General features: G+C 68.2%; 54 protein-coding genes and 1 tRNA gene (2 of these 55 only partly in view). 23 read left to right on the top strand and 32 right to left on the bottom strand.

The genetic code is table 11. The features are described from left to right. From QAR72_RS02070 to QAR72_RS02040, 7 genes are all read left to right on the top strand, one after another. Positions 1-163 carry the end of an acetyl-CoA C-acetyltransferase gene (locus QAR72_RS02070; RefSeq protein WP_304615698.1) on the top strand. Its footprint begins 1,049 nt before the window's first position, so the window shows 163 of its 1,212 coding nt (coding positions 1,050-1,212); the start codon falls outside the window, past its left edge; it ends in the stop codon at positions 161-163. 14 nt (positions 164-177) lie between these two features. Continuing rightward, complete coding sequence (locus QAR72_RS02065; protein WP_304615697.1) at positions 178-2,364, top strand: 3-hydroxyacyl-CoA dehydrogenase NAD-binding domain-containing protein; 2,187 nt, start codon at positions 178-180, stop codon at positions 2,362-2,364. Between the two features lie 177 nt (positions 2,365-2,541). Next, on the top strand, positions 2,542-3,705 hold the full coding sequence (locus QAR72_RS02060; RefSeq protein ID WP_304615696.1) for a toxic anion resistance protein: 1,164 nt from the start codon (positions 2,542-2,544) through the stop codon (positions 3,703-3,705). After that, entirely contained in the window at positions 3,705-4,727 is a 1,023-nt protein-coding gene (locus QAR72_RS02055; RefSeq protein WP_304615695.1) for a DUF2927 domain-containing protein, read from the top strand. The genes QAR72_RS02060 and QAR72_RS02055 overlap by 1 nt, the downstream gene beginning before the upstream one ends. Before the next feature lie 83 nt (positions 4,728-4,810). Continuing rightward, a complete protein-coding gene (locus QAR72_RS02050; RefSeq protein WP_304615694.1) occupies positions 4,811-5,923 on the top strand; it encodes an SPFH domain-containing protein in 1,113 nt (370 codons plus the stop codon). Between the two features lie 7 nt (positions 5,924-5,930). Beyond that, entirely contained in the window at positions 5,931-7,097 is a 1,167-nt protein-coding gene (locus QAR72_RS02045; protein WP_304615693.1) for a zinc ribbon domain-containing protein, read from the top strand. A gap of 21 nt (positions 7,098-7,118) precedes the next feature. Beyond that, a complete protein-coding gene (locus QAR72_RS02040; RefSeq protein ID WP_304615692.1) occupies positions 7,119-8,030 on the top strand; it encodes a carbohydrate kinase family protein in 912 nt (303 codons plus the stop codon). Positions 8,031-8,060: 30 nt separating this feature from the next. Here QAR72_RS02040 and hflX read toward each other — a convergent pair whose 3' ends face one another. From hflX to dusB, 9 genes are all read right to left on the bottom strand, one after another. After that, on the bottom strand, positions 8,061-9,455 hold the full coding sequence (hflX, locus tag QAR72_RS02035) for a GTPase HflX (protein ID WP_304615691.1): 1,395 nt from the start codon (positions 9,453-9,455) through the stop codon (positions 8,061-8,063). Beyond that, positions 9,456-9,689, bottom strand: coding sequence for an RNA chaperone Hfq (gene hfq / locus QAR72_RS02030; protein WP_119885907.1), 234 nt, complete (start codon positions 9,687-9,689; stop codon positions 9,456-9,458). Positions 9,690-9,774: 85 nt separating this feature from the next. Continuing rightward, positions 9,775-11,382: a TrkH family potassium uptake protein gene (locus QAR72_RS02025; protein ID WP_304615690.1), complete on the bottom strand. Its 1,608-nt coding sequence runs from the start codon at positions 11,380-11,382 to the stop codon at positions 9,775-9,777. A 10-nt stretch (positions 11,383-11,392) separates the two neighbouring features. Then, positions 11,393-12,769 (bottom strand): Trk system potassium transporter TrkA, encoded by a 1,377-nt coding sequence (trkA, locus tag QAR72_RS02020; RefSeq protein WP_304615689.1) that lies wholly within the window; start codon positions 12,767-12,769, stop codon positions 11,393-11,395. Between the two features lie 97 nt (positions 12,770-12,866). Further along, entirely contained in the window at positions 12,867-14,258 is a 1,392-nt protein-coding gene (gene ntrX / locus QAR72_RS02015) for a nitrogen assimilation response regulator NtrX (protein WP_304615688.1), read from the bottom strand. Continuing rightward, a complete protein-coding gene (locus tag QAR72_RS02010; RefSeq protein WP_304615687.1) occupies positions 14,255-16,522 on the bottom strand; it encodes a sensor histidine kinase NtrY-like in 2,268 nt (755 codons plus the stop codon). Before QAR72_RS02010 ends, ntrX begins: the two co-directional genes overlap by 4 nt. Positions 16,523-16,607: 85 nt before the next feature. After that, positions 16,608-18,062: a response regulator gene (locus QAR72_RS02005; protein ID WP_304615686.1), complete on the bottom strand. Its 1,455-nt coding sequence runs from the start codon at positions 18,060-18,062 to the stop codon at positions 16,608-16,610. Between the two features lie 11 nt (positions 18,063-18,073). Next, positions 18,074-19,189, bottom strand: a complete 1,116-nt coding sequence (locus tag QAR72_RS02000) for a two-component system sensor histidine kinase NtrB (RefSeq protein WP_304615685.1) — start codon at positions 19,187-19,189, stop codon at positions 18,074-18,076. Further along, a complete protein-coding gene (gene dusB, locus QAR72_RS01995) occupies positions 19,186-20,196 on the bottom strand; it encodes a tRNA dihydrouridine synthase DusB (RefSeq protein WP_304615684.1) in 1,011 nt (336 codons plus the stop codon). The genes QAR72_RS02000 and dusB overlap by 4 nt, the downstream gene beginning before the upstream one ends. A 296-nt stretch (positions 20,197-20,492) precedes the next feature. On the opposite strand from dusB, the gene QAR72_RS01990 reads away from it, so the two are divergent. The 4 genes from QAR72_RS01990 (at position 20,493) to QAR72_RS01975 (ending at position 25,485) form a co-directional block, all read left to right on the top strand. After that, positions 20,493-21,875, top strand: a complete 1,383-nt coding sequence (locus tag QAR72_RS01990; RefSeq protein ID WP_304615683.1) for an L-serine ammonia-lyase — start codon at positions 20,493-20,495, stop codon at positions 21,873-21,875. A gap of 114 nt (positions 21,876-21,989) precedes the next feature. After that, positions 21,990-22,529 (top strand): hypothetical protein, encoded by a 540-nt coding sequence (locus QAR72_RS01985; protein ID WP_304615682.1) that lies wholly within the window; start codon positions 21,990-21,992, stop codon positions 22,527-22,529. Positions 22,530-22,645: 116 nt separating this feature from the next. Then, positions 22,646-24,838, top strand: a complete 2,193-nt coding sequence (locus QAR72_RS01980; protein ID WP_304615681.1) for a YjbH domain-containing protein — start codon at positions 22,646-22,648, stop codon at positions 24,836-24,838. Positions 24,839-24,849: 11 nt separating this feature from the next. Further along, on the top strand, positions 24,850-25,485 hold the full coding sequence (locus QAR72_RS01975) for a YjbF family lipoprotein (RefSeq protein ID WP_304615680.1): 636 nt from the start codon (positions 24,850-24,852) through the stop codon (positions 25,483-25,485). Between the two features lie 166 nt (positions 25,486-25,651). On the opposite strand, the gene QAR72_RS01970 is transcribed toward QAR72_RS01975, so the two are convergent. The 4 genes from QAR72_RS01970 to QAR72_RS01955 form a co-directional block, all read right to left on the bottom strand. Continuing rightward, the gene (locus QAR72_RS01970; protein ID WP_304615679.1) at positions 25,652-25,861 is read right to left on the bottom strand and encodes a hypothetical protein; all 210 of its coding nucleotides are present in this window, start codon (positions 25,859-25,861) and stop codon (positions 25,652-25,654) included. Between the two features lie 191 nt (positions 25,862-26,052). Further along, a complete protein-coding gene (locus tag QAR72_RS01965) occupies positions 26,053-26,835 on the bottom strand; it encodes a metal ABC transporter permease (RefSeq protein WP_304615678.1) in 783 nt (260 codons plus the stop codon). A gap of 24 nt (positions 26,836-26,859) precedes the next feature. Beyond that, complete coding sequence (locus QAR72_RS01960; RefSeq protein ID WP_304615677.1) at positions 26,860-27,636, bottom strand: metal ABC transporter ATP-binding protein; 777 nt, start codon at positions 27,634-27,636, stop codon at positions 26,860-26,862. Further along, positions 27,633-28,157, bottom strand: coding sequence for a Fur family transcriptional regulator (locus QAR72_RS01955; protein ID WP_304615676.1), 525 nt, complete (start codon positions 28,155-28,157; stop codon positions 27,633-27,635). Before QAR72_RS01955 ends, QAR72_RS01960 begins: the two co-directional genes overlap by 4 nt. 103 nt (positions 28,158-28,260) lie before the next feature. Between QAR72_RS01955 and QAR72_RS01950 the strand changes: the two genes are divergently transcribed. Beyond that, the gene (locus QAR72_RS01950) at positions 28,261-29,289 is read left to right on the top strand and encodes a zinc ABC transporter substrate-binding protein (protein ID WP_304615675.1); all 1,029 of its coding nucleotides are present in this window, start codon (positions 28,261-28,263) and stop codon (positions 29,287-29,289) included. Between the two features lie 179 nt (positions 29,290-29,468). After that, a complete protein-coding gene (hemP, locus tag QAR72_RS01945; RefSeq protein ID WP_304615674.1) occupies positions 29,469-29,645 on the top strand; it encodes a hemin uptake protein HemP in 177 nt (58 codons plus the stop codon). A 75-nt stretch (positions 29,646-29,720) separates the two neighbouring features. Here the strand turns inward: hemP and QAR72_RS01940 are convergent, their stop codons facing one another. Then, on the bottom strand, positions 29,721-31,250 hold the full coding sequence (locus QAR72_RS01940) for a pseudouridine synthase (protein ID WP_304615673.1): 1,530 nt from the start codon (positions 31,248-31,250) through the stop codon (positions 29,721-29,723). A 120-nt stretch (positions 31,251-31,370) separates the two neighbouring features. Here QAR72_RS01940 and QAR72_RS01935 point away from each other — a divergent pair, with 120 nt between their 5' ends. Both QAR72_RS01935 and QAR72_RS01930 read left to right on the top strand, forming a co-directional pair. Then, positions 31,371-31,823, top strand: a complete 453-nt coding sequence (locus tag QAR72_RS01935; RefSeq protein WP_304615672.1) for a nucleoside deaminase — start codon at positions 31,371-31,373, stop codon at positions 31,821-31,823. Positions 31,824-31,875: 52 nt separating this feature from the next. Then, a tRNA-Gly gene (locus QAR72_RS01930) sits at positions 31,876-31,949 on the top strand. 59 nt (positions 31,950-32,008) lie between these two features. Here the strand turns inward: QAR72_RS01930 and QAR72_RS01925 are convergent. Continuing rightward, positions 32,009-32,731, bottom strand: coding sequence for a MipA/OmpV family protein (locus tag QAR72_RS01925; protein WP_304615671.1), 723 nt, complete (start codon positions 32,729-32,731; stop codon positions 32,009-32,011). Positions 32,732-32,813: 82 nt separating this feature from the next. Further along, complete coding sequence (locus QAR72_RS01920) at positions 32,814-34,667, bottom strand: ABC-F family ATP-binding cassette domain-containing protein (RefSeq protein ID WP_304615670.1); 1,854 nt, start codon at positions 34,665-34,667, stop codon at positions 32,814-32,816. A 98-nt stretch (positions 34,668-34,765) separates the two neighbouring features. Here QAR72_RS01920 and QAR72_RS01915 point away from each other — a divergent pair, with 98 nt between their 5' ends. Then, positions 34,766-35,980 carry a GTP-binding protein gene (locus tag QAR72_RS01915; RefSeq protein ID WP_304615669.1) on the top strand — a complete coding sequence of 405 codons (1,215 nt, stop codon included), beginning with the start codon at positions 34,766-34,768 and terminating at the stop codon, positions 35,978-35,980. A 57-nt stretch (positions 35,981-36,037) separates the two neighbouring features. Next, complete coding sequence (locus tag QAR72_RS01910; RefSeq protein ID WP_304615668.1) at positions 36,038-37,648, top strand: GMC family oxidoreductase; 1,611 nt, start codon at positions 36,038-36,040, stop codon at positions 37,646-37,648. Here QAR72_RS01910 and QAR72_RS01905 read toward each other — a convergent pair. From QAR72_RS01905 to QAR72_RS01885, 5 genes are all read right to left on the bottom strand, one after another. Continuing rightward, positions 37,645-38,967, bottom strand: coding sequence for a GH1 family beta-glucosidase (locus QAR72_RS01905; RefSeq protein WP_304615667.1), 1,323 nt, complete (start codon positions 38,965-38,967; stop codon positions 37,645-37,647). The genes QAR72_RS01910 and QAR72_RS01905 overlap by 4 nt on opposite strands. 61 nt (positions 38,968-39,028) lie before the next feature. Further along, entirely contained in the window at positions 39,029-39,850 is an 822-nt protein-coding gene (locus tag QAR72_RS01900) for a metal ABC transporter permease (protein ID WP_304615666.1), read from the bottom strand. Continuing rightward, entirely contained in the window at positions 39,847-40,683 is an 837-nt protein-coding gene (locus QAR72_RS01895) for a metal ABC transporter permease (protein ID WP_304615665.1), read from the bottom strand. Before QAR72_RS01895 ends, QAR72_RS01900 begins: the two co-directional genes overlap by 4 nt. Before the next feature lie 8 nt (positions 40,684-40,691). After that, the gene (locus tag QAR72_RS01890) at positions 40,692-41,546 is read right to left on the bottom strand and encodes a manganese/iron ABC transporter ATP-binding protein (RefSeq protein ID WP_304615664.1); all 855 of its coding nucleotides are present in this window, start codon (positions 41,544-41,546) and stop codon (positions 40,692-40,694) included. Further along, positions 41,543-42,418 (bottom strand): metal ABC transporter substrate-binding protein, encoded by an 876-nt coding sequence (locus tag QAR72_RS01885; protein WP_304615663.1) that lies wholly within the window; start codon positions 42,416-42,418, stop codon positions 41,543-41,545. The genes QAR72_RS01890 and QAR72_RS01885 overlap by 4 nt, the downstream gene beginning before the upstream one ends. Before the next feature lie 97 nt (positions 42,419-42,515). On the opposite strand from QAR72_RS01885, the gene QAR72_RS01880 reads away from it, so the two are divergent. Next, positions 42,516-42,938: a Fur family transcriptional regulator gene (locus QAR72_RS01880; RefSeq protein ID WP_304615662.1), complete on the top strand. Its 423-nt coding sequence runs from the start codon at positions 42,516-42,518 to the stop codon at positions 42,936-42,938. A gap of 48 nt (positions 42,939-42,986) precedes the next feature. Here the strand turns inward: QAR72_RS01880 and QAR72_RS01875 are convergent, their stop codons facing one another. From QAR72_RS01875 to QAR72_RS01825, 11 genes are all read right to left on the bottom strand, one after another. After that, a complete protein-coding gene (locus QAR72_RS01875; protein WP_304615661.1) occupies positions 42,987-43,766 on the bottom strand; it encodes a succinate dehydrogenase iron-sulfur subunit in 780 nt (259 codons plus the stop codon). Positions 43,767-43,778: 12 nt separating this feature from the next. Continuing rightward, complete coding sequence (locus QAR72_RS01870; protein ID WP_304615660.1) at positions 43,779-44,609, bottom strand: hypothetical protein; 831 nt, start codon at positions 44,607-44,609, stop codon at positions 43,779-43,781. A gap of 23 nt (positions 44,610-44,632) precedes the next feature. Next, positions 44,633-44,953, bottom strand: a complete 321-nt coding sequence (locus QAR72_RS01865; RefSeq protein WP_304615659.1) for a hypothetical protein — start codon at positions 44,951-44,953, stop codon at positions 44,633-44,635. 4 nt (positions 44,954-44,957) lie between these two features. Continuing rightward, positions 44,958-45,326, bottom strand: a complete 369-nt coding sequence (locus tag QAR72_RS01860; RefSeq protein WP_304615658.1) for a hypothetical protein — start codon at positions 45,324-45,326, stop codon at positions 44,958-44,960. Then, complete coding sequence (gene sdhA, locus QAR72_RS01855) at positions 45,326-47,128, bottom strand: succinate dehydrogenase flavoprotein subunit (protein WP_304615657.1); 1,803 nt, start codon at positions 47,126-47,128, stop codon at positions 45,326-45,328. Before sdhA ends, QAR72_RS01860 begins: the two co-directional genes overlap by 1 nt. 7 nt (positions 47,129-47,135) lie before the next feature. After that, entirely contained in the window at positions 47,136-47,522 is a 387-nt protein-coding gene (locus tag QAR72_RS01850; protein ID WP_304615656.1) for a succinate dehydrogenase, hydrophobic membrane anchor protein, read from the bottom strand. Positions 47,523-47,537: 15 nt separating this feature from the next. Then, positions 47,538-47,927 carry a succinate dehydrogenase, cytochrome b556 subunit gene (gene sdhC / locus QAR72_RS01845; RefSeq protein ID WP_304615655.1) on the bottom strand — a complete coding sequence of 130 codons (390 nt, stop codon included), beginning with the start codon at positions 47,925-47,927 and terminating at the stop codon, positions 47,538-47,540. Between the two features lie 278 nt (positions 47,928-48,205). Beyond that, on the bottom strand, positions 48,206-48,412 hold the full coding sequence (locus QAR72_RS01840) for a DUF1737 domain-containing protein (RefSeq protein ID WP_304615654.1): 207 nt from the start codon (positions 48,410-48,412) through the stop codon (positions 48,206-48,208). Next, positions 48,412-48,966: an NnrU family protein gene (locus QAR72_RS01835; protein WP_304615653.1), complete on the bottom strand. Its 555-nt coding sequence runs from the start codon at positions 48,964-48,966 to the stop codon at positions 48,412-48,414. The genes QAR72_RS01840 and QAR72_RS01835 overlap by 1 nt, the downstream gene beginning before the upstream one ends. Next, positions 48,963-49,847 carry an HpcH/HpaI aldolase/citrate lyase family protein gene (locus QAR72_RS01830; RefSeq protein ID WP_304615652.1) on the bottom strand — a complete coding sequence of 295 codons (885 nt, stop codon included), beginning with the start codon at positions 49,845-49,847 and terminating at the stop codon, positions 48,963-48,965. Before QAR72_RS01830 ends, QAR72_RS01835 begins: the two co-directional genes overlap by 4 nt. Positions 49,848-49,877: 30 nt before the next feature. Next, entirely contained in the window at positions 49,878-50,639 is a 762-nt protein-coding gene (locus tag QAR72_RS01825; protein WP_304615651.1) for a sulfite exporter TauE/SafE family protein, read from the bottom strand. 157 nt (positions 50,640-50,796) lie between these two features. On the opposite strand from QAR72_RS01825, the gene mdh reads away from it, so the two are divergent. The 5 genes from mdh to QAR72_RS01800 all read left to right on the top strand — a co-directional run. Then, positions 50,797-51,759, top strand: coding sequence for a malate dehydrogenase (gene mdh / locus QAR72_RS01820; protein WP_304615650.1), 963 nt, complete (start codon positions 50,797-50,799; stop codon positions 51,757-51,759). Positions 51,760-52,063: 304 nt separating this feature from the next. After that, positions 52,064-53,257, top strand: coding sequence for an ADP-forming succinate--CoA ligase subunit beta (gene sucC / locus QAR72_RS01815; RefSeq protein WP_304615649.1), 1,194 nt, complete (start codon positions 52,064-52,066; stop codon positions 53,255-53,257). 78 nt (positions 53,258-53,335) lie between these two features. Next, complete coding sequence (sucD, locus tag QAR72_RS01810) at positions 53,336-54,220, top strand: succinate--CoA ligase subunit alpha (RefSeq protein ID WP_304615648.1); 885 nt, start codon at positions 53,336-53,338, stop codon at positions 54,218-54,220. A gap of 124 nt (positions 54,221-54,344) precedes the next feature. Continuing rightward, entirely contained in the window at positions 54,345-54,680 is a 336-nt protein-coding gene (locus QAR72_RS01805; RefSeq protein ID WP_304615647.1) for a hypothetical protein, read from the top strand. 33 nt (positions 54,681-54,713) lie between these two features. Beyond that, positions 54,714-56,301: the 5' portion of a 2-oxoglutarate dehydrogenase E1 component gene (locus tag QAR72_RS01800; protein ID WP_304615646.1), read on the top strand. Its footprint extends 1,379 nt past the window's final position; 1,588 of the gene's 2,967 nt are visible here — the first part of the coding sequence; the start codon lies at positions 54,714-54,716; its stop codon lies off the right edge, out of view.

Here is a 56,301-nt window from a genome sequence, read left to right as displayed (position 1 = left end):
CAATGGCGGCGCCATCGCTCTGGGCCATCCGCTCGGCGCGACGGGCGCGATCATCATCGGCACCCTGCTCGACGAGCTGGAGCGGCAGGACAAGACCATGGGCCTCGCCACGCTCTGCATCGCGTCCGGCATGGGCGCCGCCACCATCATCGAGCGCGTGTAAGGGAGGACAGCGACATGACCGATTTCACCATGAGCCGCGGTGACGATGGCGTGGCCGTCATCACCTGGGACGTGCCCGGCAAGTCGATGAACGTGCTGTCGATGGACGGCGCGCAAGAGCTGAACGATCTGATCGACCAGGCGCTGGCCAACGAGTCCGTCAGAGGCATCGTGATCACCTCGGGCAAGAAGGACTTCGCCGCCGGCATGGACCTCAAGGTCATCGCCGGGATGAAGGAGGCGAACGGCGCGCAGGGGGTCTTCGACGGCGTGATGACGCTGCACCGCCTGCTGCGCAAGATCGAGCTGGCCGGGATGGATTCCAAGACGAAGAAGGGCGGCAAGCCCGTCGCCGCCGCCCTGCCCGGCACCGCGCTCGGCATCGGGCTGGAGCTGCCGCTGGCGACGCACCGGATCTTCGTCGCGGACAATCCCAAGGCCAAAATCGGCCTGCCCGAGATCATGGTCGGCATCTTCCCCGGCGCGGGCGGCACGACGCGCCTCGTCCGCAAGCTGGGCGCCATGGTCGCCGCGCCCTTCCTGCTGGAGGGCAAGCTCTCCGAGCCGAAGAAGGCCAAGGCCGCCGGCCTGGTCGACGAGGTGGTCGAGGACCCGCTGGCCGCCGCCAAGGCCTGGGTGCTCGAGGCGAAGGAGGCCGACCTGGTCAAGCCCTGGGACGCCAAGGGCTACAAGATGCCGGGGGGCGAGCCCTTCCATCCGGCGGGCTTCATGACCTTCGTCGGCGCCTCGGCCATGGTGCACGCCAAGACGATGGGCGTCTATCCGGCGGCCAAGGCGCTGCTGTCGGCCGTCTACGAGGGCGCGCAGGTGCCCTTCGATCAGGCGCTGAAGATCGAGGCGCGCTGGTTCACCAACGTCCTGATGAACCCGTCCTCGACGGCGATGATCCGCAGCCTGTTCATCAACAAGGGGGCGCTGGAAAAGGGCGCGAACCGTCCCGAAGCCCCCGACCAGACTGTCCGCAAGGTGGGCATTCTGGGTGCGGGCATGATGGGCGCGGGCATTGCCTATGTCAGCGCCAAGGCCGGGATCGAGGTGGTCCTGATCGACGCCGCGCAAGCCAGCGCCGACAAGGGCAAGGCCTATTCGGAAGGCCTGATGGACAAGGCGATCAGCCGCAAGAAGGCGACCGAGGACCAGAAGGCCGAGCTGCTGGCCCGCATCACCGCCACGACCGACTACGCCGCGCTGGAGGGCTGCGACCTGATCGTCGAAGCCGTGTTCGAGGACCCCTCGGTCAAGGCCGAGGTCACGAGGAAGGCCGAGGCGGTGATCCCCGCGGACGCGATCTTCGCCACCAACACCTCGACCCTGCCGATCAGCGACCTGGCCAAGGCCAGCGCGCGGCCCGGGCAGTTCATCGGCATCCACTTCTTCAGCCCGGTGGACAAGATGGCGCTGGTCGAGATCATCAAGGGCCGCGAGACCGGCCCCGTGGCGGTCGCCAAGGCGCTGGATTTCGTGCGCCAGATCCGCAAGACGCCCATCGTGGTGAACGACGCGCGCTTCTTCTACGCCAACCGCTGCATCATCCCCTACATCAACGAGGGCATCCGGCTGGTGGCCGAGGGCGTGAACCCGACCCTGGTCGAGAACGCCGCCAAGATGATGGGGATGCCGCTCGGCCCGCTGCAGCTGGTGGACGAGACCTCGATCGACCTGGGCGTCAAGATCGCCAAGGCGACGCGGGCCGCGATGGGGGACGCCTATCCCGACGGCGCGGTGGACGAGGTGCTGTTCTGGATGGCCGATCAGGGCCGGATGGGCCGCAAGGCCGCGGCGGGCTTCTACGCCTATGACGAGGCCGGCAAGCGCCAAGGTCTGTGGGAGGGGCTGGACGCACAATTCCCCCGCGCGGACGACCAGCCCAGTCTGGAGGAGGTGCAGCACCGGCTGATGTTCGCGCAGACGCTCGAGGCGGTGCGCGCGCTCGAGGAGGGCGTTCTCGAGGACATCCGCGAGGGCGACGTGGGCGCGATCCTGGGCTGGGGCTATGCGCCATGGTCTGGCGGCCCCTTCGGCTGGCTGGACATCCTGGGCGCCGAACGTGCGGTGGCGATCTGCGACCAGCTGGCGGGCGCGCATGGCGAACGCTTCGCGGCCCCCGCTCTGCTGCGCGAGATGGCGGCCAAGGGCGACAGCTTCTACGGCCGCTTCGGGGCGGGCAAGAAGGCCGCCTGATCCGCACCGGATGCATCACAACGATGAGGGCGGGCCGCAACAGGCCCGCCCTTTTTCCATTCGCGCCGCGCCGCAGAGAAACTTTCGGGCGCGTGTCCCGTTGAACCGGCAGAGATTCGCCATATGGTGAACGTGTGAATGGCATGGTTGCTTTTGCCGCAGACCGGGGGAATGCAGATGACCGACGAGACCCGCAGCCGCGCGCTGGCCGCACAGGCCCAGATCGACGCGCTGACCCAGACCAGCCTGCCCCAGCCCGATGACACCCCGGTCAGCGCCTCGGCTGCCGATCCGGCCACCCGCGCCGAGATCCAGCGCCGCATGGACGAGATCGACCTGAAGGACAGCAATTCCATCCTGCGCTTCGGCACCCGCGCCCAGGCCGATCTGCAACAGATCAGCCAGGCCATGCTGAACGACGTCAAGACCAAGGATGTGGGCCCCGCCGGCGACAGCCTGCGCGCGGTGGTCACCACGATCCGCGGCTTCTCCACCAGCGAACTCGACATGCGCCGCGAGCGCAGCCTGTGGGAAAAGCTGCTGGGCCGGTCGGCGCCCTTCGCGAAATTCGTCGCCAATTACGAACAGGTCCAGACCCAGATTGACCGGATCACCGCCGAACTGGAAGCGCACGAGCAGAAATTGCTGAAGGACATCAAGTCTCTGGACCTGCTTTATGAGAAAACGCTGAACTTCTATGACGAGCTTGCGCTGTATATCGCCGCGGGCGAGGAAAAGCTGCGCGAGCTGGACAGCCGCATCATTCCCGAACGCGAGGCCGCGCTGAAGGGGACGCCCGAGGAACAGCAGGTGATGGGCGCGCAGGAATTGCGCGATCTCAGGACCTTGCGCGACGATCTTGAGCGGCGCGTCCATGACCTCAAGCTGACGCGGCAGGTGACGATGCAGTCTCTGCCCTCGATCCGGCTGGTGCAGGAAAACGACAAGTCGCTGGTCACGCGCATCAACTCGACGCTGGTGAACACCGTGCCTCTGTGGGAGACGCAGCTGGCCCAGGCCGTCACGATCCAGCGCAGCGCCGAGGCCGCGCGCAGCGTCAAGGCCGCCACCGACCTGACCAATGAATTGCTGACGCGCAATGCCGACAATCTGCGTCAGGCCAATGCCCAGATCCGGACCGAAGCCGAGCGCGGCGTCTTCGACATCGAGGCCGTCAGCACCGCCAATGCCCAGCTGATCGCCACGATCGAGGACAGCCTGCGCATCGCCGATGAGGGCCGGACCCGCCGCGCCGCCGCCGAGACCGAGCTGCAGCGGATGGAGACCGAATTGCGCGATGCCCTGGCCTCGGCCCGGTCGCGGACCCAAGGGGCGGCCTGATGATCGCGGCGCGGGCCATGACCGGGCTGGCGGCGGCACTGATCCTTGCCGCCTGCGAGCCTGCCGACATCCCGGCCGAGACCGCGCCCCCGCCGCCCGCGCCCGAAGCCCCCGCCTTGACCGAGGCCGAGCGTCAGGCCCAGCTGCGCGAGGCCCGCGCCGAACGGAACCGCGCGGCCAACCGCGCCGCGATCCTCGCCTCGGCGCAGGCCAGCGATGCCAGCCAGACGCAGCGCGACTACTATGCCCGGATGGAGCGCTCGCTGCTGGCCCAGGGCAGGCTGAGGCGGGACCGCGATCCGGCCGACGCGCCCTTCGACGCCGAGACACTGGCGCAGAACTTCGTCCGGATCGCGCTGCGCGACGAATATACCCGCCGCGATGGCGCGCTGGTGGCCGAGGAACGCCCCGCCCCCCTGCGCCGCTGGTCCGAGCCGGTGCAGTTTCAGCCCGAATTCGGCGCCTCGGTCGATCTGGGACGCCAGCGCGCGTGGCGGGCCGAGATCGCGGACTACGCCGCGCGCCTGTCGCAGGCCAGCGGCCACCCGGTGCGGCTGGCCTCGCAAGGGGGCGGCAATGTCGTGGTGCTGATCCTCTCCGAGGACGAGCGTCGTCAGATCGGGCCGCGCCTGAGCGAACTGGTTCCCGGCATTCCCGCCGATGACGTCGCGATCCTGACCGACCTGCCCCCCGCCATCGCCTGCACGGTCTTCGCCTATTCGCAGGGCGAGAGCCCCGTCTATGCCCGTGCTGTCGCCGTGATCCGGGCGGAGTTGCCGCCGCTTCTGCGCCAGTCCTGCATCCACGAGGAACTGGCCCAGGCGATGGGCCTGGCCAATGACAGCCCGGCCGCGCGCCCCTCGATCTTCAACGATGACGAGGAATTCGCGCTGCTGACGCGGCATGACGAGCTGTTGCTGCGGATGCTCTATGATCCGCGCCTGCGCTTCGGCATGACCGAAGCCGAGGCCCTGCCGATACTGCGCCGGATCGCCGCCGAATTGCTGGCCCGGCCCGCCTGAACAATCCGGCCCCTCTGGCTTGATCCGCGGCCTGCGCGGGGTCATACAGGATGCAGCGGAATGCGGAAGCAGGGGGTTGCGCCATGTCCATCCTGAACATCCTTGGCGGAGAGTTCATCGAGGTCATCGAATGGGTCGAGGATAACCGCGACACGATGGTCTACCGCTTCCCGACCGTCGGACGGGCCATCAAATACGGCGCCAAGCTGACCGTCCGCGAAGGGCAGGCCGCGGTCTTCGTCCATGAGGGGCAATTGGCCGATGTCTTCGGCCCCGGTCTCTATCTGCTGGAAACCAACAACATTCCGGTGATGACGCGGCTGCGCCACTGGGATCTCGGCTTCCGCAGCCCCTTCAAGTCCGAGGTCTATTTCATCAACACGACCCGGTTCAACGACCTGAAATGGGGCACGCGCAATCCGATCATCGCGCGCGACCCCGAATTCGGGCCGGTGCGCCTGCGCGCCTTCGGCACCTACGCGATGCGCGTGACCGATCCCGCCCGCTTCATGTCCGAGATCGTCGGCACCCAGGGCGAGTTCAGCCGCGACGAGATCGCCGACCAGATCCGCAACGTGATCGTGCAGGAATTCTCGCGTGCCATCGCGGGCTCGAACATTCCGGTTCTGGACATGGCGGCCAATACCGACCAGCTTTCGGGCCTTGTCGCGCGGGCCATCGCCCCCGTGATCGAGGGTTATGGCCTGACCCTGCCCGAATTCTACATCGAGAATGTCAGCCTGCCCTCCGAGGTCGAGGCGATGCTGGACAAGCGCACCAGCATGGGGATCATCGGCGATCTGGACCGGTTCGGCCAATATGCGGCCTCGGAGGCGATGCTGAACGCCTCGAAGAACGAAGGTGGCGCGGGCGCGGGCTTCGGCGCCGCGATGGGCGCGGCGATGGGCATGGCCTCGCGCCCCGGTCCCTGGGGCGCGGCGCCCCAACCCGCGCAGCAGCAGGCCCCCGCAGCGCCTCCGCCCCTGCCCGGCCGCGCGCCCGAATGGCATGTGGCGATCGACGGCGCGGCTTCGGGGCCATTCGCGCAATCCGACCTGCCGCGCCTTGTGGCCGATGGCAGCCTGACGCGCGAGACGCTGGTCTGGACCGAGGGTCAGGACGGCTGGGTCGAGGCCGGTCAGGTCGCGGCCCTGGCCTCGATCTTCGGCGCGACGCCTCCGCCGCTGCCGCGCTGAGGCCCGGATGATCCCTGCCGAACATCGCTTTCCCTGCGGACAATGCGGGGCGAGCCTCGCCTTTCGTCCCGGCCAGCAGAGCCTTGTCTGCGACTGGTGCGGCCACCGCCAGCAGATCGGCCCCGGCCCCGCCCGCGCGCCGGGCCGCCAATCCGACGACAGCAGCGACGAGGCTGCCCTGCAATGGGCCGAGGGGCCGCGAGCGCAAGGCTTGGCCCTGCGGGAGATCCCGCTGGAAAAGGGGCTGGACCTCTATCGCGGGGCCGAGGACATCGCCCAGACGGTGCGGACCCTGTCCTGCCCCAATTGCGGCGCGCAGGTCGATCTGGATGACAGCCACCATGCCAGTGCCTGCCCGTTCTGCGCGACGCCGGTCGTCACCGATACCGGCCCCACCCGACGCATCAAGCCGCAGGGCGTCCTGCCTTTCGTCCTGACCGAGGCCGAGGCCCGCGCCGCGATGAAACGCTGGCTGGGCAGCCTGTGGTTCGCGCCGTCCGCGCTGACCGCCTATGCGCGCAAGGACCGGCGGCTGACCGGGGTCTATTCGCCCTTCTGGACCTTCGATTCCGATACGAGCTCAAGCTACCGGGGTCAGCGGGGCGACGCCTATTACGTCACGGTCCAGAGCATGCAGACAGTGAACGGCAAGAGCCAGATGGTCAGCCGGCAGGAACGGCGCATCCGCTGGACGCCCGTCTCGGGCCAGGTCGCGCGGCAGTTCAACGACGTGCTGATCCCGGCATCGACCGCCTTGCCGCCCCGCTTTGCCGAGGCGATGAAGCCATGGGATCTGTCGTCGCTGGCGGATTATGACCCGGCCTTCCTGTCGGGCTTCGAGGCCGAGGGCTATACCGTCGCCCTGGCCGACGGCCACGAGGCCGCGCGCCGCCAGATGGCCCAGATCATCCATCAGGACGTGCGCCGGACCATCGGCGGCGACGAGCAGCGCGTCGATCACGTGGACAGCCGCTTCGCCAACGAGACCTTCAAGCATATCATGCTACCGATCTGGTCGGCCGCCTATCGCTACAACGGCAAGAGCTACCGTTTCGTCGTGAACGGCCAGACCGGCAAGGTCATGGGCGAACGGCCCTGGTCGGTCTGGAAAATCGGTGCCGCCGTCGCCGTTGCGCTGGTAGCGCTAGCGGCTTTCCTGTATCTGAGCCAGTGACCGACAGGATAGGGGGCTTCGATGATCCTTTGTGCAGGCGAATCGCTGATCGACATGGTGCCGCAGGACGGTGTCTTCCGTCCGCTGGCCGGCGGCGCGGTCTACAACACGGCGATTGCGCTTGGCCGTCTGGGCATCGAGACGGGCTATCTGTGGCCGATCAGCACCGACCCGTTCGGCGCGCAGATCATGGCGCCCTTGGCCGAGGCGGGCGTGAACACCGATCTCTGCCCGCGCACCGACCGCCTGACGACGCTGGCGCTGGTGACGCTGACCCATGGCGAGGCGCGCTATTCGTTCTATGATGAGGGCTCGGCGGGGCGGATGCTGCGACCCGAGGATATCGCCCCCCTGCCCGACAGCGTCACGGCCTTGTTCGCGGGCGGGATCAGCCTCGTCCCCGATCCCTGCGGCGCGACGGTCGAGGGGCTGGTCGCCGCCCATCACGCGCGCCTGCCGGTGATGATCGACCCCAATATCCGGCCCTTCTTCATCAAGGACGCGGACGCCTATCGCGCCCGCCTGTCGCGGCTGCTGCCGATGGCGGATATCGTCAAGATGTCGGCGGATGATCTGGAATGGCTCTATCCCGAGCTCTCGCCCGAAGAGGGCGCGCGGCGCATCCTGGCCTCGGGGCCGAAGCTGGTCCTTCAGACGGGCGGCGAGGCCGGGGCGCGCGCGCTCTGGTCCGGCGAGACGGTCGACGCGCCCGCCGTGCGGACCGAAGTGGCCGACACGATCGGCGCGGGCGACACGTTCAATGCGGGCGTGCTGGCCTCTCTGGAACGGCAGGGATTGCTGTCGAAAGACGCGCTGGCGGCAATCAGCCCCGACCAGATCCGCGCGGCGCTGACCCTTGGCGCACAGGCCGCCGCGATCACCGTCTCGCGGCCCGGCGCGAACCCGCCCTGGGCGTATGAGATGCCTGTCTGAAGGTTGCGGGGCGCGGCTGCGCCCTGCGCCTCAATCCGCGGGGTGCCAGCCGCCGGGGCGACGATCCGCGCCCTGATCCTCGTCTTCGTACTCATCGCGCTCGGCGCCGGTAAAGGCCGCAAAGGCGCCCTTCTGCCGCGCGGTCCAGCGCAGGTCCAGATGCAGCCCGTCCTCGGCGGCCTCTTCGCGTTCGACGACGCCCGCCTCGTGCAACCATGCGCGGGCGCGGCCATCGGCGAAGTCCAGAACCAGCGTCTCGGGCAGGCGCTCGTCGTCCAGGACCGTGCCAAGCGCGTGGTCGATGGCGGCGATCAGGTCGTCCAGCCCCTCGCCAGACAGGGCGCTGACGGCCTGCACACCCTCGGTCCGGGCATCGGTGCGGCGCAGGGCGGCGCGGGTCTCGGGGCCAAGCGCGTCGATCTTGTTCCAGACCTCGATGGCGGCAACATCCTCGTCCACGCCCAGATTGTCGAGGATCTCGGCCACGTCGGCGGCCTGCTCCTCGGTCTCGGGGTGGCTGATGTCGCGGACATGCAGGATCAGGTCGGCCTCCAGCACCTCTTCCAGCGTGGCGCGGAAGGCCGCGACCAGTTCGGTGGGCAGGTCGCTGATGAAGCCAACCGTGTCGGACAGGATGATCTTGCGCCCCGAACCGCCACCCGCCACATCCGGCAGCCGGATCGCGCGCATTGTCGGGTCAAGCGTGGCGAACAGCATGTCCTTGGCAAAGACCTCGGCCCCGGTCAGGCGGTTGAACAGGGTCGATTTCCCGGCGTTGGTGTAGCCCACCAGCGCCACGATGGGATAGGGAACCTTGGCGCGGGCCGCGCGGTGCAGGCTGCGGGTCTTGACGACACGCTCAAGCTGGCGGCGCAGGCGGGTCATCTGTTCGTCGATGGCGCGGCGGTCGGCCTCGATCTGCGTCTCGCCGGGGCCGCCCACGAAGCCAAGCCCGCCACGCTGGCGTTCCAGGTGGGTCCAGGCCCGGACCAGCCGCGTGCGCTGATAGGACAGGGCCGCCAGTTCGACCTGAAGCACGCCCTCGCGCGTGCGGGCGCGGTCGGCGAAGATTTCAAGGATCAGCCCGGTCCGGTCCAGAAGCTTGACGCCCCAATCCTTTTCCAGGTTGCGCTGCTGGACGGGCGTGACCGGCCCGTCGATCAGGACCAGTTCGACCTCCAGCGCCTTGAGCCGTTCGCCGATCTCGGCCAGCTTGCCCTTGCCGAACAGCTTGCCGGGATTGGGCTCGCGCAGATTGGCGACTTCCGAGCCGACCATCTCGATCCCCGGCAGGGCCAGGGCCAGCGCCACGGCCTCGGTCAGCGCATGCTCGGGCTCGCGCCTCTGGGTGCGCGCCCGGCCAAGGTCGGGGTGGATCACATAGGCCCGCGTCGGCCGGGCCGCCGTTTCCGTCAGTTCCGCCAATCAGTCGTCGCCTTCATAAAGCGTGATCGGCTGGCCCGGCATGATCGTGCTGATGGCGTGCTTGTAGACCAGCTGCGACTGGCCGTCGCGGCGCAGAAGCACGCAGAAATTGTCGAACCAGGTGATGACGCCCTGCAGCTTGACGCCATTGATCAGGAAGATCGTGACCGGCACCTTCGCCTTGCGGACGTGGTTCAGGAATGCATCCTGCAGATTCTGCTTGTCGCCAGCCATTGCTTTGCCGTCCGTCTTGTTCTGTCCCTGTCAACACGATGTCTAAGCTGTTGTTCCCAGTCATGCAAGGCGGCGCGACCGCCTGTCACCGGCGCCAGAATTCGGGCGAGAACAGGGCCAGGATCGCCAGCGTCTCGATGCGGCCGATGATCATGGCGGCGGCAAGGATGGCCTTGGTCATGTCGGGCAGGCCCGACCACCCCTCCCACGGGGCCGAGGCGATGCCGGCGCTGCCTTCGAAGACCGGGGTCAGCGGGATCGCGCCCGCCAGCGGGCCGGTATTCGTCAGCGCCGCGATCGACAGGATCGTCGCCGTCTCGAACTCGACCGCCTGGATCGAGACCAGCGCCACCACCACCGCGATCGAGATGGCAAACAGCATGAAGAAGATGAAGGCCAGATAGGCCCCCTCGCGGCGCAGATGGCGCGCGATCCGCCCGCCGCCCGCCACCGCCGAGGGATGGATGATGCGCTGCATCTCGCGTTCGCCGTGCCGGGCCAGCGCATAGACGCGCAACAGCTTGACGCCGCCTGCCGTGGTCGCCACGCCGCCGCCCATCATCGCCAGCCCCGCCAGGATCAACCCGGGCGCGGTCAGCCCCGACCATGCCCGCGCGCCCTGCCAGTCATTCGAGTTCCAGCCCGTCGTGGTCAGGTAGCTCAGCGCGTTGAAGGCCACGCCCCACAGCGCGCGCAGGCCCGCCCCGATGCCCGCCAGCGGCTCCTGCCCGTCCGGGCCGGCCTCGATCGCGCCGATGAAGTGGCGCAGGAACAGCACCGCCGTGACCAGCGCGACCAGCCCTGCCGCCAGCCGCAATTCGGGATCGTCGCGCAGCCTTTCGCTGGCGCGCAGCGTGCCGCCGCCCGGCCAGAAGCGCCGCGACAGGGCGGGCAGAAGGAACAGGAAGACCAGCGCCTCGCCCCCGAAGCCCGACGCCTCGCCCGCCGGCCCCAGAACCGGCGAGATCCCCGAGGTCGACAGAGTGCCAAGCGCGCGGCACAGCGCCAGAAAGGACGGATCGCCCGCCATCAGCAGCCCGACCCACAGCGCCAGCGTCAGCCCCGCATAGGGCGGCAGCACCGCCTCGGCCGCGCGCAGGACGCGCAGCAGCGGGTCGTTGGGCGCGGATTCGATCTGCGGGCCCGCGCGTTCGGCCCGACGCAGCGCCTGTCCGGTATCGGCCAGGCGGCGGGTTTCCTGCGGGTTGGTCATGATCTCGAACCCGCCCACGCGCAGCGGCGCAAGGATCGCCACGGCGGCGACCAGAACGAAGAAGCCGCCCATCCAGCCCACCAGTGCCCGCCACAGATGCAGCGGCTGGGGCAGCAGGTCCGCCGAATAGAGCGAGGCCCCCGTCGTGGTCAGCGCCGAGACCATCTCCCACCATGCGTTGAACCAGCCGGTATCGGGCAGGCTTTCGGCGAAGGGCAGCGCAAGGATCAGCGGAAGCCCGGCAAAGACCGCCAGCATGTTCAGCAGCATCGTGCGCGAGCGGCCATCCGGACGGTTCCCCTGCATGGCCAGCCCGATCAGGAAGCAGAAGACCAGGATCAGAAGCCCGGCATAGAAGAAGTTGCGGGCGATCGCCGCATGGCCCGTGATCGAGGCATGGGCTGCAGGCAGCCACATCATCAGCGCCGCAAGGCCGCAGACCAGGACCAGCAGCGGCAGGCGCATCAGGATCGCGCGCATCCCCCGCGCCTCAGAAGAAATCGATCGAGACCTGAAGCAGGCGCTCGACCTCGGGGACATCGGCGGTCAGGGCGAAGATCAGCACCAGATCGCCCTCGTCGATGCGGGTATCGGCGGCGGGCATGACGATGCGGTCGCCCTTTTGCACGGCCCCGATCAGCGCGCCTTCCGGAAATTCGATGTCGCGGATCGTGCGGCCCGCCATCGGAGATGTGGACAGGACCTGCGCCTCCATCACCTCGGCCTCGGCGTCGCCGATGGAGTAGAGATCGCGCACCCGGCCATGCCGGATATGGCGCAGGATGGTCGAGACGGTCGTGGCACGCGGGTTGATATAGGCGTCGATGTCCAGCGCCCCCATCAGCGGCACCAGTGTCGGGTCGTTGACCAGCGCGATGGCCATGCGTGCGCCGGCCTGCTTGGCCCGGATCGAGGCCAGGATGTTCGTCTTGTCGTCATCGGTCACGGCCAGAACCGCATCGGCCGAAGAAACCGAAGCCTCGTCCAGCAATTCGACCGACAGGCCGTCCCCGTTCAGCACGATGGTCCGCTCCAGCCTGTCGGCGGCGAATTCCGCGCGGGCGCGGTCGCGCTCGATCAGCTTGGCGCGGATGCGGTCGGGACGTGCCTCGAGCGCCCGGCCGACGGCCAAACCCACATTGCCCGCGCCGATGATGACCAGACGCTCCTGCTTGCGGGCGGGCTTGCCGAAGATGTCCAGCGTGCGGGCCACGTCATCGACATGGGCGAACACATAGATCTGGTCGCCCGCGAAAAGCTGGTCGCCCGGTTCCGGCGCAAAAAGCCGCCCCTCGCGGCGCACCCCCACCACGATGGCGCGCAGGCTGGAAAAAAGCTCTGAGAGCTGGCGCAGGGGCGTGTTCAGGGCCGGGCAATCGGCCTCGAGATCGATGCCCAGCAGATGCACCCGCCCCTTGAGGAAGGTCTCGACATCAAAGGTCGAGGGCGCGGACAGGCGCTGCAGTGCGGCCTGCGCGACCTCTCGTTCGGGGCTGATCACCACGTCGATGGGCAGGTGCTCGGTCCGGTAGAGGTCGGAATAGATCGCGTCGAGATAAGCGCCCGAGCGCAGCCGCGCGATCTTGCGCGGCACCTGAAAGACCGAATGCGCGACCTGGCAGGTGACCATGTTCACCTCGTCCGAATGGGTCGCGGCGATGATCAGGTCGGCGTCGCGCGCGCCCGCGCGGTCCAGGACGTCGGGATGGCTGGCAAAGCCCGTGACGCCCTGCACGTCCAGCGCGTCGGTCGCCCGGCGGATCAGATCGGCATTGTTGTCGATCACCGTCACGTCGTTGCGTTCGCCCGCAAGATGGCGCGCGATCTGCCAGCCGACCTGCCCGGCACCGCAAATGATGATCTTCATCGACTGCCCTCGTGTCGCACGAACCGCGCCCCCTTCCGGGTCGGCGCCTTGCAAGCCCCCTGCCTATGCCGGGCGCAGGCAAGGCGCAAGCGCGGGGTCACTTGCCCATCATCATGTCCTCGTCGCTGCGCATCCCGCCGACCACGCCAAGCGATTTCAGCTTGCGGTGCAGCGCGCTGCGCTCCATGCCCACGAATTGCGCCGTGCGGCTGATATTGCCGCCGAAGCGGTTGATCTGGGCGACGAGGTATTCGCGCTCGAACAATTCGCGCGCCTCGCGGAGCGCCATCGCCGTGACCTGCGGGCCCAGGCTCAGCGCGTCGCTGTTGTCGGGCGTCGCGCCCTGCGGTTCCAGTTCCGAGGGCTGGATCGGGCCCGACCCCTCGGCCAGGATCAGGACGCGCTCGATCACGTTGCGAAGCTGGCGGATATTGCCCGGCCAGCGCATGGATTGCAGCGCGGCGACGGTATCCTCGGGCAGTTCGCGGGGCGTCAGGCCCTGCAGCGCGTGGAACTGCTCGATGAAGTGGCGGGCCAGCAGGGCGATGTCGTCGCGCCGGTCCGCCAGCGAGGGCACCGCGATGGGCACCACGTTCAGCCGGTCGAACAATTCCTGCCGGAAGCGTCCGGCGGCGATCTCTGCCATCAGGTCGCGATTGGTCGAGGACAGGACCCGCAGATCGACGCGCACCTTGTCCGCCCCGCCCGCCCGGACGAATTGCTGTTCGGTCAGCACCCGCAGGATCTTGGGCTGGGTGCCGAGGGGCATGTCGCCCACCTCGTCGAAATAGATCACGCCGCCATGCGCCTGCTCCAGCAGACCCGGCTCGATCCCGCGCTCGGCGGATTCGCGGCCGAAAAGGACCTCTTCCATCCGCTCGGGCTCGATCGTGGCGCAGGGCACGGTGACGAAGGGCGCGTCGGCGCGCGGGCTGTGGGCATGGATATAGCGCGCGGCCATTTCCTTGCCGGTGCCGGGCTCGCCCGACAGAAGCACCCGCCCGTTCGAGCGCGCGACCTTGTCCAGCGCGTCGCGCAGGCGGCGGAAGGGCGCGGAATGGCCCAGCATCTCGGCAAGACGTTCGCCGCCGCGCCGCAGCGAGCTGTTCTCGCGGCGCAGGCGGCTGGTCTCCATCGCGCGGTTCACCACGACCATCAGCTGGTCGATGTTGAAGGGCTTCTCGATGAAGTCATAGGCACCCTGCTTGATCGCCGCGACGGCGATCTCGATATTGCCGTGCCCCGAGATGATGATGACCGGCACGTCGGGATTGTTGCGCTTGACCTGTTTCAGGATGTCGATGCCGTCCATCCGGCTGTCCTTGAGCCAGATGTCCAGCACCATCAGCGCGGGCTCGCGGTCGTTCAGCGCGGCGACGGCCTCGTCGGAATTGGCCGCCAGCCGCGTCTCGAACCCCTCGTCCTTCAGGATATCCGCGATCAGTTCGCGGATGTCGCGTTCGTCATCGACGATCAGGATGTCGCTCATGATGTCGCCTCGTCCTTCTCTCTGCTCTTGGTCTTGGCCGCGCGCACCGGATGGCGTTCGCGCGGCAGCCGGATTTCGGCCATGGCGCCGGTTCCCCCGCCTTCGGGGCCTCCGGGCGCGTCGGTCAGGGACAGGCTGCCGCCATGTTCCTCGACGATCTTCTTGACGATGGGCAGGCCAAGGCCCGTCCCCGTGCTTTTCAGCGTCACATAGGGCTCGAACAGGCGCGAGCGGTCGGCGGGCAGGCCGGGGCCGTTGTCGATGATGCGAATGCAGACGGCCTCGGGGGCGGCCTCCAGCGTGACGCGGATCAACGGCTGATAGCCGGGCCGCGTCAGGCACTCCTCGACCGCCTCGCCCGCGTTCTTCAGCAGGTTCGTCAGCGCCTGCCGCAGCATCCCGGCATCGGCATCGACGATCACCGGCGTCTCGGGGATCTCGGTCCGCAGGGCGCCGTGCAGCGCGTCCTGCTGCAACAGCGTCACCTCGCGCAGCAGGGCCGCAATGTCGGTCTCGGCGCGGTCGGGTTCGGGCATCCGGGCAAAGCGGCTGAACTCGTCCACGATGCGCCGCAGGTCGTTGGTCTGGCGGATGATCACGTCGGTATACTGGTCCAGCGCCGCGCGGTCGCCCTCGGCCGCCAAGGGGCCGAACTTGCGGCGCAGGCGCTCGGCAGACAGCTGGATCGGGGTCAGCGGGTTCTTGATCTCATGCGCCACGCGGCGGGCGACGTCGCCCCAAGCCGCCATGCGCTGCGCGCTGACCAGTTCGGTCACGTCGTCGAAGGCGACCACGTATCCCTCCAGCGCGCCATCGCCGCCACGCCGCACCGCCATGCGGACCAGCAGGCTTTCGATGCGGCCCTGACGGGTCAGGCGCACCTCGTCCTGCACCGTTTCCGCGACAGAGGCCGACAGCCGGTCGAACAGGGCCGCGAATTCCGGCACAGCCTCGGACAGCAGCGCGTCGATGTCACGCCGGGGGTCCAGACCGAGCAGGCGGCTGGCCGAGCGGTTGACGAAGTCGATCTCTCCGGCGGCGTCCAGACCGATCACGCCCGACGTGACCGAGCCCAGCACGTTGTCGAACAGCCGCCGCTGCTCGTCCGACAGGCGGTAGCTTTCGACCAGTTCGTCGCGCTGCGCCTTGAGCTGGCGCGTCATGCGGTTGAAGGCCATGCCCAGGGTCTGGATCTCGTCGCCGGTATGCGGCTCGGGGACCTGCACGTCCAGATCGCCCTGCCCTACCCGCTCGGTCGCCTGCGCCAGCAGGCCGATGGGCCGCGACAGCCGGCTTGCGAACCACAGGCCCAGCCAGATAGCGGCCGAGACCAGAAGCAGCGCGAAACCCAGATAGACCAGCGAGAACTCGAACAGCACGCGGGCGCGCATCTCTTCCAACTGGCGGTAATTGCCAACCGTGGCGCGGGTATCGTCCAGAAGCCCCAGCAGGCTGCCATCGACATCGCGCGTCACATACAGATAACGGTCCGCCAGCGGTGGCAGCGCGACCAGCGCGCGGAACTCGTCATTCGCCCAATCCTCGATCAGGACCAGCCCTTCGGCCTGCGCCTGATCCAGCTGCGCGGTCGAGGGCTCTTCATACCAGAACAGATAGCTGCGGTCGCCCCGCGCGCGGATCTCGCCCGCGCCGCTGATGATATAGGCCTCGCGCAGGCCGCGCTGGATCAGGGCCTGACCCTGCACCAGAAGCTGCCGGATCTCGGCATCCTCGATCAGCGGATTGGCGCGCGCGGCCTGGGTCAGGATGCCGGCCAGGGCGCGCGCATCCTCGGAGAGGTCGCGGCGGTGTTCGTCCTGATAGGCCTCGGCCGCGGCCTGCGAGGTTGTCACGACCTGCTGCACCCGCTCCGAGAACCAGCCCTCGAGCCCGATATTGACCAGAACGCCCGCGAACAGCGCCACCAGAACGGTGGGCACCAGGGCCAGACCCGCGAAGATCGCGACCAGCCGCCCGTGCAGCCGCGAGGCCGGCGCATTCGTGCGACGCGCCAGGATCAGCCGCGCCATTCGCGCCATCACGAAACCGGTCAGCAGGATCAGATAGGCCAGGTCCAGCAGCAGGACCAGGCGCATCAGCCGCCCGTCCAGCCCCCGCCCCAGAGGGCCCAGCATCGCGATTGTCGCGCCGCCCAGCAGCAGCCCGACAAGCAGCATGACCCAGCCCAGAACCTTCCGGGATTCGCGCGGCAGGCGCAATCTAGCCAGATTGTCCCAGCCGAGACCTGATACGGACCCTGCCATGACCCCCACATCCGCCGTCTGTCGCGGCTTTTCCAACGCGGCGCGGCGGGTCGTTGTGACCGATGCGCTGCGACCTGTGGCGGTTTTACATCAGTTTGCGGCGCCGTGTCACCTCGATATTCAGCTCGGTCAGTTTCTTGCGCAGCGTATTGCGGTTGATCCCCAGCAGATCGGCGCAGCGCAGCTGGTTTCCACCCGTCGCATCCAGCGCGACCTGCAGAAGCGGACGCTCGATCTCGCGCAGGATGCGGTCGTAGAGACCCGGAGGCGGCAGCGCGTCGCCATGCAGGTCGAAATAGCGCTGCAGATGCGCTTCGACCGAATCCGACAGGCGGGCATTGGCGGCGGGCATGGGGATGGTCTGCTCGGGCTCGAAGGCGGCATGGCCCATGGGCGCGGCGATGCTGGCGGGCGGGGGCGCCATGCGGGCGCCGGTCTGCTGGCTCAGCGCCTCGCGCATCTCGGTCGCGCTGATCTGCGGGCCGTTCGCGGTCAGCGCCAGACGGCGCATCATGTTTTCCAGCTCCCGCACATTGCCCGGGAAGGGATGGGCGCGCAGCATGGCCGAGGCCTCGTCCGACAGGCTTCGTTCAGGCAGACCCTGCGAGGCCGCGCGCGCCAGCAGGTGCGAGGCCAGCGGCAGGATGTCATCGACCCGCGCGCGCAGGGGCGGCACGCTGATCGTCACCCCCGCCAGCCGGTAATAGAGGTCCGACCGAAGCCGCCCCGCTGCCACATCGGCCTGCGGGTCCGGGCCGGTCGTGGCGACGATGCGCGGCGCGCTGGCGCGGTCGGGGCCGCTTTCCATCGCCTCGATCATCCCGATCAGCCGGGCTTGGGCGGCCGAGTCGAAGCCCGCCGGGTTCTCGATCACGATGGTGCCGCCGCGCGCGCGGTCGGTGGCGCGGGCGATGGCCTCGTCCCCGGAATCGGCCGAGGTCAGGATCGCAAGCCCCCGTTCGCGCCGGTCCGACAGGTCGTGGAAGCTGCGGGCGATGGTGGTCTTGCCCACGCCCGCCTCGCCTGCGATCAGGACGGGCAGATCGGCGTTCAGCACCCGCGCGACCATGCGGAACAGCGCCTGCATGGCGGGCGCGTGGCCGATCAGCGGCATGGCCGGATCGGCCGTGTCGCGCGGCGCGGCCAGCGGTTCGGGGATGGGATCGGATTTGCGCGGGCGGCGCGACAGGGCCTGACCAGCCTTGGACATCAGATCGGGCAGGTCAAAGGGCTTGGGCAGATATTCGAACGCCTCGGCCTCGGTCGCGCGGATCGCGGTGACGATGGTGTTCTGGGCCGAGATCACGATGACCGGCAGGTCGGGGCGCATCTCGCGGATCTCGGGGATGCGGTCGATGCCGTTGCCGTCGGGCATCATCACGTCGGTGATGACCAGATCGCCGCGCCCCTCCTCGACCCATTTCGACAGCTGCGCCAGGCTGCCGGTGGCATGGACGCGACAGCCCGCGCGCGTCAGCGCCTGCGTCAGCACCGTGCGGATGGTGCGGTCATCGTCAGCGATCAGAACGGTTCCGTCCATGGGGTCGGTCCTTATGCCTTGGGCAGTGAAAGTCGAAAAACGGTGCGTCCGGGGCGGCTGTCCACGCGGATCAGCGCGCCGTGGTCGGTGATGATCTTGCTGACCAGCGCCAGCCCGAGGCCGGTGCCGTTCTCGCGCCCCGAGACGAAGGGCTCGAAGACCTGATCGGCGATCGCGGGGGGAAAGCCCGGCCCGTTATCCTCGACCTCGATCTGCAGGGGCAGCGGGCGGCCTGCGGGATCGGCCTCGTCGGGGGGGCGGCGCAGGGTATGGTCATAGAAGCTGTGCAGCCGGATCGTGCCGCCCGCCTTGCCGGTCAGCGCTTCGGCGGCGTTCTTCACGAGGTTCAGGCAGACCTGCATCAGCTGGTCGGCATCCGCCAGCGCCATGGGCAGCGAGGGGTCGTAATCGGTCACGATCTGCACGCCCTTGGCGAAACCCACCTGGGCCGAGCGCCGGACCTGTTCCAGCACGTCATGGATGTTGACCGGCGCCAGATCCGGCGGCGAGGTGTCGCCGAAGCGTTCCACCTGATCCAGCAGCGCCACGATCCGGCGCGATTCGCTGACGATCATTTCGGCCATCTCGCGATCCTCGGGGGTCGCGCTCATCGCCATCAGCTGCGCCGCGCCGCGGATGCCCGCCAGCGGGTTCTTGATCTCGTGGGCCAGCATTTCGGCCATGCCGATGGCGCTGCGCGCGGCGCTGCGGACACTGCGGCTCTGGTTGATGCCGTCGACCTCCTGCGGGACGATCAGCAGGCTGACCGCGCCGCCGGCCTCGACCCCGCGGCCCAGATGGACGGCGGCGCGGCGCGTCAGGTGGCCGCCCGCCCGGTCGCCGATCTCGAACGCGACCGAGGGGTGATAGCCCGTCTCGTCGGTCGCCTTGACCCGCGCGATCATCGGCGCCAGCGCCGGGTCGATCCGCAGCCGGGTGGCGATCTCGTCGCCCTCCAGCGCCTTGCCCAGAGTCGAGTTGCGCGACAGGTTCAGCCAGAATTCCGCCGCCTCGTTCATCGCGGCGATGCGCCCGCATCCGTCGATGATCAAAGCCGGCAGGGGCAGGCTGTCCCAACCCGGCCCCGGTCGCGCCTCGACGAAATCGCGGGGGCGGGAATGGCTCATGCGGCCTCCTGCGCGGGATGGGGGGCCTCGGTGAAGGCCCGCGCGATCAGGGCCAGTGTCGCGGCGGGCGTCTCGGCCTGCAGCATGTCGGCGCGCAGCGGTGCCTGCGCGGCCTCGGCATACCAGCCCAGATGCTTGCGCGCGACGCGCAGGCCCAGATCGGTGCCGTAGAAGTCCAGCATGTCCTCGTAATGCTCGGCCACCAGATCGGCCAGCGCGGCGCCTTTCGGGATCACGGGCGCGGGCGTGCCGCACAATTCATGCGCGATCCCGGCCAGAAGCCAGGGCCGCCCCTGCGCGCCGCGCCCGACCATCACCGCATCCGCCCCCGAGGCCGCCAACGCGGCCCGGGCGCTTGCGGCATCCACCACATCGCCGTTGGCGACCAGCGGCGGACGGCCCGGCAGATCGGCCACGGCCCGGATCGCCGCCCAGTCCGCGCGGCCCTTGTAGAATTGCGCCCGGGTGCGGCCATGAACGGTCAGCATCGCCACGCCCGCATCACGCGCCCGCCCCGCCAGATCGGCGGCGTTCAGGCAATCGTCGTCCCAGCCCAGACGCATCTTCAGCGTGACCGGCACCTTGACCGCGCCGACCACCGCATCGACCAGCGTCATCGCGTGATCGAGATCGCGCATGAGCGCGGCCCCCGACAGCCCGCCCGTCACCTTCTTGGCCGGGCAGCCCATGTTGATGTCGATGATCCGCGCACCCATCCCTTCGACGATGCGCGCGGTTTCGGCCATCGGCCCGGCCTCGCGGCCCGCGATCTGGACGCTGACGGGCAGCCGCCCCTCGGTCAGGGCCTTGGCGCGCACCGCCGCGCGGGTCGAGGGGCGCGGCGTCACCATCTCGGTCGAGGCGACCATCTCGGAGACCATCAGCCCCGCGCCGAAGCGCGCAACGGCGCGGCGAAACGGCAGGTCGGTGATTCCCGCCATGGGTGCAAGAAACACCGGCGGGCCGAGCTGCGTATCGCCAAGGATGATCGGTTCTGGTTTGTGCATGCCTACTCCTTCGCCCTCGGCATCCAAGCCCGCAAGAGCGGCAATGCCCGCTTGCGATGCCCAATTCGCGGGCGGGATGCCTCTGCCTTTCATTTGATCACATCGCACATAAAAAGTGCAGATGCGATGCGGACCGTTCACGCGCCGCCGGCTCCCGCCCGTGCGGGCGTCCCGGCGCCACGAAGCAAGCCGACATGCTGTCGCATCTGCGGGGGCAATGCGTCGCGGACAGGCATGGCGGCCGGTTGCCTCACCTGCTTAGATGGGTGCCGGAATGCAAGGGGGAAGGGTGATCCATGTTCTTGTCGGTCTTCGATCTGTTCAAGCCGGGCATCGGCCCGTCATCGTCGCATACGATGGGGCCGATGGTGGCGGGCGCGCGCTTTCTGGACGACCTGCGCGCCCAGCCCTTCACCGCGCATGGGCTGCGCGCGAGCCTGCATGGCAGCCTGGCCTTCACCGGCAAGGGACATGCGACCGACCGCGCCACGATCCTGGGCCTGGCGGGGTTCCACCCCGCCAGGCTGGACCCTGACCGGGCCGAAACCGCCCTTGCCGAGAACCGCGCCAGCAAGCAGCTGCAACCGCCCGGCCTTGCGCCCTTGGCCTTCGATCCCGACCGCGACCTGCGCTTCGACTATGACAACGCGCTGCCCGGCCATGCCAACGGCATGACCATCTCGGCCACCGATCCGCAGGGCGACGTGATCCTGCACCGGGTCTATTACTCGATCGGGGGCGGCTTCGTTCTGACGGCCGAGGAACTGGCCGCGCGGGCAGGCGAGACGCGCAGCGACGCCTCGGTCTCGGTGCCCTACCCCTTTGCCAGCGCCGCCGAGATGCTGGCCATGGCCGAGGCTTCGGGCAAATCCATCGCCCGGATGAAAGAGGAAAACGAGCTCTGCTTCCGCGCCCCCGCCGAGCTGCGCGAGGGGCTGTCGCGGATCTGGGCGGTGATGCGCGACTGCATGGACCGGGGCCTTGCGACCGAGGGCGTGCTGCCCGGCGGGCTGAACGTCCGCCGCCGCGCCGCCGCGATCCATGCCAAGCTGATGGCCGAGCGCGGGCTGAACATGACCGCGCCCCATGTCATCAACGACTGGATGAGCGTCTATGCCATGGCCGTGAACGAGGAAAACGCCGCCGGGGGCCGCGTCGTCACCGCCCCCACCAATGGCGCGGCGGGAACCGTGCCTGCGGTGATCCGCTATTGGCTGGACCATGTGCCGGGCGCGTCCGAGCGGCAGCTGCCCGATTTCCTGCTGACAGCTGCGGCGATCGGTGGCCTCATCAAGCACAATGCCAGCATCTCGGGCGCGGAATGCGGCTGCCAGGCCGAGGTCGGCAGCGCCAGCGCGATGGCTGCGGCGGGGCTGGCCGCCGTTCTGGGCGGCACGCCTCGGCAAATCGAAAACGCCGCCGAAATCGCGCTGGAGCATCATCTGGGCATGACCTGTGACCCGGTGAAGGGCCTCGTGCAGGTGCCCTGCATCGAAAGGAACGGCCTTGGCGCGATCAAGGCCGTCAGCGCCGCCAGCCTGGCCCTGCGCGGCGATGGCAGCCATATCGTGCCGCTGGACGCGGCCATCGAGACGATGCGCCAGACCGGCCGCGACATGTCCGACAAATACAAGGAGACCTCGCTTGGCGGGCTGGCCGTGAACGTGCCGAATTGCTGATGCGCCGGGGCGGGCGGGGTTCTGCCCATCCGGCCCTGCCTGCTTGCCGCGCCGGGCCGGGGTTGCTAACGCTTGTGCGACAGTGATCCCGTTGCCATCCAGAGGCCAAAGCCCATGTTCCCGCGTTTCGCGCTTGTCGCGCTGCTGACCCTGCCCCTTGCCGCCTGCGACAGCGAGGCCATGACCGACCTGCGCCGCAATATCGGCCTTGGCGCCGAGGCCGAGCCGCAGCCCGAGACGCCCGCCGGGCCGCGCCCGCCCGCCGTCTCGCCGCTGGTCCAGCCCATCGAGACCGGGACCGAGGCCCGCCCCGTGGCCACGGTCGAGCCCGTCACCTATCGCGCCGAGGCCTTCGTGGCGCGCGGCAACGAGCCCTTCTGGAACGTGCAGGTCGCAGGCAACACCGCCACCTATCGCACGCCAGAGAACCAGTCCGGCCGTGCCATCCAGGTCAACCGTCTGAACTTTGCCGGCGGCGTCGAATACATCGGCGTGCTGGGCGGACGCCCCTTCGTGCTGAACCTGCGCCCGGGCGAATGCCAGGACAGCATGGCCGACGAACGCTTTCCGCTGACCGCGCGGCTGACGGTGCAGGGCCAGACCCGGACGGGCTGCGCCGCGCCCGGCACCGCCACCGCCGCCCCGGCCAGCTGACCGGAAGACCCCGGCGCACTTCACGCAAGCGTGTGTCGCGCGCCGGAACGATCCCTGCCAAGGCAAGGCCACGCTGCCTTCGACCCGCCGATCTGCCCGCCGAGAGGATGTTGCCCATGCGCCGATCACCCCTGCTGCGCCAGCTTCTGGCCACCACCCTGCCCCTTGCAGTGCTGACGATCCCCGGCGCGGCGCCTGCCGATCCCCTGGTCGCGCGCAACATGTCGGCCTATGGCATGCCCGGCGGGATTGACACGCCCACCGCCGAGACCCTGCCCGAAGGCAGCCTTGGCGCGACCGTGTCCTATTCCGATTATGCGTTGCGCAACAACGTCTTCTTTCAGGTTCTTCCTCAGCTGACGGCCAATCTGCGCTATTCCCGCGTCGACGGGATCAACGATTTCCGCAATGACGGCTTCATCTGGGACCGGTCCTTCGACCTGCGCTACCAGCTCTTCGAGCAGCAGGGCTGGCGCCCGGCCGTCGCCATCGGCCTTCAGGATTTCCTGGGCACAGGCGTCTATTCGGGCGAATACGTCGTGGCAACCCGGCAAGTCACGCCGCAACTGCGCGCCAGCATCGGTCTGGGCTGGGGCACGATCGCGGGCCGGCCACGGGTCATCGACGCGGCCGATCCGGGCGGCACGCTGAATGCCAGCGACTGGTTCAGCGGGGGCGCGCGGCCCTTCGCCTCGGTCAGTTACGACGTCAACGACCGGCTGACCGTGACGGCAGAGTATTCCAACGACATCTACGAATCGACCTATCGCCGTTCCAGCGGCGCGCTGGATGTCTTTCAGCAGGGCGACGGCGATCCGGGTCGGCTGAATTTCGGCGCCAGCTACCGGATCGGGCAGAACTACCAGCTGGGCGTGTACACCCTGGGCCGCGAATCCGTCGGCGCACAGTTCACCGTGACGCTGAACCCGCGCGAGGCCACCTATCCCTCGGGGCTGGAAAAGGCCCCCGCCCCGGTGCGCCCGCGCCCCGCCCCCGCCGCCGATCCCGAGGCCTGGTCGCCCGAATGGGCCAGCGACCCGACCGCGCGGCCGGTCTTGCAGAAGGTGCTGGCCGATGCGCTGGCGAAAGAGGGGCAGATCCTCGAATCGATGACGCTTTCGGCCACGCGGGCGGAATTGCGCATCCGCAACAACCGCTACAACCAGCAGCCGCAGGCGATCGGGCGCACCGCGCGTCTGATGACCCGCGCTCTGCCCGCCACGGTCGAGACCTTCGTGATCACCTCGTCGGCGGACGGGCTGCCGACCTCGTCGGTGACCCTGCGCCGCAGCGATATCGAGCGGCTCGAGAATACCGAGGTCGGGCAGATCGCCGCCGCGACCGACCTGTCGGATGCCACCCCCCGTCCCGCCGGGCTGATCCAGACCGAGGACCTGTTCCCGCGCTTTCGCTGGCGGATCGGGCCCTATTTCGATCTGGGCCTCTTCGACCCCGAAGAGCCCCTGCGCTACGAATTCGGCGCCGAGGCGCGGGCCAGCTATGAATTGCTGCCCGGCCTGATCGCCACCGGCGCCATCCGCCAGCGCGCCTTCGGCGACATCAAGCAAAGCGGCCCCGGCGTTCCGGGCGAGCGCGGCCGCCGCTACACCCCCGAGGAATATCTGGCCGATCCCTCGCTTGAGACCACGCCCGAAGGTGTGCCGCGCGTGCGGTCGGACACGCGGATGTATGCGGGCAATACCAGCCCGATCATTCCTGAACTGACGCTGGCCTGGTTCGCCAAGCCCTCGGATCAGGTCTACAGCCGCGTGACCGTGGGCCTGCTGGAACGCGCCTTTGGCGGCGCCTCGGCCGAGGTGCTGTGGAAACCGGTCAACTCGCCCCTGGCCTTCGGCGCCGAGGTGAACCGCGTGCGCAAGCGCGATTTCGACGCGCTGTTCGATTTCCGCGATTACGAGGTCACGACGGGCCATGTCTCGGCCTATTACGAGTTCAGCCAGGGCTTCATCGCGCAGCTGGATGTCGGCCAGTATCTGGCGGGCGACCGGGGCGCGACCTTCACGCTGACCCGCGAATTCGCCAATGGCTGGCGCGTGGGCGCCTATGCGACCAAGACCGACCTGTCGGCCGAGGAATTCGGCGAGGGCAGCTTCGACAAGGGCGTGACCTTCTCGATCCCGCTTTCCTGGGCGACCGGCACGCCGACCCGCGAACGGGCCGAAAGCCGCATCCGTTCGCTGTCGCGCGACGGCGGGGCGCGGGTCGAGGTCAAGGACCGTCTCTACGACAAGGTGCGCGACAGCCACAGCGTCAGGATGCAACAGGGCTGGGGGAGTTTCTGGCGATGATCACGAAACCGATGAAGGCCTTGACCGCCTTGGCCCTGCTGGGTGCGCTGGCCGCCTGCGGCAACGAGGGTCCGGGCGTCGTGACGCGCACGGCGCAGGCGGTGCTGGCCGACCGCGTCGCCCGCGCCCAGGGCGCGCCCGAGACACCCGCCCCCGCCCGCAGCGATGCCGAACGCGCCGCCGAGGCCCTGCGCGTCAATCCCGGCCCGCTGATTCAGGTCGGGTTTGAAAGCCTGGGCCAGACGCAGATCATGGCGATGGTTGGCCAGAACGGCGCCATGCGGACCTACATGACCCCCTCGGAAGAGGCGGTGATCCTGCGCGGCGGCATGCTGGTCGGCACGCGCGGTTTGGGCCGCGACCTGTCGGTTGCCGAGCCCGGCACCGAGGCACTGATCCGGGCAGGCCGTGCGGGCCAGGGCACGCGCGTCATGCGCTATCTGTCGGGCGACGGGCTGGAACGGCCGCTGCAATTCGCCTGCACCGTCACGCCGGGCCCGCAGGCCGGGCTGATGATCGAGGCTTGCGAGGGCCACGGCACGCGCTTCCAGAACACCTATGCGCTGGAGGGCGGGCAGATCCTCGTCTCGCGGCAATGGGTCGGGCCGGGGCTCGGCCATGTGACGATCGCGACGCTGCGCCCCTGACGGGGGCGTCCCCACGCCAACAGGAAAACGCCGGTCCCTTGCGGGGCCGGCGTTTTTCATGGTGCCTCAAGGCTCGCGCCGCAACGGACGAGGACGGCAAAAGGAAAGGGGCCGACCCGAACGGGCCAGCCCCCTGTCAACAGGCCTTTGAAAGACCCGTCGGATATCAGCTGTCGTCGCTGTCCGAAGCGACGGCGGCGATCACGGCCAGCAGCAGCAGGGCCGGAACGACCAGGCCAGCGTTGGTGGTGGCGGCGCTTTCTTCGACGACGACGGGCTCGACTTCGACGACGGGGGCAACGAAGCCACCGGCAACGGCCGAGGTAGCCGACAGGGTCAGTGCGGCAGCGATAGTAGCGAATTTGGTCATGATCATGCTCCGTTTCATTGAAGGCTGCCGTCACCGGCAACATCGAGGCGACACTTGCACAAACCCGGACGCTTGAAAAGAAGCATTAATTCAGAGGCGTTACCGGGTCTGGGCAGGTGTTGCATATTGGCAAACACCCTTGGGCGCGCTTCGTTCCAAACCCGGCCATCATCTTGGAATGCCGTTGCAAAACCGCACTAGCGGCGGCGAAGCATCTGTGACGCCACGAAAAAAATTGCCGCAACGGTCACAATCGTGGGACCTGCGGGACTGTCCAGACGCAAGCTTGCCCACATTCCCAGCCCCACCGAGGCGGCGGCGACCAGCGCGGCACCGGCGGCCATCCGCTCGGGCGAACCGGCCCATCCGCGGGCTGCCGCCGCCGGCACGATCAGCATGGCCGAGATGAGCAGCGAGCCCACCACTCGAATCGCAAGGGCGACCACCACCGCCAAGGCCAGCGACAGGACCAGCCGCTCGACCCGCGGATCGATGCCCGCGGCCATGGCCAGCTCCTCGTTCAGGCTGCTGGTCAGCAGGCGCTGCCAGCGGATCATCAGGACCGCCAGGACCAGCGCCGCGCCGCCCCAGATCAGCACCAGATCGCTGCGGCCCACCGCCAGGATGTCGCCGAACAGATAGCCCGACAGATCTGACCGCGCTCCCGGCACGAAGCTGATCGCCACAAGGCCGAAGGCCAGCGCGGAATGGGACAGCACGCCCAGCATCGTGTCCATCGCCTGCCCCCGCGAGACCAGCGCCGCGACCGTCACCGCCATCACCACAGCGACGGCCAGCGTGCCCGCATAGATCGAGACGTCGAAGGCCAGGGCCAGCGCCACGCCCAGAATCGCGGCATGGGCGGTCGAATCGCCGAAATAGGCCATCCGCCGCCAGACCACGAAGCAGCCCAGAGGCCCCGCCACCAGCGCCAGCCCAAGGCCCGCCAGAACCGCGCGGGTGAAGAAATCGTCCAGCATGTCCTGTCCTGTCGTGCCCGCCCCTCAGGCGTGGCTGTGGTCGTGATCGCAGCCCGGCCCGTGGACATGCCCCGCAGCCGTGCCGTCATGATCATGGTCGTGGTGATGTCGGTAAAGCGCCAGCATGCCCTGCGCCTCGGCCCCAAAGAGCGCGCGGTATTCAGGCGCGTTGCTGACATGTTCGGGCGTGCCCTCGCAGCAGACATGCCCGTTCAGGCAGATCACGCGATCCGACGAGCGCATGACCACCAGCAGATCGTGGCTGACCATCAGCACCGCCGCACCGGTCTGGCGCCGCACCTCGTCGATAAGCTGGTAGAAGGCGACGATGCCCGGCTGGTCCAGACCCTGCGTCGGCTCGTCCAGCACCAGCAGATGCGGATCGGCCAGAAGCGCGCGCGCCAGCAGCACGCGCTGGAACTGCCCGCCCGAAAGCTGCGTCAACTGGCGCTGGCCCAGGCCCGGCACGCCCGTCCGGGTCAGGGCGGCTTCGGCTTCGGCATCGCTGACGCGGCGGGGCAGCGACAGGAAGCGCCGGACATTCATCGGAATGGCGGTGTCGACATGCACCTTCTGCGGCACATATCCGATCCGCAATCCGGCCCGGCGCGAGACCCGCCCCCCGGCCAGCGGCATATGTCCCAGAAGCGCGCGCACCAGCGAGGACTTGCCCGACCCGTTCGGCCCGACCACCGTGACGATCTCGCCCGGCCGGATGCGGAAATCGACACGCTCCAGCACGGTAACGGCGGTGTCGGGCCGATTGATTGTCAGGGCCTCGGCCTCGATCAGCGCGCTCATGCGGCACCGTCCGCCGCGCAGGAGGCGCAGAGGCCAAGCGCCTCGATCGTGGCACGCTCGACCCGGAAGCCCGCGCCCGAGGCGACATCGGACAGAACCGCACGGATCGGCGCCGCCTCGGCCTCGGCCACCCGGTCGCAGGACCGACAGATCAGGAAAGCGGGCGTGTGGTCATGGCCCGGATGCAGGCAGGCCGCAAAGGCGTTCAGCCGCTGCAACCGGTGCGCCAGCCCGTGGCTGACGAGAAACTCCAGCGCGCGGTAAGCCACCGGCGGCTGACGGCCGAAGCCCTCGGCGGCCAGACGGTCCAGCACCTCATAGGCGCCCATCGCGCGAGGGCTTTCCAGCAGGATCTCCAGCGTGCGGCGCCGCACCGGCGTCAGGCGCGCGCCCTGCTGCGCCAGCCGCGCCTCGGCCGCGTCCAGCGCGGCACTGCTGCAATGGCCGTGATCATGCGGCTGGAAGGCTGCGGCAGGATCGGAACCCTGATCTGCGGCAGGACGGGCGGGGCGATCGGACACGGGGCCTCGCGCTCAACGAGCTGTTATAGTGTTACGGTTGTCTTGACTTGTTACCGTGTAACACGGACAAGCACTCCATCGCAACATGAGCAAGGAGGCCCCCATGCGTCACACCGCATCCATCGCAGCATTGCTGTCGCTGAGCGCCACGCCCGTCCTGGCTGCGCCGGGCAGCGTGGTGGCGGACATGCCGGTCACCGCCTCGCTGGTCCAGCAGGTGCTGGGCGATCTGGGCGAGGTGCGCGTGCTTCTGCCCGACGGGGCAAGCGTGCATCACTATCAGATGCGCCCATCGGACGCGCAGGCCCTGCAGGGCGCTGACCTGCTGGTCTGGATCGGGCCTGAATTGACGCCGTGGCTGGACCGCGCCGCCGCCAACCTGTCGGCCAACAGCGCGCGGCTGGAATTGCTGCGGGTCGAGGGCATCCATCTGCAGGATTACGCGACCGAAGCGGGCCACGATCACGGGCACGACCACGACCACGGGCATGACCATGACCACGGACACGACCACGACCATGGACACGACCACGACCATGGACACGACCACGATCATGGACACGACCACGATCATGGACATGGCCACGACCACGGACATGGGCACGATCACAGCCACGAGGGCATCGATCCCCATGCTTGGCTGGACCCGGAGAACGCAGTGCAATGGCTCGACGCGATTGCGGCGACCCTGTCCGAACAGGACCCCGAGAATGCGCAGACCTATGCCGCCAACGCGGCGGCGGCTGCGGACAGCATCATCGCGCTCCAGGCCGAGCTGACCGCGCAGCTTGCGCCTCATGCCGAACGGCGCATGGTCGTCTTCCACGACGCCTATGGCTATTTCACCAACCGGTTCGAGCTGGCGCCGGCCATCCCGGTGGCGCTTGGCGATGCCTCGACCCCCTCGGCGGCCCGGATCGACCAGATCCGTCGGCAGATCGCCGAGACGGGCGCGGCCTGCGCCTTCCCGGAATACGCGCATGACGCCCGCCTGATCGAGACCGCGATCGAGGGCACCGAGACCCGGCTGGGCGGCACGCTGGACCCGCAGGGCGGATCGGGGGCGGAATCCTATCAGGACATGATGCGCCAGATGGCCGACACGATCACCGAGTGCTTCGCGGCCGAGTGATCCGCACCGGACGCCCGGCAAAAAAGGCAGCAAGAATAGCAGGGGCGCGGCCGTCATGGTCGCGCCCTTTGTCATGGCGGCGAAAAATAGAGAAACCCGACTATTTTACTTTGACAATCCTTACGGAATCAGTCAGCTTTGGATTCACAACGTCAAACCCTTGTCACCAGAGGCCGACCATGACCGCAACGCGCCCCGCCGATTTCACCCGCCCCGGCACCTCGCTGCTGGCCCGCATCCCCCAGCACGACGCCACCCAGCTGACGCGCGGGGGCAATCAGGCCCTGATCGTGCTGGACGAACAGGTCTATCAGCTGCGGATCACGCGCGCGGGCAAGCTGATCCTGACCAAGTGACACCGGCAGGCCGCGCCGCCGAGCGACGCCCGGAATGGACAAAGGGCGCCCGACCGGGCGCCCTTTTCCGTTGGTTCAGCCGCGCGGGCCGCTGCCCTTGCCGGGCCGGGCCCCGCCGGGCCTGCCGCCGCCGGGCTTGCCGCCTGCGGGACGCGGGCCGGGCTTGAAGCCCGGCTTGCCACCCGGCTTGAAGCCGGCTTTGCCCCCTGCGGGCTTGCCGAAGGGCTTGCCGCCGCTGCGGGGCGCCCCGGCGCCCTCGGCGCGGGGCGCATCGGGCTTGCCGCGTCCTTCGGGGCGCGGAGTGCCGGACTTGCGGGCAAAGCCGCCTTCGCCGCGCGGGGCGCCGCCCTCGGGGCGGGGCTTGCCCTCGAAGCGGGGCTTTCCGTCAGGGCGCGGCTTGCCCTCGCCGCGGGGCTTGCCGCCCTCGGGTCGGTCCGCGCCGCCAAAGGGCTTGCGGCCGAAGCCTGGCTTGGCGCCGAAACGCGCGGGCTTGCCCTCGGCGGCATCGTCGCGGCTGCGATTCTGGTCGCGGTCGGCGGATTTCCAGCGCGGCTTGTCGCCGGCCGGACGCGGACGGTCGCCAAAGGCCGGACGGTCGCCCTGTTTCTCGCCGGGACGGTAGGCCGCCTTGTAGGGCGCGCGCTGCTCGCCCTCGACGCTGCGGGGGCGCGCGCCGAAGCTGCGCGGGCGTTCATCGCCCTCGGCCTCGCGCTTGCCGCGCGCGACAAAGCCCGCGCCCGCCGCACGAGGCCCGGCGCCCTTGCGCGCTCCCTCGCCGCCACGCGCGCCAAAGCCGCCACGCGGTCCCTCGGCCCCGCGCGGGCGCATCTCGCGCGGCTTTTCCTCGACCTCGCCGGTCAGAAGCCCGCCCAGCTGGTCGCGCAGCACACGGCGCTTGACCTCGGTCACCTCGTTCTTTTCCATCGTGCCCAGCTTGAAGGGGCCGTAGCCGATCCGGATCAGCCGGTTCACCTGCAGCCCGATATGGGCCATGGCGCGCCGGATCTCGCGGTTCTTGCCCTCGCGGATGCCGACGGTCAGCCAGGCATTCGCGCCCTGCTGGCTGTCGAGCTTGATCTCCATCGGTGCGAAATCCTCGCCGTCGATGGTCACGCCGCGACGCAGGGGCGCAAAGGTCAAATCGTTCGGCGTGCCGTTCACCCGCACGCGGTAGCGGCGCAGCCAGCCCGTCGCGGGCAGTTCCAGACGGCGCTTCAGCTCGCCGTCATTGGTCAGCAGCAGCAGCCCCTCGGAGTTCAGGTCGAGCCGCCCGACCGTCATCACGCGCGGCAGATCGCGGGGCAGCGCGTCAAAGACCGTCTGCCGGCCTTTCTCGTCGGATTCCGAGGTCACGAGGCCAAGCGGCTTGTAATACAGCCACAGCCGCGTCTCTTGCGGGGCCTCCATCGGCTTGCCGTCGATCACGACGCGGTCGGTCGGCAGGATGTCCAGCGCGGGGCTGTCGATCTTCTTGCCGTTCACGGTGACGCGGCCCTCGATGATCATGCGCTCGGCCTCGCGGCGGCTGGCGACGCCGGCGCGCGCCATCACCTTGGCGATGCGTTCGGGTTCGGTCTTGGGGGCGGGGGTCTTGTCGTCGGTCATGCGATCCTCCTGCGCATCGCTGCGGGGTCAAGTCTGCGCTTCTAGGCGCTGGACCGGCGCGGGGAAAGGAAAATCGGCGCGCGGCTTGCGGGCGGGGCGGGCTTTGGGCAAGACGGGGTGATGAGCCGCTTTCTCAGCCATATGGATCAGGCCCTGGCCGAGGCCCGCGCCGCCGCCCTGCGCGGCGAGGTGCCGGTGGGGGCGGTCGTCGTCTCACCCCAAGGGCGCGTGGTCGCGGCGGCAGGCAACCGGACGCGCGAATTTTCCGATCCGACCGCCCATGCCGAAATCTTGGCGATCCGCGCAGCCTGCGCGGCGCTTGGTTCCGAGCGCCTGCCCGGCCATGACCTGTGGGTGACGCTGGAGCCCTGCCCCATGTGCGCGGCGGCGATTTCGGCCGCGCGGATAGGGCGGCTCTATTTCGGGGCCGAGGATCAGCGGATGGGCGGCGTCCTGCACGGGGCGCGCGTCTTCGATCACGCGCAATGCCATCACCGGCCGCAGATCTATCACGGCCTTGCCGAGCCCGAAGCGCGCGCGCTGCTGCGCGATTTCTTCGCCGCCCGGCGCTAGCCTGTCCGGGGGCGCTTGAACCCCGGCGCCGCGCGGCCTATAGAGAGGCCATGCGGGTGTAGCTCAATGGTAGAGCAGCAGCCTTCCAAGCTGAATACGTGGGTTCGATTCCCATCACCCGCTCCAATCCCTCATCAGGAACGCAGGCCGGATAAAGGGCGCCGCAGCGCCCTCGGGCTCGCATCTCAGAAGCCGAAGCTGAACCGGCGCACCACGCCCAGGCGCAGCGAAGGCTGGTAGGTCTCGGCCACGATGGGCGAATCGGCGGCATCGCCGATCAGCTTGCCATAGCGGACCTCGCCCAGAATCGCGGTGCTGTCGCTCAGCGCATAGCGGGCCTCGAAGGTGATCGCGGCCTCGTTGAAGCCGCTGCCCGGCTGATAGGCCGACAGGCCGCCGGCCTCGGATTCGGCCTCGGTCACGCCGTAATAGGTCTGGTTGTAGCGCGCATTGCCATAGACGGCCTGCACGCCCGACGTCAGCGAGATCGTGTCCGACAATTCCGTGTGATAGCGCAGACCGACCGCGCCGGTCAGGCCCTCATGCCCGCCAAAGCCCCGGCGCAGCGTGACGTAGCCGGCCACGGGTCCGGTGCGATAGCCGATGCGGGCGCCGATCTCGCCTGCCGCGTCGATGGGTTCCAGCCCCGACAGAAGCGGCCCGTCGCCCTCGTCGCGCTTGCCCTTCAGGCCGAAGGACGGAGAGATGGTCAGCCCTTCGCCCTGCCCGCCGCCCCGGCGCAGGATGATCCAGGGCGAGGTGCCCCCGTCATCGGCGCCGGAATAGCGCGGCCCCTGCTCGACCCCAAGCCCCAGATCCAGCGAGACCGCGCGCGCATGCTGCGCGGCAAGCGGACCGCCTGCGAAGGTTGCGGCCAGCACGGCGGTCAGGGCAAGGCAGTTCTTCATGGGTGATTCCCGGATGCGATGGGGTTGTTTTGCAAGGCTTATGCCGCAGCGGCCGGGCAAGGCAATCTGCCTGACGGTCGCGCTATCCTTTTTCCGCGGCTTCAAGCCTTTCGAGCGCGGTCATCCACAGTTCTTCGGCGAAGGCCAGGGCCTGGACGGCCTCGGCCCGCTTCTTGCCCCATTTCTCGGCCTCGTAGGGATCGTTGTAGAGCGCGGGATCGGCCAGCTTCACGTCCAGCTTGCCCATCATCTCAGTCAGCTTCTGGACGCGTTCCTCGGATTTGCGGGCCTCGGCGCGCAGGGCCATCAGCGCGTCGCGCGACGGCTTCTTCGGCGCCGGGGGTTTCGGCGCCTCGGCGGGCTTGCCGGCGGGTGTGTCGCCCGACAGCAGGAACTTGCGGTAATCGTCCAGATCGCCGTCGTAGGGGGCGACGGCGCCGTCCTTGACCAGCCACAGCCGGTCGGCGACCAGCCCCAGCAGGTGCATGTCGTGGCTGACCAGCACCACCGCGCCGGTATAGTCGTTCAGCGCCTCGGACAAAGCCTCGCGGCTTTCGATGTCCAGGTGGTTCGTCGGCTCGTCCAGCACCAGCAGATGCGGCGCGTCGATCGTGGCCAGCAGCAGCGACAGCCGCGCCTTCTGTCCGCCGGACAGGGCGCGGACCTTGGTCTCGGCCTGCGCCTCCATCAGGCCGAAACCGGCCAGACGGGCGCGCTGCTTGGCCTGCCCCTCGTTCGGGCGCACGGACCGGATATGATCCAGCGGCGTCTCGTCCAGATGCAGTTCATCGACCTGATGCTGCGCGAAATAGCCCACGCGCAGTTTCGACGACCGCGTGACGCGCCCTTCCATCGTGCCAAGCCGTTCCGCCAGCAGCTTGGACAGCGTCGATTTGCCCTGCCCGTTCCGGCCCAGCAGCGCGATGCGGTCGTCCTGGTCGATCCGCAGGTTCAGCTTGCGCAGCACCGCGCGGTCGCCATAGCCCACGCTGACCCCCTCCATCGAGACGATGGGCGGCGACATTTCCTCGGGCTGGGGAAAGGTGAAGCGGTGGAACTTGGCCTCTTCGGGGGCGGTGATCGGCTCCATCTTGGCCAGCATCTTGACGCGGGCCTGCGCCTGACGCGCCTTGCTGGCCTTGGCGCCGAAACGGTCCACGAAGCTTTGCAGATGCGCGCGGCGGTCGGCCTGCTTCTTGGCCTCGGCCGCCTGCAGGGCGCGTTTCTCGGCGCGGATGCGGGTGAAGCTGTCGTAGCCCCCCGTATAGAGGGTCAGCTTCTTGTCCTCGAGATGCAGGATATGCCCGACGGCGCGATTCAGAAGGCCCCGGTCATGGCTGATGATGATGACCGTATGCGGATAGCGGGCCAGATAGCCCTCCAGCCACAGCGCGCCTTCAAGGTCTAGATAGTTCGTCGGCTCGTCCAGAAGCAGCAGGTCGGGCTGCGCGAACAGCACGCCCGCCAGCGCGACCCGCATCCGCCAGCCGCCCGAGAAATCGCTGGTGGGCCGGGCCTGATCGGCGGTCGGAAAGCCAAGACCGTCAAGGATCGTCGCCGCGCGGGCCTCGGCCGACCAGGCGTCGATATCGGTCAGCCGGGTCTGGATCTCGGCGATGCGGTTGGGATCGGTCGCGGTCGCGGCTTCGGCCAGCAGCGCGGTGCGTTCGCGGTCGGCGTCAAGCACCGTGTCCAGCACGGAACGCGACGTGGCCGCCGATTCCTGCGCCACCCCCCCGATCCGGGCGCGCGAGGGCAGACTGATCGCGCCGCCGTCAAGCTGGCTTTCGCCCTTGATCAGCCGGAACAGCGTCGTCTTGCCCGCCCCGTTCGGGCCGACCAGACCCACCTTGTGGCCTTCGGGAATGGTGGCGCTGGCCCCTGCGAACAAGGGGCGGCCCTGAATGGAATACGAGATGTCGTCGATACGCAGCATGGGGCGCGGCATGGCCCAAAGGGCGCGGGTCGTCAATGGCCGGTTGCGCGGAGTAATGTAATACTATAACTAAAGCGCGCCATCGCAAGGAGGTTGCCATGAACGCCGATCCCCGCCTTCCCGTCACCGTGCTGTCCGGCTTTCTGGGCGCGGGCAAGACGACGCTGCTGAACAATGTGCTGAACAACCGCGAGGGGCTGCACGTCGCGGTCATCGTCAACGACATGTCCGAGGTGAATATCGACGCCGATCTGGTCCGGGCCGAGGGCGGCATGACCCGCACGGACGAGACCCTGGTCGAGATGTCGAACGGCTGCATCTGCTGCACGCTGCGCGAGGATCTGCTGGCCGAGGTCCGCAAGCTGGCCGAGGCCGAGCGCTTTGACTATCTGCTGATCGAATCGACCGGGATCAGCGAGCCCCTTCCCGTCGCCACCACCTTTGAATTCACCGACGAGAACGGCGACAGCCTGTCCGACGTGGCGCGGCTGGACACGATGGTCACGGTCGTGGATGCGGTGAACCTGCTGCAGGATTATTCCAGCCATGATTTCCTGGCCGACCGGGGCGAGGTCATGGGCGATGCCGACAACCGTACGCTGGTCGATCTGCTGACCGATCAGATCGAATTCGCCGATGTGGTCGTGCTGAACAAATGCGCCGATGCCGGGGCCGAGCGCGTGGATGCCGCGCTGAAGATCATCCGCGCGCTGAACGCCGATGCCCGCATCATCCAGACCGATCACAGCCGCGTCGCGCCCCGCGACATCCTCGACACGCGGCTCTTCGATTTCGACCGCGCCCATCAGCACCCGATGTGGGCGCGCGAGCTTTACGGTTTCGCCGACCACACCCCCGAAACCGAGGAATACGGCGTCACAAGCTTCGTCTATCGCGCCCGGCTGCCGTTTGACCCGCAGAAGATCCATGCCGCGCTGAACGGCCCCCTGCCCGGCGTGATCCGCGCCAAGGGGCATTTCTGGGTCGCCACGCGGCCCGACTGGGTGGCGGAATTCTCGCTGGCCGGGGCGCTGTCCTCGGTCAGGCCGCTCGGGCAATGGTGGGCCTCGGTCCCCAAGGATCGCTGGCCGACCCATCCCGAGGGCCGCGCCTACCTGGACGCGCATTGGGCCGAACCCTTCGGCGACCGCCGGCAGGAACTGGTCTTCATCGGATCGGGCATGGACGAGGCGCGGCTGCGCGCCCTGCTGGATGCCTGCCTGATCCCGGCGGCGCTGGCCGCGACGCCGCAGCTCTGGCCGAACATGTTCGACCCCTTCCCCGCCTGGCGCCGCGACGTTCAGGCCGCCTGAGCGGGTCTTGCCCGCCCCCGCACCCCGGTCTAGCCTCCGGCGCGAGGGAGGACCGGGATGCAGGATCTGGGGGAATACGACTACATCATCGTGGGCGCGGGCTCGGCCGGATGCGTGCTGGCCAACCGGCTGTCGGCCGATCCGCGAAACCGGGTCCTGCTGCTGGAGGCCGGGGGCCATGACAACCGGCTCTGGGTGCATGTGCCGGTCGGCTATCTCTACGCGATGGGCAATCCGGCGCTGGACTGGTGCTACCGGACCGAGCCCGAGCCGGGCCTGAACGGGCGGCGGCTGAACTATCCGCGCGGGCGGGTGCTGGGCGGCTGCTCCTCGATCAACGGCATGATCTACATGCGCGGTCAGGCGGCCGATTACGACCGCTGGCGGCAGGCGGGCAATCCCGGCTGGGGCTGGGACGACGTGCTGCCGCTGTTCCGCCGCAGCGAGCGCCATTACGAACCCGCCTGCGACCTGCATGGCGATCAGGGCGAATTGCGGGTGGAAAAGCAGCGCCTGCGCTGGCCGATCCTGGATGCGGTGGCCGAGGCCGCGCAGGAAATGGGCCTGCCCGCCTGCCCCGACTTCAATTGCGGCGACAATGAGGGGGTCGGCTATTTCCCCGTCACGCAGCGCAAGGGCATCCGCTGGAACGCCCGCAAGGCGTTTCTCGACCCCGCAAGGGGCCGTCCCAACCTGCGGATCGAGACCGACTCCCAGGTCTCGGCCCTGACCCTTGAGGGCCGCCGCGTCACCGGCGTCTCGCTGATCCAGAACGGGCTGGCGCGCCATGCCCGCACCCGGGGCGCGGTGATCCTGTCGGCGGGCGCGATCAATTCGCCCGCGCGTCTGGAACGTTCCGGGATCGGTCAGGCCGAACGGCTGCGCGCGCTCGGGATCACGCCGGTCCATGACCTGCCCGGCGTGGGCGAGAACCTTCAGGACCATCTGCAACTGAGGATGATCTTCCGCATCGCGGGGGCGCGGACGCTGAACGACCGGGCGCGCACGATCTGGGGCAAGGCGGGGATCGCGCTGGAATATGCGCTGCGCCGGACCGGGCCGATGGCGATGGCACCCAGTCAGTTGGGCATCTTCGCGAAATCATCCGATGCGTTCGAGACGGCGAATATCGAATACCACGTCCAGCCCCTGTCGCTGGATGCCTTCGGCCAGCCCTTGCACGATTTTCCGGGCCTGACCGTCTCGGTCTGCAACCTGCGGCCGGAAAGCACCGGGCATTGCCACCTGACCACGCCCGACGGCCCGCCCGCCATCGCGCCGAACTACCTGTCCACGCCGGGCGACCGGCAGGTGGCCATCGACAGCCTGCGCCATGCCCGCCGCCTGATGGGAACGCGGCGCATGGCGGCCTTCACGCCCGCCGAGGTGAAGCCCGGCGCCGATCTGGTCAGCGACGCCGATCTGGCGCGGGCGGCGGGCGATATCGGCACGACGATCTTCCACCCGGTCGGCACCACGAAGATGGGCACCGATCCGATGGCCGTGGTCGATCCGCGCCTGCGCGTCCACGGGATCGAGGGGCTGCGCGTGGCCGATTGCGGAATCATGCCCTCGATCGTGTCGGGCAACACCCACGCGCCCGCCACGATGATCGCGGAAAAGGCCAGCGACATGATCCTGGCCGACGCGCTGGAGGGGGTGCGCTAGGCGCCCCCTCCGGCCAGCATGGCGCGAAAGGCGTACCAGCTTTGCTTGGGTGTGCGCGTCTGGCTGTCGTAATCGACATGGACCAGTCCGAAACGCGGCCCGTAGCCGAAGGCCCATTCGTAGTTGTCCAGAAGCGACCAGTAGAAGAAGCCCCGCAGATCGACGCCCTGCGCCAGCGCCGCACGGGCCGCGCGCAGGTGATCGCCGATGAACTGCACCCGGCGGGCATCGGCGGCCACGTCGTCGGGCGCCTCCAGCGCCATGCCGTTCTCGGTGACGTAAAGCGGCAGGGCGCCGGTATGGTCGCGCGCCAGACGGGTCAGGAATTCGGTCAGGCCCTCGGGGCGGATCTCCCATCCCATCTGGGTCTTGGGCAGGGGGCCGGGCGCCTCGGCGGCATGGGGCCACAGGCCCGGCGCGGCGGTATAAAGGCGGCGCGTGTAGTAGTTCACCCCCAGCCAGTCCAGCGGCTGGGCGATCAGCGCCATGTCATCCTGCCAGCCCTCGGGCAGATGCGGGCCGATGCCGTCCAGCGCGGCCTCGGGATAGCCCTGCCCCATCAGCGCGCGGATGAACCACTGGTTGTAGATCGCGTCCTGAACCTCGGCCGCGCGCACGGCCTCGGGCGTGTCATCGGCGGGATGGGCGGTCTCGAAGTTCAGCACGATCCCCAGATTGGCCGCGCCCTCGGCCCGCAGCGCCTGAACCGCTGTGCCATGCGCCAGAAGGACGTGATGCATGGCGCGGCTGGCGGCGCGGATGTCGCGCAGGCCCGGCGCGTGATGGCCCAGGAAATGCGACAGCCAGGCGATGCACCAGGGCTCATTCAGGGTGGCGGTGCTGGCCAGACGGTCGCCCAGACGGTCGTGCAGCGCGACGCAGAGATCCGCAAACCGCGCCGCGATGTCGCGGTTCTGCCAGCCGCCAAGCGCGGACAGATCGGCGGGCAGGTCCCAATGGTGGCAGGTCAGATAGGGCTTCAGCCCGCGCTCGACCATGCCATCGACGAGGCGGTCGTAGAAATCCATCCCCTGCGGGTTCAGCGTCACGCCGTCGGGCATCACCCGGGCCCAGGATGCGGAAAAGCGGTAGGCGTCAAAGCCCGCATCGCGGACAAGGTCCAGATCCTCGGGCCAGCGGTTCAGGTGGTCGCAGGCGACCCGGCCGTCGCTGCCATCGGTGACATTGCCGGGCGTCGCGGCGAATGTGTCCCAATGCGACAGGCCCGCCCCGCCCGCGCCCGAGCCCTCGATCTGATAGGCCGAGGTGGCGGCGCCAAAGACGAAGTCGGCGGGAAAGTCGGAGCGTGGCGGCAGCATGGCATGTCCTTGGCGATGTTTGCGCTGACAGTGACAGGTCGCGGGCGCGGCGAAAAGGGGGTCAGGCGCGGGCGGCTCCGATCTGCCGCCAGAGAAAGGCCAAGACGAACGCACCAGTGAGGATCACGATGATCGTGGGCGCGGGCGCGCTGTCCAGCCAGAAGCTGGCCCAGACCCCGCCAAGGCTGGCCAGCCCCGCCACCCCCGCCGCCAGCGCCAGCATGACGGGCAGCCTGCGCGTCAGCAGAAAGGCGATGGCGCCTGGCGCGATCAGCAGGCCCACCGCAAGGATGATCCCCACCGAGGACAGCATCGCCACCACCATCGCCGCGATCATCGCCAGCATCCCGTAATGCAGCCAGCCCACCCGCAGCCCCGCCGCCCGCGCCTGCACGGGATCGAAAGCCAACAGCGCGAAGTCGCGCCACTTGACCAGCAGGATCACCAGCACCGCCCCCGCGATGGGCAGGGCCTGCGCGAAATCATCAGGCGTCACGCCCAGGATGTTGCCGAACAGAATATGGCTCAGATGCAGCCGCCCCGGAAAGGCCAGGATCAGCACCAGGCCAAGCGCGAACATCCCCGCCATGACCACGCCAAGCGCCGTGTCGGGCTTGATCCGGCTGTTCGCGTCCAGCCAGCCCGAGGCCAGCGCGCAGACCATCCCCGCCGCAAAGGCGCCCAGAAGCAGCGGCAGCCCCGCCAGATGCGCCAGCACGATGCCCGGCAGGACCGCATGGCTGATCCCGTCCCCGATCAGCGCCCATCCCTTCAGCACCAGAAAGCAGCTGAGCAGCGCGGCGGGCAGCGCCACGATCAGCGCGATCAGCGCGGCCTCACGCATGACGGGAAAGGAAAAGGGCAGGATCAGGGTCTCGATCATGACGCCGCCCGCCGCCTGCGGCGCGTGGCCAGCAGCCCGTGTTTCGGGGCGAAAACCAGCGCTAGCAGGAACAGCGCCGTCTGCAACAGGACGATGATCCCCCCCGTCGCGCCGTCGAGGAAGAAGCTTGCATAGGCCCCGATCGCCGAGGACAGCCCCCCGATCGCCACAGAGATCAGCACCAGATGCGAAAAGCGGTCGGTCAGCAGATAGGCCGTGGCGCCCGGCGTGATGACCAGCGCGATGACCAGAAACGCGCCCACCGTCTGCATCGCGGCGACGGTCGATCCGGCCAGCAGCGTGAAAAAGACCAGCTTCAGCAGGCCCGGCCGCAGGCCCACCGTCCGCGCATGGCTTTCGTCGAAGAAGACGACCAGCAGGTCGCGCCAGATCACCGACAGGACCGCCAGCGTGACGCCCGCGATGATCACCAGCTGGACCAGATCCTCGGGCGCGATGGCCAGGATGTTGCCAAGCGTGATCGCCTGAAGATCCACAGCCACCGGGTTCAGCGAGACCATGAACAGCCCCACCCCGAAGAAGCCGGTGAAGATCAGCCCGATGATCGCGTCCTGCTTCAGCCCCGTGCGGTTGTTCAGAAACAGCATCGCCAGCGCGGCCAGCCCGCCCGACAGGAACGCCCCAAGCGCGAAGGGCAGGCCCAGCATATAGGCCCCCGCCACGCCCGGCACGATGGAATGCGAAAGCGCGTCTCCGATCAGGCTCCAGCCCTTGAGCATCAGATAGGCGGACAGAAAGGCGCAGGTCGCTCCCACCAGGGCCGAGGCCCAGATGGCCGTGACCATGTAATCGTAGGCAAGGGGTTCCAGCATCGTGCCGATCACGGACGCCCCGCGGATTGGTGGCGGTCGTCATAGAGGATCAGTGGCCGCTCGTCGTCGGTGAACACATCCAGCGCGCGGGCATCGGGATCGTCATGCAGGTCGCTGCCGGCCAGCACGAAATGGCGCAACGTGCCGCCAAAGGCGCGGCGCAGGTTCTCGGGGGTGAAGGTCGTGGCGGTCGGCCCGGCGGCCAGGACGGTGCCCTTCACCATGACCACCCGATCGCAATATTCAGGCACCGCGCCCAGATCGTGGGTCGAGACCAGCATCGCCCGGCCCTCGTCCCGCATCGCGGACAGAAGCGCGATGATGCGCCGCTCGGTCTCGACATCGACGCCGGTGAAGGGCTCGTCCAGCAGGATCACGCGCGCATCCTGCGCCAGCGCGCGGGCCAGAAAGACGCGCTTCTTCTGGCCGCCCGACAACTCACCGATCTGGCGGGTGGCCATGTCGGTCAGGCCGACCCGCGCCAATGCGCCCTCGACCGCCTGACGGTCTGCGGGGCGCGGACGGCGCATCAGGCCCATACGCCCATAGCGGCCCATCATCAACACATCGCGGACAAGGACGGGAAAGGTCCAGTCGACCTCTTCGGTCTGGGGAACATAGGCGACCAGGTTGCGGCGCAGCGCCTGCGCGACGGGCAGGCCCATGATCCGCACCTCGCCCCGGCCATGCGCGACCAGCCCCATCAGCGCCTTGAACAGCGTCGATTTTCCCGCCCCGTTCACGCCGACCAGAGCCGTGACCGACCCGGCCGGCACGTCGAGGCTGGCATCGCTGAGCGCGGTGACCCCGCTGCGATAGGCGACGGTCAGGTCGCGGACGGCGATGGCGGGGGTTTCGCTCATTCGGCGGCCAGTTCGGTGACGATGGTTTCGCCGGTCACGCGCAGCAGGTCCAGATAGGTGGGCACAGGGCCGTCGGGATCGGACAGGCTGTCCACATAGAGGATGCCGCCATAACGCGCGCCCGTCTCGGCGGCGACGCTGCGCGCCGGACGGTCGGATACGGTGCTTTCGGAGAAGATCACTGGCGCGCCCGTCTCGCGCATCAGGTCGATCAGGCGGCGCACCTGCTGGGGCGTGCCCTCGCCTTCGGCATTGATCGGCCAGAGATACATCTCGGTCAGGCCGAAATCGCGCGCCAGATAGGAAAAGGCGCCCTCGGAGGTGACCAGAAAGCGCCGATCCTCGGGCAGCGCGCGCGCCTGTTCGCGCAGGGGGCCTACCACCTCGGCCAGCTGGGCCAGATAGGCCTCGGCATTGGCGGCATAGGTCGCTTGATTGTCGGGATCGACGGCGGAAAGGGCCTCGGCGATGTTGCCGACATAGATCGCGGCATTCTCCAGCGACATCCAGGCATGGGGGTTCGGCTGGCCGTCATAGCCGCCGCCCGCGATGGCGATGGGCTCGACCCCCTCGGTCAGGATCGCGACCGGCACGTCGCCCAGACGCGCCAGGAAGGGATCGATCCAGCCCTCAAGGTTCATTCCGTTCACAAGGATCAGGTCGGCATCCTGAACTCCCAGAACGTCGCGGGGCGTCGGCTGGTAATCGTGGATCTCGGCGCCCGGGCGGGTGATCGAATGAATCTCGGCCAGATCGCCCGCAACGTTGCGGGCCATGTCGGCAAGGATCGTGAAGCTGGTGGCGACCTTCACCTGATCGGCCGAGGCCAAGGCGGGAAGGCAAGTCAGAGCGGCGGCAAGCAGACGGGTCATGCAATCCTCCTGTGCCGCATAGATGTGCGAATCGTTCGCAACTGTCAATAGTTGCGAACCAGTTGCAACTGGCGCCCGCTTGCGGCAGGATGACGCCATGAGCAAGGAACGCAGGAACAGGCTGGAACAGGCGCTGCGCGGCGCGGGGGTGCGGGTCACGCGGCAGCGCGCGGCGCTGCTGGGGGTGATCGCGGCGGCATCCGACCATCCGGATGCGGCGGAATTGCATGCGCGGGCGGTCGCGGCGGGGGCCGGCGTGTCGCTGGCGACGGTCTATCGCACGCTGACCACGCTTCAGGCGCAGGGCGTGATCGACAAGCTGGAATTCCAGGGCGAACCCGCCCGGTGGGAGGCCGCCGACGACGCCCATCACGACCACATGATCGACCTGGACAGCGGCGCGGTGATCGAATTCACCGACGACCGGATCGAGCGGCTGCAGGCCGAGATCGCCGCCGAGATGGGCTATGAGATCGTCCATCACCGGCTGGAGCTTTACGTCCGCAAGAGCCGGGACTGAACGCAAAAGGCCCGGAGCATGCTCCGGGCCTTTCGGGTTAGTGCTGCCTCAGGCGGCGCGTTCGACCATCATGTGCTTGATCGCCGCGATGGCCTTGGCGGGGTTCAGGCCCTTGGGGCAGGTATTGGTGCAGTTCATGATCGTGTGGCAGCGATAGAGCTTGAAGGGGTCCTCAAGCTCGTCCAGCCGCTCGCCCGTCGCCTCGTCGCGCGAGTCGATGATCCAGCGATAGGCATGCAGCAGCGCGGCCGGCCCCAGATAGCGGTCGCCGTTCCACCAGTAGCTGGGGCACGAGGTCGAGCACGAGGCGCAGAGGATGCATTCATAAAGACCGTCCAGCTTCTTGCGGTCCTCGATCGACTGCTTCCACTCCTTGCCCGGCGTCGGCGACTTGGTCTGGAGATAGGGGTTCACGCTGGCATGCTGCGCGTAGAAATGCGTCAGGTCGGGGACCAGGTCCTTGACCACCGGCATGTGCGGCAGCGGGTAGATCGCGACATCGCCTGCGACCTCGTCGATGCCGAAGATGCAGGCGAGGCGGTTGCCGCCGTCAATGACCATCGCGCAGGAGCCGCAGATCCCCTCGCGGCAGGACCGGCGGAAGGACAGGGTCGGGTCGATCTCGTTCTTGATCTTGATCAGCGCGTCCAGAACCATCGGGCCGCACTTGTCCAGATCGACGAAATAGGTGTCCAGACGCGGGTTCTCGCCCGTCTCGGGGTCCCACCGGTAGATCTTGAACTTGCGGACATTCGTCGCGCCCTCGGGCTTGGGCCAGGTCTTGCCGACCCGGATCTGGCTGTTCTTGGGCAGGGTAAACTGGACCATGGGTTGCTCCTTTCAGGAAGTGCCTTTGGACGGCCAATCGGCCGCAAACAATGTCTGCGAGCGCGCGACAAGGTCCGCCACCTTGTCACGGGCTGTAGGATTCAGCGCCAATTCGTTGATGCGACGCAGAAATTCGGTGGATCCATTCGACAGCCGCTCCATCGCGCGACCATCCAATGGCGGCAGCGCGGCGATGCGCGCCTCGTCCAGCCCGGCAAGCCGCAGAAGCTGCGTCGCGGGGCGGTCGGGATCGGTCTCGTCCTCAAGGCGCAGGCGGTAGACGCGGTCCGCGCCCAGCTTCGCGCCCATGCGGCGGAACAGGTCGCCCCAGCCGGGTAGGTCGGCGGTCTCGCGCTGGAACTGGTCCCAGTCGCCCGCATAGCCGTCCGTGCGCACGGCCTGCGCCCAGACCGAGGGCTTCCATGCCGTCATGTTGCGCGTGCAGATCGCGAAAACCGGCGCGAAGCCGCGTTCCTGCGCGACCTTGTCCAGAAGCTGCGCGATCCGGGGCAGAGCCGGATATAGCCGCGTCTCGCCACCATTGCCGGGCATGGCGCCCGCCAGGTTCTCGTGGCTGATCAGCGCGGTCTGCGGACCATCGGGCAGCGTGTCCAGCACATCCTCGAAGGCCACGCGCAGCGCGCGTTCGTTGTCGTCGCCGGAGGCAAGGCTCAGGCGGACCGCCGCGCGGCCCAAGGGGCGCATCGGCGTGCCTTCCTCGGGCGTACGGATCATCAGGCGGTCGGCCAAGGCGGGCGCATTCAGCCGCAGGAAGCGCTGAAGCGAGGTCGTGCCGGTCTTCTGCACCCCCAGATGCAGGATCATCGGACGACCGTCGGGCATCAAGCTGTCAGCCCCGGCCATGTTCAGCCCCGCCAGCCGGGTTGTTCGTAAAGCCCGCGCGCGGGCGGCTGCCCCGAGCGGTTGAGCACGCAGCGGTCGAAGACCTTGGCCGGGTCGCGTCCGGCCAGATAGTCGCTGCCGACCTCAAGCGTGACGCGGCCCGCGGTGCGGGTGCCGCCGGGGCCGGAACCGACCCCGATGGCCACCTCGCCCCGTGGACGCTGCGCCAGTTCGGCGTCGCGCAGGCAGCTGCGTTCGGCCTGCTCGACCGGGACAGGGCCGCAAGCGGCCAGCCCCAGTGCCAGAGGCAGAAACGTCAGAGCCAATGCCCGCGCGAACGCCATCGGATCAGGTCCGGCGCGCCGCGGCGGCGATGCACTGCGTCGTGGCCGGACGCGAGACGATGGCCGCCACGCTCTGGCTGACGCCGCTGGAGCCGGCATTCGACATCTGGGCGATGTCGATCAGTTCCGCGGTGGTCGCGTTGTTCATCACGCAATCCGTCCAGGGAGCGACATCCACGCCCTGAAAGCGGTTCTGGATCTCGTTCTGGATCGTGTTGCGCGCCACCTGACGCGACGCGGCATCCAGCGTCGTCGGCGCGGGCGCGGCGACAGGAGCCTGGGGCAGCGCCGGACCAGGCACCGGAACGGGCGCGACGCAGCCTGCCAGCACAGCAGCGGACAGACCAAAGGCCGCAATCAGTTTCAAGCGCATCAGTAAACCCTTTTCTTCGGAGCGATCTTCTGCAAATCGATCCCGCCTTCCTCGGCCTTGGTCAAAGGCTCGAGATGGACGGGACGATAGGCCAGTTTAACCTTGTTCCCCTCCACCCAGGCAAGCGAATGCTTGCGCCAGTTGGCGTCATCCCGCTCAGGCCAGTCCTCGTGCGCATGGGCGCCGCGGCTTTCCTTGCGGGCCTCGGCCGCGACGATGGTGGTCAGGGCGTTGGGCATCAGGTTCGTCAGCTCCAACGTCTCCATGAGGTCCGTGTTCCAGATCAATCCGCGATCCGTCACGCGAAGGTCGTCCAGCTTGGCGGCGATCGCCTCCATCTTGACGACGCCCTCGGCCAGCGTCTTGTCGGTGCGGAAGACCGCGGCGTCCGCCTGCATCGTGCGCTGCATCTGGTCGCGCAGCTCGGCGGTGCCGACGGTGCCGTTGGCGTGGCGCAGGCCGTCGAAGCGGTCCAGCGCGCGGTCCACCTCGGCCTTGTTGGTCGAGGGAACGGCGCCTTCGCGGTCCACGACCTGACCGGCGCGGATCGCGGCGGCGCGGCCAAAGACCACCAGGTCGATCAGGCTGTTCGAGCCGAGCCGGGTCGCGCCGTGGACCGAGGCGCAGCCCGCCTCGCCCACCGCCATCAGGCCGGGGAAGATGCGGTCCGGGTCATCCTCGGTCGGGGCCAGCACCTCGCCCCAGTAGTTCGTCGGAATGCCGCCCATGTTGTAATGCACGGTCGGCAGGACCGGGATCGGCGCACGGGTCACATCGACGCCGGCGAAGATCTTGGCGCTTTCGCTGATGCCCGGCAGACGCTCGGCCAGGGTTTCCGGCGGCAGGTGCATCAGGTTCAGGAAGATGTGGTCCTTGTGCTCGCCCACGCCGCGGCCTTCGCGGATCTCCAGCGTCATGCAGCGCGAAACCACGTCGCGGCTGGCCAGATCCTTGTAGGTCGGCGCGTAACGCTCCATGAAGCGCTCGCCTTCCGAGTTCGTCAGATAGCCGCCCTCGCCCCGTGCGCCCTCGGTGATCAGGCAGCCCGAGCCGTAGATGCCCGTCGGGTGGAACTGCACGAATTCCATGTCCTGCAGCGGCAGGCCCGCGCGGGCCACCATCCCGCCGCCGTCGCCGGTGCAGGTATGGGCCGAGGTGGCGCTGAAATAGGCGCGGCCATAGCCGCCCGTCGCCAGCACGACCATCTTGGCGTTGAAGACGTGGATCGTGCCGTCATCCAGCTTCCAGCAGACGACGCCGGTGCAGCGGCCATCGGTGATGATCAGGTCCAGCGCGAAATATTCGATGAAGAATTCCGCGTTGTTCTTGAGCGACTGGCCATACAGCGTGTGCAGGATGGCGTGGCCCGTCCGGTCGGCGGCGGCGCAGGTGCGCTGCACGGGGGGGCCTTCGCCGTATTCGGTCGTGTGGCCGCCGAAGGGACGCTGATAGATCTTGCCCTCTTCGGTGCGCGAGAAGGGCACGCCGTAATGTTCCAGCTCGTAGACGGCCTTGGGGGCCTCGCGCGCCAGGTATTCCATGGCGTCGGTGTCGCCCAGCCAGTCCGACCCCTTGACGGTGTCGTACATGTGCCATTGCCAGCTGTCGGGGCCCATATTGGCCAGGCTGGCGGCGATGCCGCCCTGGGCGGCCACGGTGTGGCTGCGGGTCGGGAAGACCTTGGTCACGCAGGCCGTGCGCAGACCCTGTTCGGCCATGCCGAGCGTCGCGCGGAGGCCAGCGCCCCCGGCGCCCACCACCACGACGTCGTAATCATGCGTTTGGGTTTGGTAAGCAGCCATGTCGTCCTCAGATCACGGGAGTGGTGAAGGCCATCTTGGCCAGCGCGAACAGCGCCGTGGCGATGACGCCCCAGCCGAAGATGTGCGAGACGATGATCGCCACGCGGTTGGCGGTGCCATGCAGGTAGTCGTCCAGCATGATCCGCGTGCCCTTGATGAAGTGGACCATGCCCACGACGATGAACAAGGCGGTGATGATCCCGGCGAAGGGCCGGCCGAAATGGGCGATGACCGCCTCGCGTTCCAGCCCGATGGCGCCGCCGACGACGATCAGGAAAAGCGGCGTCAGGATCAGCAGCGCCGCCGAGGTCACGGTCATCTGCCAGTGATGCAGCGTCCCGGACCGGGCCGAGCCCATGCCGATCGCGGCCTTGCGGGGGGTGATGTAGCGCATTGTCTGCCCCTTGGCTCAGATGAAGAAGATGATCAGGCTCAGCACGGTCAGCGCGACCGAGCCGATGATGATGCCCCACGAGGACCGCTTGGCATCCTCGATCTCGAGCCCCATGCCGGCGTCGTAGAACAGGTGGCGGATGCCCGCCAGCAGGTGGAACCACAGTGCCCAGGCCGAGCCCAGCATCACGAGAAACCCGAGCCAGGACCGCAGCACCCAGTCGGCGGCGGCGAATGCGCCCGGGCTGGAGACGGCGGCGACCAGCCACCAGACCAGCAGCAGGACGCCCGCGACCAGCGCGTGGCCGGTGATGCGCGTCATGATCGAGGTGATCGCCGGCAAAGGCAGGCGATAGACCTGAAGATGGGGGGAAAGCGGCCGGTTACCCCGGTTCACATCGGCCATGAGGCGGCCCTCCTTGATCGGTTCTGACAGAACCCGCGCCAGCCACCGTCCTTGGGTTCGGGCTGGCCGCGCGGGCTGGCGATTTGCGGTCTCTTGACCTCTTTTGTGGCGCCTGTCACTTGCTGATTCCAGACGCTGCGCGGAAATGGCGCGGATTTGCGGGCTTTGTGATCACACATGTCCCGCCTGTGATCACAGCGGATCGCGCCGCGCACAACCTGTCGTGCAAGCCCTTGTCGGCGTTAGCGCAACCGGCGGCAGCGCCGCGAATCCGCCGGTCATTGCTGGCCCAGCTTCATGTCCGGACTGTAGGGCGTCTCGATCTCTTTCGTGACGGCCTGCCCGCAGCGCATCACGCCGCGCGCGACGTCGAAGGCCATGGTCGGGCTGCCCTGCAACTGCCAGCCTTTCGACAGCGCCTCGCTGACGCGGTGGCAGAACTGGGACGTGTCGTCCTCGGTGATCATGCGATAGATCAGGGGCATCACGCGCCTCCGAAGGGCCAGGGGCCGATCCAGCCATGGATCATCCCGACGATCAGCATCACGACGACGGCACCGGCTGCCGCCATCGCCTCCTTGCGGGCGGGGAACGGGCCGCGGGGGCGGTTCCAGACCGGCACGGCGCGGTTGATCACGACGATCTCGACCAGCGCCCAGACCAGCAGCCCTCCGAACAGGATGAAGGACGGCATGTCGCCGTTGACCAGAAGATGAGCGAAGGCCCAGAGCCAAAACGCCGTCAGCTGCGGATGGCGCAGCCAGGCGGTCACGCGGGTCTTCATCCCGTCTGCGGCGTAAAGATAGAAAGCCAGCAGCACGAGCAGGTTGTTGATGCCGACCAGGGCCGGATGCGGCCCCCAGAAGAACGCCCCGTCCGCGCGGCGATAGCCGACCACCATCAGCACCACCGACAGCAGCAGCACCAGCGCGACCAGCCCCTTGCCCCGGTCGCCCATCGCGGCGCGGCGTTCGGGGGCGATGCGCTTGAAAAGATGTGCCGCCCACCACAGGGCCACGCCAAGGATCAGGATCGTCATCTGGCTTCTCCGGCTGGATCGAGACTGCTCGCAGACTGCCCTTGATGCGCGTGTTTCGCAATCGCCTCGGCGCGGGCGATCAGGCGGCGGGCCGTTTCGACATGCAGGTTCTCGACGATGCGGCCGTCCAGCACGGCAATGCCCTGCCCCGCCGCCAGCGCGGCCTCGTGTGCGGCGATCTCGCGGCGGGCCTGCGCGATCTCGGCCTCGGTCGGGCCGAAGCACGCATTGGCGACGGCGATCTGGTCGGGATGGATCAGCGTCTTGCCATCAAAGCCCAGATCGCGGCCCTGCTCGGCCTCGGCCCGCAGGCCGTCGATGTCGCGAAAGGCGTTGTAGACCCCGTCGAGGATCAGCCGGTCATGCGCCCGCGCCGCCAGCAGGCAGGCGCCAAGCGCGGGCAGCAGCGGCAGGCGGTCGACGCGATTGCGGCAGCGCAGGTCCTTGGCCAGATCGTTCGTGCCCATGACCAGCGCGTGCAGGCGCGGATGCGCGGCGATCTGCGGGGCCGACAGAACGCCCTGCGGCGTCTCGATCATCGCCCAAAGCGGCAAACCGGGCACCAAAGCGGCCAGCGCATCCAAATCCTGCGGCCCGGCGGTCTTGGGCAGCAGCACTCCATCCAGATGCGCCGCCATCCGCGCGGCCAGCGCCGCGTCATCGGTGCCCCAGGGCGTGGCCAGCGCGTTGATCCGCAGGATGCGCTGGCGCGGGCCGTAATCGGCCTGAAGCGCGCGGGCCAGATGGTCGCGCGCCCCGGCCTTGGCATCGGGGGCGACGGCATCCTCCAGATCGAAGAGGATCGCATCGACGGGCAGGCTGCGCGCCTTCTCCATCGCGCGGGGATTGGCGGCGGGGATATAGAGGGCGGAACGCGTCATCGTGCCTCCGGTTGGGCGGTCGGCCCAGACCTAACCCGCCACGCCGCGTTCGGCCAGTCCCTGCCAGACCAGCCGGATCGAGACCAGCAGCAGCCCCCAGGTGATCAGCCGGTAGAACAGCGCCTGCGGGATCACCCGCACCAGCGCCAGCCCCGCCCAGACCGAGACCAGCGCGACCGGCATCAGCACCGCCGCGATTGTCAGGTTCTGCGCCGAAAGCTGCCCAAGCGCCGCATAGGGGACCAGCTTGATCCAGTTCACCACCGCGAAGAACCAGGTCGTCGTGCCCGCAAAGATCAGCGAGGGCAGACGCAGCGGCTGGGCATAGACCTGCCAGGGCGGACCTCCGGAATGGCTGACAAAGCTGGTGTAACCCGCCAGAACTCCCCAGGAATTTCCCCTTGACCTGGAAACGGCGCGCTCGGCGGGCGCGGGCCTTGGCCGCAGCGCGTTCAGCGCGAAGACCAGCCCGATCAGCCCCACGATCAGCGTCACGCCCCAGACCGGCACCAGATGCGCCGTGGCCCAGCCGATCCCCACCCCCGCGACCGCACCGGGCAGCGCGCTGTTCAGCACCGACCAATCGACATGGCGGCGATAGACCAGCAGCCCGCCCAGATCCGACACGATATAGACTGGCAGCAGCAGCCCCGCCGCCTGAACGGGCGACATGACCAGCGACAGGACCGGCACCGCGATCACCGCGACCAGCGCCAGCCCTCCCTTGGCCAGCCCGATGGCGGCGGCCGCGATCACCGCCAGAATCCAGCCCTCGGGCGTCAATGCGTCCATGCGATCCCTCGTCCTTTGCGCGATTGATCGGACGCGGCGCGGGAAATGACAAGTGTTAGGGATACCAGCGCCGCGCCGCAGCGCGCGGGCCTTGCGATTCGTTGCGCGACCCTCTAACCACCGCGCAACATTCCACCTGGACAATCGGAGGTAATCCATGGCCCGACCCAAGATCGCACTCATCGGTGCGGGGCAGATCGGCGGCACGCTGGCACATCTGGCCGCGATGAAAGAGCTGGGCGACGTCGTCCTGTTCGACATCGCCGAAGGCACGCCCCAGGGCAAGGCTCTGGATATCGCGCAATCGGGCCCGTCCGAGGGTTTCGATGCCGTGATGAAGGGCGCCAATGATTACGCCGATATCGCGGGCGCCGATGTCTGCATCGTCACCGCCGGCGTGCCGCGCAAGCCGGGCATGAGCCGCGACGATCTGCTGGGCATCAACCTCAAGGTCATGAAATCTGTGGGCGAAGGCATCGCCAAATACGCGCCGAATGCCTTTGTCATCTGCATCACCAACCCGCTGGACGCGATGGTCTGGGCGCTGCGCGAATTCTCGGGCCTGCCGCACGAGAAGGTCTGCGGCATGGCAGGCGTTCTGGACTCGGCGCGTTTCCGTCACTTCCTGTCGCTGGAATTCGGCGTGTCGATGCGCGACGTGACGGCCTTCGTTCTGGGCGGTCATGGCGACACGATGGTGCCGCTGGTGCGCTACTCGACCGTGGCGGGCATCCCGCTGCCGGATCTGGTCAAGATGGGCTGGACCACGCAGGACAAGATGGACGCCATCGTCCAGCGCACCCGCGACGGCGGCGCCGAGATCGTGGGCCTGCTGAAGACCGGCTCGGCCTTCTACGCCCCCGCGGCCAGCGCCATCGAGATGGCCGAGGCCTATCTCAAGGACCAGAAGCGCGTCCTGCCCTGCGCGGCCTATGTGGACGGCGCCTATGGCCTCAAGGGGATGTATGTCGGCGTGCCGACCGTGATCGGTGCCGGCGGCGTCGAGAAGATCATCGACATCGCCCTGAACAAGGACGAGCAGGCGATGTTCGACAATTCGGTCAACGCCGTGAAGGGCCTGGTCGAGGCCTGCAAGGGCATCGACAGCACCCTGGCCTGATCCGGCCCGGCAAATGACCGAAGGGGTCCGGCCGCTGGCCGGGCCCTTTTTCTTTGCGTCACCCGGAATTTTTCGCTGCAATGCGGCATCTTGGGTCTTGCAACCGGCGCCTTGAATGCCACCGCGCGTCCCGAATCAACCTGCTTGCGCTATCAGGCGACATGCTGTGATCACAGTATTTCGGACTGTGATCACATTGATCGCTTTCCCGCCGGTTTTCCCGATTTCGCCGCGATTTCTGTTCTCGGCCCCTCCGGCTTGTGGCACAACGCGCCAAATCCTGGAACCGAACGAGGGGGTCCCGATGAACATTCACGAATATCAGGCCAAGGCGCTGCTGCGCCAGTATGGCGCACCCGTCAGCGATGGCCGCATCGTGATGAAGGCCGACGAGGCGAAGACCGCTGCCGGCGAACTGGACGGCCCGCTCTGGGTGGTGAAGGCGCAGATCCATGCGGGCGGCCGCGGCAAGGGCAGCTTCAAGGAAGCCGAAGCCGGTGAAAAAGGCGGCGTCCGCCTGGCCAAGTCGGTCGAGGAAGCCGAGGAGCTGACCCGCCAGATGCTGGGCCGCACTCTGGTCACGCACCAGACCGGCCCGGTCGGCAAGCAGGTCAACCGCATCTACATCGAGGACGGCAGCGACATCGCGCGCGAGCTGTATCTGGCGCTGCTGGTGGACCGCCAGACCTCGCGCGTCAGCTTCGTCGCCTCGACCGAGGGCGGCATGGACATCGAGGAAGTCGCAGCCCACACCCCCGAGAAGATCGTCAGCTTCTCGGTTGATCCCGCCTCGGGCCTGTCGGATTTCCACGGCCGCCGCGTGGCCTTTGCCCTGGGGCTGGAGGGCGCGCAGGTCAAGCAATGCGTCCAGCTGGTCAAGAATCTCTATCGCATGTTCATCGAGAAGGACATGGAGATGCTCGAGATCAACCCGCTGATCGTGACCCCCGAGGGCCAGATCAAGTGCCTCGACGCCAAGATGGGCTTTGACAACAACGCCCTCTACCGCCAGCCCGACATCATGGCGCTGCGCGACGAGACCGAGGAGGACCCGAAGGAACTGGCCGCCTCGAAGTTCGACCTGAACTACATCGCGCTCGACGGCGAGATCGGCTGCATGGTGAACGGCGCGGGTCTGGCCATGGCGACCATGGACATCATCAAGCTGTTCGGCGCCGAGCCGGCCAACTTCCTGGATGTCGGCGGCGGCGCGACCAAGGAGAAGGTCACCGAAGCGTTCAAGATCATCACCTCGGACCCGAACGTGAAGGGCATCCTGGTCAACATCTTCGGCGGCATCATGCGCTGCGACATCATCGCGGAGGGCATCATCGCCGCCGTGAAGGAGGTCGGCCTGCAGGTCCCGCTGGTCGTGCGCCTCGAGGGCACGAATGTCGAGCTGGGCAAGGAGATCATCGCCAAGTCGGGCCTGAACGTGATCGCCGCCGACGACCTGTCGGACGCCGCGCAGAAGATCGTCAAGGCCGTCAAGGGCTGATCCATCCGGGCGCGCGTTGGGCGCGCCCTCCTCTGGAACATCGCGGCGCATGGGCGTCGCTTACGCAAGGAGGCCATGATGGCCGTTCTCGTCGACAAGAATACCAAAGTCATCTGCCAGGGGATCACCGGGTCCCAGGGCACCTTCCACACCGAACAGGCGATCGCCTACGGCACGCAGATGGTCGGCGGCGTGACGCCCGGCAAGGGCGGCTCCGAGCATCTGGGCCTGCCGGTCTTCAACTCGGTCCACGAGGCCGTGGCCAAGACCGGCGCCAATGCCAGCGCGATCTATGTCCCGCCCCCCTTCGCGGCGGACTCGATCCTCGAAGCCATCGACGCCGAGGTGCCGCTGATCGTCTGCATCACCGAGGGCATCCCGGTTCTGGACATGATGCGCGTCAAGCGCGCGCTGGCCAACAGCAAGTCGCGCCTGATCGGGCCGAACTGCCCGGGCATCATGACGCCGGACGAATGCAAGATCGGCATCATGCCGGGCAGCATCTTCCGCCGCGGCAGCGTGGGCGTCGTCTCGCGCTCGGGCACGCTGACCTACGAGGCGGTCAAGCAGACCTCGGACGTGGGCCTCGGCCAGTCTTCGGCGGTCGGCATCGGCGGCGACCCGATCAAGGGCATGGAGCATATCGACGTGCTGCAGATGTTCCTTGACGACCCCGAGACCGAGTCGATCATCATGATCGGCGAGATCGGCGGTTCGGCCGAGGAGGAAGCCGCCGAATTCCTGGCCGAGCAGAAGCGCAAGGGCAAGTGGAAGCCCACCGCGGGCTTCATCGCTGGCCGCACGGCGCCTCCGGGCCGTCGCATGGGCCATGCCGGCGCGATCGTGTCGGGCGGCAAGGGCGACGCGGAATCCAAGATCGAGGCCATGAAGAAGGCCGGGATCGTGGTTGCCGACAGCCCGGCAGGGCTGGGCGAGGCCGTGCTGAAGGCGATCAAGGGTTGATGATTTGACCCCCCGCCCCCCTTGCCTATGTAAGGGGGGGGGCGGCATGACGACGGGGAAGGACCGGACAGTGACAGGACCAAGGGCTGATCAGCCCCGGCAAGACCCGACGCACCGCCTTGCGGTGTGCCGTCTGCCCCTGTCGCTGGCGGCCCTTCTGGCGTTGACGGCCTGCGGCGAGCGGATGACGACCGACATCCTGCCCGGCGGCATTCCGGCACGCACCGACCTGCATCTGGCGACGACGCTTCCGCCCGCCTCGGTCCGCACCGTGGCGCGGCGGGATTTCGGTTGGCGGGTGATCTATCAGCCCTCGCTGGCGCCGCCCGATGCCGAAAGCCGCGCGGCTTTGGCCTTGTGCGGGCTGGAGCGGCGCGCCCCTGCCTTTGTCCAGCCGCAGCCGAGGCTGGACCCCTTCGCCGATCCCGGCGCCCGCATCTTCGACATTCACTGCGCCTGAGCGCGCTTTTCCGCCCTGAACCGGGGACTGACCATGACCGAGCAGCCTAAGAACACCGACTTTCACGATTCCTCGTTCCTGCAGGGCCACAACGCGGCCTATGTGGAACAGCTTTACGGGCAGTGGGCAAGGAACCCGGCTGCGGTCGATCAGGCCTGGGACGCGTTCTTCCGGGGCCTCGGCGACGAGCAGTCCGATGCCGCCCGCGAGGCCGAGGGCGCAAGCTGGTCGCGCAAGGACTGGCCTCCGGTTCCCGCCGACGAACTGACCAGCGCGCTGACCGGCGAATGGCCGGCGGGCGGCAAGGCCGAGGCCAAGGCCGCCGGCCAGAAGATCGCCGCCAAGGCCGCCGAGAAGGGCGTCTCCCTGTCCGAGGCGCAGCTGCGTCAGGCCGTTCTGGACAGCATCCGCGCGCTGATGCTGATCCGCGCCTACCGCATCCGGGGCCATCTGCATGCCGATCTGGACCCGCTTGGCCTGCGCAACGTCCCCGACCATGGCGAGCTGAACCCCGAAAGCTACGGCTTCGGCCCCGAGGACATGGACCGTCCGATCTTCATCGACAACGTCCTGGGCCTTGAAGTCGCGTCGATCCGCCAGATCCGCGACCTGATGGAGCGCACCTATTGCGGCACCTTCGCGCTGCAATTCATGCATATCTCGAACCCCGAGGAAGCCGCCTGGCTGAAAGAGCGGATCGAGGGCTTCGGCAAGGAGATCCAGTTCACCCGCGAAGGCCGCCGCGCCATCCTGAACAAGCTGGTCGAGGCCGAGGGCTTCGAGAAGTTCCTGCATGTCAAATACATGGGCACCAAGCGTTTCGGCCTTGACGGCGGCGAGGCGCTGATCCCCGCGATGGAACAGATCATCAAGCGCGGCGGCGCGCTTGGCGTGAAGGACATCGTGATCGGCATGCCCCACCGGGGCCGCCTGTCGGTTCTGGCCAACGTGCTGTCCAAGCCCTATCGCGCGATCTTCAACGAATTCCAGGGCGGCAGCTTCAAGCCCGAGGATGTAGACGGTTCGGGCGACGTGAAGTATCATCTCGGCGCATCCAGCGACCGGGAATTCGACGGCAACACCGTCCACCTGTCGCTGACCGCGAATCCCAGCCACCTTGAAGCCGTGAACCCGGTGGTGCTGGGCAAGGCGCGCGCCAAGGGCGACCAGCTGGGCGACCGCACCGACCGCAGCTCGGTCCTGCCGATCCTGCTGCATGGCGACGCGGCCTTTGCCGGTCAGGGCGTCGTGGCCGAATGCCTTCAGCTTTCGGGCATCAAGGGGCACCGGACGGGCGGCTGCATCCATATCGTTGTGAACAACCAGATCGGCTTCACCACCGCGCCCCATTTCAGCCGCACCTCGCCCTATCCGACCGATATCGCGCTGATGGTCGAGGCGCCGATCTTCCACGTGAACGGCGACGATCCCGAGGCCGTGGTCCATGCCGCCAAGGTGGCGACCGAGTTCCGGCAGAAGTTCAAGAAGGACGTCGTCATCGACATCTTCTGCTACCGCCGCTTCGGTCACAACGAGGGCGACGAGCCCATGTTCACCAACCCGGCGATGTATACCCAGATCAAGGGCCACAAGACGACGCTTCAGCTTTACACCGAGCGTC

The organism is Paracoccus sp. (in: a-proteobacteria) (genome assembly GCF_030604785.1).
GTDB lineage: Bacteria > Pseudomonadota > Alphaproteobacteria > Rhodobacterales > Rhodobacteraceae > Paracoccus.
The sequence above is the reverse complement of the archived record's forward strand: the minus strand, read 5'-3'. Positions and strand labels throughout refer to the sequence as shown.

Coding starts and splice junctions, on each gene's coding strand:
- QAR72_RS02065 (WP_304615697.1), top strand. CDS start 178: ATGACCGATTTCACCATGAGCCGCGGTGACGATGGCGTGGCCGTCATC.
- QAR72_RS02060 (WP_304615696.1), top strand. CDS start 2,542: ATGACCGACGAGACCCGCAGCCGCGCGCTGGCCGCACAGGCCCAGATC.
- QAR72_RS02055 (WP_304615695.1), top strand. CDS start 3,705: ATGATCGCGGCGCGGGCCATGACCGGGCTGGCGGCGGCACTGATCCTT.
- QAR72_RS02050 (WP_304615694.1), top strand. CDS start 4,811: ATGTCCATCCTGAACATCCTTGGCGGAGAGTTCATCGAGGTCATCGAA.
- QAR72_RS02045 (WP_304615693.1), top strand. CDS start 5,931: ATGATCCCTGCCGAACATCGCTTTCCCTGCGGACAATGCGGGGCGAGC.
- QAR72_RS02040 (WP_304615692.1), top strand. CDS start 7,119: ATGATCCTTTGTGCAGGCGAATCGCTGATCGACATGGTGCCGCAGGAC.
- hfq (WP_119885907.1), bottom strand. CDS start 9,689: ATGGCTGGCGACAAGCAGAATCTGCAGGATGCATTCCTGAACCACGTC.
- QAR72_RS02025 (WP_304615690.1), bottom strand. CDS start 11,382: ATGCGCGCGATCCTGATGCGCCTGCCGCTGCTGGTCCTGGTCTGCGGC.
- trkA (WP_304615689.1), bottom strand. CDS start 12,769: ATGAAGATCATCATTTGCGGTGCCGGGCAGGTCGGCTGGCAGATCGCG.
- ntrX (WP_304615688.1), bottom strand. CDS start 14,258: ATGAGCGACATCCTGATCGTCGATGACGAACGCGACATCCGCGAACTG.
- QAR72_RS02010 (WP_304615687.1), bottom strand. CDS start 16,522: ATGGCAGGGTCCGTATCAGGTCTCGGCTGGGACAATCTGGCTAGATTG.
- QAR72_RS02005 (WP_304615686.1), bottom strand. CDS start 18,062: ATGGACGGAACCGTTCTGATCGCTGACGATGACCGCACCATCCGCACG.
- QAR72_RS02000 (WP_304615685.1), bottom strand. CDS start 19,189: ATGAGCCATTCCCGCCCCCGCGATTTCGTCGAGGCGCGACCGGGGCCG.
- dusB (WP_304615684.1), bottom strand. CDS start 20,196: ATGCACAAACCAGAACCGATCATCCTTGGCGATACGCAGCTCGGCCCG.
- QAR72_RS01990 (WP_304615683.1), top strand. CDS start 20,493: ATGTTCTTGTCGGTCTTCGATCTGTTCAAGCCGGGCATCGGCCCGTCA.
- QAR72_RS01985 (WP_304615682.1), top strand. CDS start 21,990: ATGTTCCCGCGTTTCGCGCTTGTCGCGCTGCTGACCCTGCCCCTTGCC.
- QAR72_RS01980 (WP_304615681.1), top strand. CDS start 22,646: ATGCGCCGATCACCCCTGCTGCGCCAGCTTCTGGCCACCACCCTGCCC.
- QAR72_RS01975 (WP_304615680.1), top strand. CDS start 24,850: ATGAAGGCCTTGACCGCCTTGGCCCTGCTGGGTGCGCTGGCCGCCTGC.
- QAR72_RS01970 (WP_304615679.1), bottom strand. CDS start 25,861: ATGATCATGACCAAATTCGCTACTATCGCTGCCGCACTGACCCTGTCG.
- QAR72_RS01965 (WP_304615678.1), bottom strand. CDS start 26,835: ATGCTGGACGATTTCTTCACCCGCGCGGTTCTGGCGGGCCTTGGGCTG.
- QAR72_RS01960 (WP_304615677.1), bottom strand. CDS start 27,636: ATGAGCGCGCTGATCGAGGCCGAGGCCCTGACAATCAATCGGCCCGAC.
- QAR72_RS01950 (WP_304615675.1), top strand. CDS start 28,261: ATGCGTCACACCGCATCCATCGCAGCATTGCTGTCGCTGAGCGCCACG.
- hemP (WP_304615674.1), top strand. CDS start 29,469: ATGACCGCAACGCGCCCCGCCGATTTCACCCGCCCCGGCACCTCGCTG.
- QAR72_RS01940 (WP_304615673.1), bottom strand. CDS start 31,250: ATGACCGACGACAAGACCCCCGCCCCCAAGACCGAACCCGAACGCATC.
- QAR72_RS01935 (WP_304615672.1), top strand. CDS start 31,371: ATGAGCCGCTTTCTCAGCCATATGGATCAGGCCCTGGCCGAGGCCCGC.
- QAR72_RS01925 (WP_304615671.1), bottom strand. CDS start 32,731: ATGAAGAACTGCCTTGCCCTGACCGCCGTGCTGGCCGCAACCTTCGCA.
- QAR72_RS01920 (WP_304615670.1), bottom strand. CDS start 34,667: ATGCTGCGTATCGACGACATCTCGTATTCCATTCAGGGCCGCCCCTTG.
- QAR72_RS01915 (WP_304615669.1), top strand. CDS start 34,766: ATGAACGCCGATCCCCGCCTTCCCGTCACCGTGCTGTCCGGCTTTCTG.
- QAR72_RS01910 (WP_304615668.1), top strand. CDS start 36,038: ATGCAGGATCTGGGGGAATACGACTACATCATCGTGGGCGCGGGCTCG.
- QAR72_RS01905 (WP_304615667.1), bottom strand. CDS start 38,967: ATGCTGCCGCCACGCTCCGACTTTCCCGCCGACTTCGTCTTTGGCGCC.
- QAR72_RS01900 (WP_304615666.1), bottom strand. CDS start 39,850: ATGATCGAGACCCTGATCCTGCCCTTTTCCTTTCCCGTCATGCGTGAG.
- QAR72_RS01895 (WP_304615665.1), bottom strand. CDS start 40,683: ATGCTGGAACCCCTTGCCTACGATTACATGGTCACGGCCATCTGGGCC.
- QAR72_RS01890 (WP_304615664.1), bottom strand. CDS start 41,546: ATGAGCGAAACCCCCGCCATCGCCGTCCGCGACCTGACCGTCGCCTAT.
- QAR72_RS01885 (WP_304615663.1), bottom strand. CDS start 42,418: ATGACCCGTCTGCTTGCCGCCGCTCTGACTTGCCTTCCCGCCTTGGCC.
- QAR72_RS01880 (WP_304615662.1), top strand. CDS start 42,516: ATGAGCAAGGAACGCAGGAACAGGCTGGAACAGGCGCTGCGCGGCGCG.
- QAR72_RS01875 (WP_304615661.1), bottom strand. CDS start 43,766: ATGGTCCAGTTTACCCTGCCCAAGAACAGCCAGATCCGGGTCGGCAAG.
- QAR72_RS01870 (WP_304615660.1), bottom strand. CDS start 44,609: ATGCCCGACGGTCGTCCGATGATCCTGCATCTGGGGGTGCAGAAGACC.
- QAR72_RS01865 (WP_304615659.1), bottom strand. CDS start 44,953: ATGGCGTTCGCGCGGGCATTGGCTCTGACGTTTCTGCCTCTGGCACTG.
- QAR72_RS01860 (WP_304615658.1), bottom strand. CDS start 45,326: ATGCGCTTGAAACTGATTGCGGCCTTTGGTCTGTCCGCTGCTGTGCTG.
- sdhA (WP_304615657.1), bottom strand. CDS start 47,128: ATGGCTGCTTACCAAACCCAAACGCATGATTACGACGTCGTGGTGGTG.
- QAR72_RS01850 (WP_304615656.1), bottom strand. CDS start 47,522: ATGCGCTACATCACCCCCCGCAAGGCCGCGATCGGCATGGGCTCGGCC.
- sdhC (WP_304615655.1), bottom strand. CDS start 47,927: ATGGCCGATGTGAACCGGGGTAACCGGCCGCTTTCCCCCCATCTTCAG.
- QAR72_RS01840 (WP_304615654.1), bottom strand. CDS start 48,412: ATGCCCCTGATCTATCGCATGATCACCGAGGACGACACGTCCCAGTTC.
- QAR72_RS01835 (WP_304615653.1), bottom strand. CDS start 48,966: ATGACGATCCTGATCCTTGGCGTGGCCCTGTGGTGGGCGGCACATCTT.
- QAR72_RS01830 (WP_304615652.1), bottom strand. CDS start 49,847: ATGACGCGTTCCGCCCTCTATATCCCCGCCGCCAATCCCCGCGCGATG.
- QAR72_RS01825 (WP_304615651.1), bottom strand. CDS start 50,639: ATGGACGCATTGACGCCCGAGGGCTGGATTCTGGCGGTGATCGCGGCC.
- mdh (WP_304615650.1), top strand. CDS start 50,797: ATGGCCCGACCCAAGATCGCACTCATCGGTGCGGGGCAGATCGGCGGC.
- sucC (WP_304615649.1), top strand. CDS start 52,064: ATGAACATTCACGAATATCAGGCCAAGGCGCTGCTGCGCCAGTATGGC.
- sucD (WP_304615648.1), top strand. CDS start 53,336: ATGGCCGTTCTCGTCGACAAGAATACCAAAGTCATCTGCCAGGGGATC.